Annotated in this window: 41 protein-coding genes, 1 tRNA gene and 3 pseudogenes (2 of these 45 only partly in view); 19 read left to right on the top strand and 26 right to left on the bottom strand. The window is 69.7% G+C overall.

The annotated features are described in order from the left end of the window. A protein-coding gene (locus ACFYYF_RS17240; protein ID WP_388776360.1) for a polyamine aminopropyltransferase crosses the window boundary here: on the bottom strand, positions 1 to 933 show its 5' portion. 732 nt of this gene lie to the left of the window's left edge; only the first 933 of its 1,665 coding nucleotides appear in the window; it begins with the start codon at positions 931 to 933; its stop codon lies off the left edge, out of view. A 166-nt stretch (positions 934 to 1,099) separates the two neighbouring features. Beyond that, positions 1,100 to 1,630, bottom strand: coding sequence for a DUF2617 family protein (locus tag ACFYYF_RS17235; RefSeq protein ID WP_361685374.1), 531 nt, complete (start codon positions 1,628 to 1,630; stop codon positions 1,100 to 1,102). An 859-nt stretch (positions 1,631 to 2,489) separates the two neighbouring features. Between ACFYYF_RS17235 and ACFYYF_RS17230 the strand changes: the two genes are divergently transcribed. After that, complete coding sequence (locus ACFYYF_RS17230; protein WP_388776358.1) at positions 2,490 to 3,701, top strand: pyridoxal phosphate-dependent aminotransferase; 1,212 nt, start codon at positions 2,490 to 2,492, stop codon at positions 3,699 to 3,701. Positions 3,702 to 3,740: 39 nt separating this feature from the next. On the opposite strand, the gene ACFYYF_RS17225 is transcribed toward ACFYYF_RS17230, so the two are convergent. Further along, positions 3,741 to 5,768, bottom strand: coding sequence for a hypothetical protein (locus ACFYYF_RS17225; RefSeq protein WP_388776356.1), 2,028 nt, complete (start codon positions 5,766 to 5,768; stop codon positions 3,741 to 3,743). Between the two features lie 472 nt (positions 5,769 to 6,240). Between ACFYYF_RS17225 and ACFYYF_RS17220 the strand changes: the two genes are divergently transcribed. Next, positions 6,241 to 7,458, top strand: a complete 1,218-nt coding sequence (locus ACFYYF_RS17220; RefSeq protein ID WP_388776354.1) for a hypothetical protein — start codon at positions 6,241 to 6,243, stop codon at positions 7,456 to 7,458. 58 nt (positions 7,459 to 7,516) lie between these two features. Here ACFYYF_RS17220 and ACFYYF_RS17215 read toward each other — a convergent pair whose 3' ends face one another. Next, positions 7,517 to 8,047, bottom strand: coding sequence for a YbjN domain-containing protein (locus ACFYYF_RS17215; RefSeq protein ID WP_361685366.1), 531 nt, complete (start codon positions 8,045 to 8,047; stop codon positions 7,517 to 7,519). A 179-nt stretch (positions 8,048 to 8,226) separates the two neighbouring features. Next, positions 8,227 to 10,839: an ATP-dependent chaperone ClpB gene (gene clpB / locus ACFYYF_RS17210; RefSeq protein WP_388776350.1), complete on the bottom strand. Its 2,613-nt coding sequence runs from the start codon at positions 10,837 to 10,839 to the stop codon at positions 8,227 to 8,229. Between the two features lie 129 nt (positions 10,840 to 10,968). On the opposite strand from clpB, the gene ACFYYF_RS17205 reads away from it, so the two are divergent. Continuing rightward, on the top strand, positions 10,969 to 11,382 hold the full coding sequence (locus tag ACFYYF_RS17205; RefSeq protein WP_361685362.1) for a TIGR03618 family F420-dependent PPOX class oxidoreductase: 414 nt from the start codon (positions 10,969 to 10,971) through the stop codon (positions 11,380 to 11,382). Positions 11,383 to 11,543: 161 nt separating this feature from the next. On the opposite strand, the gene ACFYYF_RS17200 is transcribed toward ACFYYF_RS17205, so the two are convergent. Further along, complete coding sequence (locus tag ACFYYF_RS17200; protein ID WP_355982012.1) at positions 11,544 to 11,879, bottom strand: hypothetical protein; 336 nt, start codon at positions 11,877 to 11,879, stop codon at positions 11,544 to 11,546. 371 nt (positions 11,880 to 12,250) lie between these two features. Between ACFYYF_RS17200 and ACFYYF_RS17195 the strand changes: the two genes are divergently transcribed. Together ACFYYF_RS17195 and ACFYYF_RS17190 are read left to right on the top strand one after the other, a co-directional pair. Beyond that, the gene (locus ACFYYF_RS17195; protein ID WP_388776347.1) at positions 12,251 to 13,195 is read left to right on the top strand and encodes a helix-turn-helix transcriptional regulator; all 945 of its coding nucleotides are present in this window, start codon (positions 12,251 to 12,253) and stop codon (positions 13,193 to 13,195) included. Between the two features lie 23 nt (positions 13,196 to 13,218). Further along, on the top strand, positions 13,219 to 14,223 hold the full coding sequence (locus ACFYYF_RS17190) for a LuxR C-terminal-related transcriptional regulator (protein ID WP_388776346.1): 1,005 nt from the start codon (positions 13,219 to 13,221) through the stop codon (positions 14,221 to 14,223). Here the strand turns inward: ACFYYF_RS17190 and ACFYYF_RS17185 are convergent. After that, positions 14,156 to 15,226, bottom strand: coding sequence for a LuxR C-terminal-related transcriptional regulator (locus tag ACFYYF_RS17185; RefSeq protein WP_388776344.1), 1,071 nt, complete (start codon positions 15,224 to 15,226; stop codon positions 14,156 to 14,158). The genes ACFYYF_RS17190 and ACFYYF_RS17185 overlap by 68 nt on opposite strands. A 343-nt stretch (positions 15,227 to 15,569) precedes the next feature. Here ACFYYF_RS17185 and ACFYYF_RS17180 point away from each other — a divergent pair, with 343 nt between their 5' ends. After that, on the top strand, positions 15,570 to 16,238 hold the full coding sequence (locus ACFYYF_RS17180; protein WP_388776342.1) for a LuxR C-terminal-related transcriptional regulator: 669 nt from the start codon (positions 15,570 to 15,572) through the stop codon (positions 16,236 to 16,238). On the opposite strand, the pseudogene ACFYYF_RS17175 reads toward ACFYYF_RS17180, so the two are convergent. The 12 genes and pseudogenes from ACFYYF_RS17175 to ACFYYF_RS17120 form a co-directional block, all read right to left on the bottom strand. Continuing rightward, positions 16,217 to 16,849 (bottom strand): annotated as a pseudogene (locus ACFYYF_RS17175) (transposase family protein); the annotation flags it as partial. The gene ACFYYF_RS17180 and the pseudogene ACFYYF_RS17175 sit on opposite strands and share 22 nt — an antisense overlap. Before the next feature lie 69 nt (positions 16,850 to 16,918). Beyond that, complete coding sequence (locus ACFYYF_RS17170; protein WP_388776340.1) at positions 16,919 to 19,090, bottom strand: hypothetical protein; 2,172 nt, start codon at positions 19,088 to 19,090, stop codon at positions 16,919 to 16,921. Continuing rightward, positions 19,087 to 19,812: an ABC transporter ATP-binding protein gene (locus ACFYYF_RS17165; RefSeq protein ID WP_388776765.1), complete on the bottom strand. Its 726-nt coding sequence runs from the start codon at positions 19,810 to 19,812 to the stop codon at positions 19,087 to 19,089. The genes ACFYYF_RS17170 and ACFYYF_RS17165 overlap by 4 nt, the downstream gene beginning before the upstream one ends. Positions 19,813 to 19,967: 155 nt before the next feature. Continuing rightward, entirely contained in the window at positions 19,968 to 20,327 is a 360-nt protein-coding gene (locus tag ACFYYF_RS17160) for a hypothetical protein (RefSeq protein ID WP_388776337.1), read from the bottom strand. Between the two features lie 647 nt (positions 20,328 to 20,974). Next, a pseudogene (locus tag ACFYYF_RS17155) lies at positions 20,975 to 21,118 on the bottom strand (LuxR family transcriptional regulator); the annotation flags it as partial. Between the two features lie 722 nt (positions 21,119 to 21,840). Continuing rightward, positions 21,841 to 22,968, bottom strand: coding sequence for a sugar ABC transporter substrate-binding protein (locus ACFYYF_RS17150; protein ID WP_388776335.1), 1,128 nt, complete (start codon positions 22,966 to 22,968; stop codon positions 21,841 to 21,843). 178 nt (positions 22,969 to 23,146) lie between these two features. Beyond that, entirely contained in the window at positions 23,147 to 23,452 is a 306-nt protein-coding gene (locus ACFYYF_RS17145) for a hypothetical protein (protein ID WP_388776333.1), read from the bottom strand. Positions 23,453 to 23,597: 145 nt separating this feature from the next. After that, positions 23,598 to 24,050 carry a heat shock protein transcriptional repressor HspR gene (locus ACFYYF_RS17140; protein WP_355982001.1) on the bottom strand — a complete coding sequence of 151 codons (453 nt, stop codon included), beginning with the start codon at positions 24,048 to 24,050 and terminating at the stop codon, positions 23,598 to 23,600. Between the two features lie 7 nt (positions 24,051 to 24,057). After that, on the bottom strand, positions 24,058 to 25,245 hold the full coding sequence (gene dnaJ, locus ACFYYF_RS17135; protein ID WP_361685350.1) for a molecular chaperone DnaJ: 1,188 nt from the start codon (positions 25,243 to 25,245) through the stop codon (positions 24,058 to 24,060). Positions 25,246 to 25,278: 33 nt separating this feature from the next. Continuing rightward, positions 25,279 to 25,938, bottom strand: coding sequence for a nucleotide exchange factor GrpE (gene grpE, locus ACFYYF_RS17130; RefSeq protein ID WP_361685348.1), 660 nt, complete (start codon positions 25,936 to 25,938; stop codon positions 25,279 to 25,281). Continuing rightward, positions 25,935 to 27,779, bottom strand: a complete 1,845-nt coding sequence (gene dnaK, locus ACFYYF_RS17125) for a molecular chaperone DnaK (protein WP_361685346.1) — start codon at positions 27,777 to 27,779, stop codon at positions 25,935 to 25,937. Before dnaK ends, grpE begins: the two co-directional genes overlap by 4 nt. A 147-nt stretch (positions 27,780 to 27,926) precedes the next feature. After that, positions 27,927 to 29,042, bottom strand: a complete 1,116-nt coding sequence (locus tag ACFYYF_RS17120; protein WP_388776329.1) for an MraY family glycosyltransferase — start codon at positions 29,040 to 29,042, stop codon at positions 27,927 to 27,929. Positions 29,043 to 29,307: 265 nt separating this feature from the next. Here ACFYYF_RS17120 and ACFYYF_RS17115 point away from each other — a divergent pair, with 265 nt between their 5' ends. The 4 genes from ACFYYF_RS17115 to ACFYYF_RS17100 all read left to right on the top strand — a co-directional run bounded on the left by ACFYYF_RS17115 (position 29,308) and on the right by ACFYYF_RS17100 (position 36,537). Then, the gene (locus tag ACFYYF_RS17115) at positions 29,308 to 31,584 is read left to right on the top strand and encodes a heterodisulfide reductase-related iron-sulfur binding cluster (RefSeq protein WP_388776327.1); all 2,277 of its coding nucleotides are present in this window, start codon (positions 29,308 to 29,310) and stop codon (positions 31,582 to 31,584) included. A gap of 636 nt (positions 31,585 to 32,220) precedes the next feature. Further along, positions 32,221 to 33,714 (top strand): FG-GAP and VCBS repeat-containing protein, encoded by a 1,494-nt coding sequence (locus tag ACFYYF_RS17110; RefSeq protein ID WP_388776325.1) that lies wholly within the window; start codon positions 32,221 to 32,223, stop codon positions 33,712 to 33,714. Positions 33,715 to 33,835: 121 nt separating this feature from the next. Beyond that, positions 33,836 to 34,885 (top strand): YIP1 family protein, encoded by a 1,050-nt coding sequence (locus ACFYYF_RS17105; protein WP_388776323.1) that lies wholly within the window; start codon positions 33,836 to 33,838, stop codon positions 34,883 to 34,885. A gap of 218 nt (positions 34,886 to 35,103) precedes the next feature. Continuing rightward, complete coding sequence (locus tag ACFYYF_RS17100) at positions 35,104 to 36,537, top strand: recombinase family protein (RefSeq protein WP_388776320.1); 1,434 nt, start codon at positions 35,104 to 35,106, stop codon at positions 36,535 to 36,537. Between the two features lie 157 nt (positions 36,538 to 36,694). Here ACFYYF_RS17100 and ACFYYF_RS17095 read toward each other — a convergent pair. From ACFYYF_RS17095 to dcd, 3 genes and pseudogenes are all read right to left on the bottom strand, one after another. After that, positions 36,695 to 37,029, bottom strand: a pseudogene (locus ACFYYF_RS17095) (replication initiator); the annotation flags it as partial. A gap of 92 nt (positions 37,030 to 37,121) precedes the next feature. Further along, positions 37,122 to 37,631: a phosphoribosyltransferase gene (locus tag ACFYYF_RS17090; protein ID WP_361694059.1), complete on the bottom strand. Its 510-nt coding sequence runs from the start codon at positions 37,629 to 37,631 to the stop codon at positions 37,122 to 37,124. 10 nt (positions 37,632 to 37,641) lie between these two features. Continuing rightward, positions 37,642 to 38,217, bottom strand: a complete 576-nt coding sequence (dcd, locus tag ACFYYF_RS17085; RefSeq protein ID WP_361694055.1) for a dCTP deaminase — start codon at positions 38,215 to 38,217, stop codon at positions 37,642 to 37,644. Between the two features lie 515 nt (positions 38,218 to 38,732). Between dcd and ACFYYF_RS17080 the strand changes: the two genes are divergently transcribed. Further along, a tRNA-Gly gene (locus ACFYYF_RS17080) sits at positions 38,733 to 38,806 on the top strand. Between the two features lie 183 nt (positions 38,807 to 38,989). Continuing rightward, on the top strand, positions 38,990 to 39,391 hold the full coding sequence (locus ACFYYF_RS17075; RefSeq protein ID WP_388776317.1) for a hypothetical protein: 402 nt from the start codon (positions 38,990 to 38,992) through the stop codon (positions 39,389 to 39,391). Positions 39,392 to 39,517: 126 nt separating this feature from the next. Here ACFYYF_RS17075 and ACFYYF_RS17070 read toward each other — a convergent pair whose 3' ends face one another. Continuing rightward, the gene (locus tag ACFYYF_RS17070) at positions 39,518 to 41,515 is read right to left on the bottom strand and encodes a hypothetical protein (RefSeq protein WP_388776315.1); all 1,998 of its coding nucleotides are present in this window, start codon (positions 41,513 to 41,515) and stop codon (positions 39,518 to 39,520) included. A gap of 529 nt (positions 41,516 to 42,044) precedes the next feature. On the opposite strand from ACFYYF_RS17070, the gene ACFYYF_RS17065 reads away from it, so the two are divergent. Both ACFYYF_RS17065 and ACFYYF_RS17060 read left to right on the top strand, forming a co-directional pair. Then, the gene (locus tag ACFYYF_RS17065) at positions 42,045 to 45,266 is read left to right on the top strand and encodes an FG-GAP-like repeat-containing protein (protein WP_388776313.1); all 3,222 of its coding nucleotides are present in this window, start codon (positions 42,045 to 42,047) and stop codon (positions 45,264 to 45,266) included. 312 nt (positions 45,267 to 45,578) lie between these two features. Continuing rightward, positions 45,579 to 46,847 carry a hypothetical protein gene (locus tag ACFYYF_RS17060; RefSeq protein WP_388776311.1) on the top strand — a complete coding sequence of 423 codons (1,269 nt, stop codon included), beginning with the start codon at positions 45,579 to 45,581 and terminating at the stop codon, positions 46,845 to 46,847. A 112-nt stretch (positions 46,848 to 46,959) separates the two neighbouring features. On the opposite strand, the gene ACFYYF_RS17055 is transcribed toward ACFYYF_RS17060, so the two are convergent. Together ACFYYF_RS17055 and ACFYYF_RS17050 are read right to left on the bottom strand one after the other, a co-directional pair. After that, the gene (locus ACFYYF_RS17055; RefSeq protein ID WP_388776309.1) at positions 46,960 to 48,915 is read right to left on the bottom strand and encodes a YncE family protein; all 1,956 of its coding nucleotides are present in this window, start codon (positions 48,913 to 48,915) and stop codon (positions 46,960 to 46,962) included. Positions 48,916 to 49,017: 102 nt separating this feature from the next. Continuing rightward, a complete protein-coding gene (locus ACFYYF_RS17050) occupies positions 49,018 to 49,278 on the bottom strand; it encodes a hypothetical protein (RefSeq protein WP_388776307.1) in 261 nt (86 codons plus the stop codon). A 344-nt stretch (positions 49,279 to 49,622) separates the two neighbouring features. Here ACFYYF_RS17050 and ACFYYF_RS17045 point away from each other — a divergent pair, with 344 nt between their 5' ends. Together ACFYYF_RS17045 and ACFYYF_RS17040 are read left to right on the top strand one after the other, a co-directional pair. Then, positions 49,623 to 52,691: an FG-GAP-like repeat-containing protein gene (locus ACFYYF_RS17045; protein ID WP_388776305.1), complete on the top strand. Its 3,069-nt coding sequence runs from the start codon at positions 49,623 to 49,625 to the stop codon at positions 52,689 to 52,691. 554 nt (positions 52,692 to 53,245) lie between these two features. Continuing rightward, positions 53,246 to 53,908: a DUF4142 domain-containing protein gene (locus ACFYYF_RS17040; RefSeq protein ID WP_388776303.1), complete on the top strand. Its 663-nt coding sequence runs from the start codon at positions 53,246 to 53,248 to the stop codon at positions 53,906 to 53,908. Between the two features lie 93 nt (positions 53,909 to 54,001). Here ACFYYF_RS17040 and ACFYYF_RS17035 read toward each other — a convergent pair whose 3' ends face one another. After that, entirely contained in the window at positions 54,002 to 54,658 is a 657-nt protein-coding gene (locus tag ACFYYF_RS17035; protein ID WP_388776301.1) for a hypothetical protein, read from the bottom strand. A 608-nt stretch (positions 54,659 to 55,266) separates the two neighbouring features. Between ACFYYF_RS17035 and ACFYYF_RS17030 the strand changes: the two genes are divergently transcribed. The 3 genes from ACFYYF_RS17030 to ACFYYF_RS17020 all read left to right on the top strand — a co-directional run. Beyond that, positions 55,267 to 55,470: a cold-shock protein gene (locus ACFYYF_RS17030; protein ID WP_103550103.1), complete on the top strand. Its 204-nt coding sequence runs from the start codon at positions 55,267 to 55,269 to the stop codon at positions 55,468 to 55,470. Between the two features lie 503 nt (positions 55,471 to 55,973). Continuing rightward, positions 55,974 to 57,470: a DEAD/DEAH box helicase gene (locus ACFYYF_RS17025; protein ID WP_388776299.1), complete on the top strand. Its 1,497-nt coding sequence runs from the start codon at positions 55,974 to 55,976 to the stop codon at positions 57,468 to 57,470. Positions 57,471 to 57,633: 163 nt separating this feature from the next. Beyond that, positions 57,634 to 57,671: the 5' portion of a CBS domain-containing protein gene (locus ACFYYF_RS17020; RefSeq protein WP_388776297.1), read on the top strand. 265 nt of this gene lie beyond the right edge of the window; only the first 38 of its 303 coding nucleotides appear in the window; its start codon is at positions 57,634 to 57,636; the stop codon falls past the right edge of the window.

Genomic DNA, 57,671 nt, shown 5'->3' with positions numbered 1-57,671 from the left:
CGCCTCGTGGTAGCGGCGCTCGTCGCGGCCGCTGAAGCGCAGACGGCCGTCGAAGAAGAAGCGGAGCGGGCGGCCGTGGCTGCCGCCGGTGACGACGGCCTCCTGCACGCCGGAGCGCAGCGCGACGCGGGCGTCCGCGCCGTACAGGGCGTGCCGCGCGGCCCGTTCGAAGTCGTCGACGAGCATCGCGGCCGAGGCCAGGAGGCCGAGCACGACGACGTTGGCGACGACCAGGGTCCAGCGCGCGCGGCGGCTCAAGTCGCCCCGGAACAGCCCGAGTACGAGGGCGCCGCCGGCGATCACGTTCACCGTTCCGGTCAGCAGCGCGCCGGAGAGCTGGCCGAGCTGGGGCAGCAGCAGGAACGGGAAGGCGAGGCCGCCGACGAGGGCGCCCACGTAGTCCGCCGCGAACAGGTCCGCGACGGCGCCGCCGGGGTCCTGACGGCGGATGCGCTGTATCAGCTCCATGAGCAGGGGGACCTCGGCGCCGATGAGCAGGCCGATGGTGAGCGAGAAGACCACCAGCAGACAGCGGGGTCCGTCGGCCCACGGGCCGCCCCAGCCGCCCGTCCAGGCGAACACCGCGTACAGGGCCATCGCGCTGCATCCGCCGACCAGGGCGAGCGCCGCCTCGACGGCGCCGAAACCGGCCGCGGCGCACCGGCGCAGCCGCTTGGCCGCGAGGGAGCCGACTCCCATGGCGAACACCATGACGGAGAGCACGACGGACGTCTGGGTGACCGAGTCACCGATCAAGTACGAGGCGAGGGCGACGAGTTCGAGTTCGTACACGAGTCCGCAGGCCGCGCAGACGAAGACGCCCGCGAGGACGAGGAACCTGCCGATGCCCGGACGGACGGGCAACCGCGCCTGGCCCTGGACGCCCCAGGGCGGCGGCGCGCCGGGTGGGGCTGGCGCGTGCGGTTCGATCACCCCGTGAACGCTACGTCACGCCGCCACTACGTCTCGTCACCCACACGTGTGGAAACCCTTGCTCTTCCTGGTGTACTGAGTTGACCTGGGCATCTTCCCGGCACTCCGGGCCGGAACCATCGCGCGCGAACCGCGCACGAACCTCGATGCCTCTTCGGCTCCGCCGTCAGACGCCCGACGCGCTGAGGGCCTCCGTCCGTACGCCGACTCGCGTACGTGTCGCGACCAACTGGCCGTCCTGCGGGTACGCGTGCCACGTACGCCAGTGGACCTGGCCCTCGTGCCGCTGGGCGAGCATCGCCGTGAACGCGTGCGGGCTGCCGGGGAAGACACCGGCGAGGCCCTGCGGGTGGTCGGAGACGAGGGCCAGCAACTCCTGGGCGCGGCCCGCGAAGGAGCCGGGGGACAGGATCTCGACGCGGGCCGCGAACTCGTACTCCCAGTCGCCGAACCTCTTCGCGACGCCGAGCGGCAGGGGCGTGCTGCTGCCGGCGATACAGGCGACGGTCTCCGAACAACTGCCCCGGTCCTCCTCCAGAAGGACCTGGTGGGACGCGCCGAGGAGTCTCAACTGGAGTTTCGCCCCGGCGAGTTCGAGATCGAGGGTGGCGAGGGCCGGCAGCGGTTCGCGGCCCAGCGCCCAGGCGAGATCGGCCGCGCGCGTGTCGGTGTACGAGGTTTTCAGGGTCGTGAGCATGGGTCGGCTCCGCTAGCACGCAAAGGTGAGGTGGGGTTCCTGCGCACCCGGTCAACACCGGGGGAACGGCCAGGCCAGCCCGGCCGGAAGGGCATCCGGCGGACGCGTCCGATAGGACCATCCGATGGACTTCCGAGGCCTGTCGGCCCAGGGCTGCTTGGTGATGTACCAGGGCCGCTTTGGTGGTTTAGAGGGAATCATGAACTGTGCTGCCGCCACAGCGTTTTTACCCAACTTCGTGGGGTTTCCATCCCCCCGAGGGCTCCACAGCTCAACTGTTCAACGACGAAGTGCGCCCGGCGCGCGAAGGCGCCCGTCGGCACTGGTGGGCCGACGGGCGCCTTCGTGCTGGGACGCGCCCCCTGCCGGGAGCTCGGTTGCCGCCCCCGCGGCGGAGCTCGGCTGCCCCGTGTCAGCTGCCTCCGCCGCAACCGCCCCCGCCGCACGAGGACCCGCCTCCGCAGGACGAGCCTCCGCACGACGAGTGACCCCCGCAGGAGTGCCCCCCGCCACTGTGGTGCCCGCCGCCGTGGTGGCCGCCGGACGAGCCTCCGGACGAACAGGACGACGCGGCACCACCCGCGCCACCGGCCCACCAGCTGCTGTCGCCGCCACTCCCGCTCCGGGAGGAACGGCCCTTCTTCCTGCCGTTCTTGCCCCCGCCGACGGCCCCCATGATCACAACGAGCAGGACGACCGCCAGGATGATGCCGATGACCATGGCGTCACCCTCCTTCCGTTCCCCCGAAGCGGCCCCCCGTGGGCCGTGTTTCTCGGTTCCAGCCTTGCGTGCCAGGGGGATGCCCCCACGCTTCCCGCCCCAAAGCAGAGTTGAGGAAGTCCAGAGCTTGGGCGCAGGATGGCGGCCATGACCTCCAGTGCGCGCCCCTTGCTGAACCGTCGGCTCGCCGAGTTCGGGACGACGATCTTCGCCGAGATGTCCGCCCTCGCGATGAGCACCGGCTCGATCAACCTCGGACAGGGCTTCCCCGACACCGACGGCCCCGAGGAGATCCGGGAGGCGGCCGTCCGCGCGCTGCGCGACGGACGCGGCAACCAGTACCCGCCGGGTCCCGGCGTCCCCGAGCTGCGCACCGCGATCGCCTCGCACCAGAAGCGCCACTACGGGCTGTCGTACGACCCCGACACCGAGGTCCTGGTGACGGCCGGCGCCACCGAGGCCATCGCCGCCGCGCTGCTCGCGCTCCTGGAGCCCGGCGACGAGGTGATCGCCCTGGAGCCGTACTACGACTCGTACGCGGCCTCGATCGCCATGGCGGGCGGCAGGCGCGTACCCGTGACGCTGCGCCCCGACGAGGCCGACGACGAGGACGGCGGGCGGCGCTTCCGGCTCGACCTCGACGAACTGCGCGACGCGGTCACCGAGCGGACCCGGCTGCTGCTGATCAACACCCCGCACAACCCGACCGGCACCGTCCTCACGCGCGCGGAGCTGACGGAGATCGCCCGGATCGCCGTCGAGCGGGATCTGCTCGTGGTGACGGACGAGGTCTACGAACACCTCGTCTTCGACGACGCCGAACACGTGCCGCTGGCGACGCTCCCGGGAATGCGCGAGCGGACGGTCACCATCGGCAGCGCGGGCAAGACGTTCTCGTTCACCGGCTGGAAGGTCGGCTGGGTGACCGCGCCCCCGGCCCTGGTCGGCGCCGTACGGTCGGCGAAGCAGTTCCTCACGTACGTGGCGTCGGGGCCCTTCCAGTACGCCGTCGCCGAGGCAATCGCGCTGCCGGACGCCTACTTCGAGGACTTCCGCGCCGACATGCTGCGCAAGCGGGACGTGCTGGCGGCGGGTCTCACCGAGGCGGGCTTCGCCGTCTTCCGGCCGCGGGGGACGTACTTCATCACCACCGACATCCGGCCGCTCGGCGAGAGCGACGGTTTCGCGTTCTGCCGCGCCCTGCCCGAACGGGCCGGTGTGGTGGCCATCCCGAACGCCGTCTTCTACGACCACCGCGAGGCGGGCGCCCCCTTCGTACGGTTCGCGTTCTGCAAGCGGGACGAGGTGCTGCACGAGGCCGCCGGGCGACTGCGCCGCCTGTCCTCCTGAACTCCGGTCGGCCCAGGGCGACCTGGGCCGACCGGCACGTCAGTGGAAGGCCCAGGTCAGGGCCACGGCGACGGTGAGGACGAACAGGGCGGGGCCGAGGGGGAGTCCGCGGGCCCGGCGGGAGGCCGGTTCGGTGGGGCGCAGTTCCGGGTGGTGGCGCAGCGCGTTGACCTCCTCGGCCATGCGCGCACAGGAGGGGTTGAAGCCGAGGCGCCGTTCCAGCTTGGACACGCCCAGGCCGGACAGTCGCCAGCCGGTGCCGTCCGGCAGCCGTGTCTCCACGCTCCCGTCCTTCATGTACCTGACCGGCCCCAGGCGGTCCCACGGCACGTGCCGCACCTTCCGCCATCCGGTCAGCCACACCCCCGAACTGTCGGCGGTGACACGCCAGTTGAGCAGTTCCGCCGCGAGCCCGAGCCAGGACAGCAGGACGAGCGTGAAGAGGACCTCCTTCACGCCGATCCCGTCCGTGACCAGATCGCGGGCGTTGAAGGCGACGTTCGCGACCACGATGAGAGTCACGACCGCGCCGCCGACGCGCGCCAGGGCGTTGGGCCCCCAGCTCAGCGGGCGTCCCGTCGTGATCAGCGTCGCGGGGACCGTGGTGGCGGCACCGCGGACGCCGCCGGTCGCGATGTCCGCCTCCGGCTGCGGGGCGCACACCGGTTCGTCGCCGGGGCGCAGCATCCGGACGGGCCCGCTCGTCCGGAGGACGGCCGGTTCCCCGTCCCGGGGCGTGGTGACGAGGAGCAGCTCACCACCGTCGTGAGGAGAACCGAACAGGACGGCCTCGCCCGGCCGCCCGGCAACACGGAACCATTCCTTCAGGCCATACTCCCGGCCCTCGCCCTGCTCCCCGTCCCGGTCCCCGTCCCCGTCCCGGTCCCGGTCCCCGTCGGCGTCGTCGGCGGCGTCGTCGGCAAACGCCGACGCGTACTCGCCATCGGTGAGGTGCACCGAGCCGTGCTCGGCACCCTTCGGGTGCTCCGGACCGTGTTCGGCATCCTCCGGGTCCGCCGGGCCGTGCTCGGCCGTGCCGGGCGCGTCGGCGACGAAAGACGCGCCGAGAACGGGCCGTCGCCCGGCGGGGTCGTCGCCCGCGTAGATCCAGACCACACCGTCGTCGTCCATGCGTTCCAGGACGCGCAGGACCGGAACCGGTCCACGGCGGAGCGCGGCGGCACGGCGGCGGGCGAGCAGACCGGTGACGAGCAGGGAGAGACCGGGAAGACCGGCGGCCAGCACCACGAACTGCGGGCCCATCGCGTCGTACGGCTCGGACGCCAGGCGCCGCCACGACCCGTCCTCCAGCACGGTCACGACGGATCCGGTGCGGTGGTCCTCCGGAGCGAGCGAGTCGAGCGTCAGCCGCCGTCCGTCGTGGGTACGGACCCGGACCGACTCGTCGTGGTGGCCGACCACCTTCGCCACGGTTCGGTCCGCGCGGTCCGCGTGCCGCTCGTCGTCCCGGACGCCCGCGAGTCCCTGGGCCACGAAGAAGGCCGCGACGGCGACGAGCACGACGCCGGCCGCGATCGGGATCATTCCGCGCCGCAGCGGCGCGCCGCGGTCGGGAACCGGGTGCCGTACGCCCGTGGCCTCCGCCACCAGGCCGCGCTGCCGGCGACGGGCGGCAAGGCGTTCCAGGGCGCCGGCCCAGCCGAACCCCAGGGCGGCGAGGACGCAGAGGTTCGCGGCGAGGGAGTCCGGGGCCGCGTCCGGCAGTTCCAGCCGGGCCACGACGACCGCCAGCGCGGGGGCCGCGACGAGCGTCAGCTCCGGCAGCCGGGCGAGCCAGTACAGCAGCCCCACGGCCAGGCCCATCTCCACCATGCCCGGCCAGTCGGCACTGCAGGGCGCGGCATCGGTGCACGGCGGTTCCGGCGCCACCGCGATCGCCCACACCACGGTGACCAGCAGTGCAAGGACGGACCAGAGCGGGTGCGCCCAGCGGGCGTGCCGGAGGCGCAACCACCGGGCCGCTTCCCCGGCGGACCACACGGGGGTGCCCGCGGGAACCGAGCGGGACGGAATCGGGGCCGGTATCGGGACCGGGGTCTGTGACACGCCAGGATTATGCGACACCACCGTCCGCCCACCAAGGCCCGGGCGCAGCGATCCCCCAGAACCGAAACCCGCCCGAAGACAGCAGCTCAGCCCCAGAACAAGGCGCCGCACCCGGGACCCGGCGACACAGCCCGGACGGGCCACCACGACGCACCCGCAGCCGGAATGCGACGCGAGGGGCCGTGCCGGTACATCGATGGCCGTCGCCACTAACGGCCACTTCTCTGCCCGACAGCGACGGCCTGATGCACCGGCACGGCCCCGACCCACCCACCGGACCGGAACCGCGACGACCACCGGACCGGAACCGCACCCGCCCACCGGACGGGAACCGCACCCGCGAACGGTTCAGGCCCGCCGTCTAGCACTGCCCCCGCCCCCCGCGCGGGCGGCGCGCCGAAGGCTTCGGCACGGAACCCGCACGGACGATCAAAGCTCGCGAATACCCCGTAGGGAAAGCACAGTTCGGGGTGTGACCCACCCGACCACCCTCGCCCGCCCCGCTCCCCCGGACCCCGGCGACCGCACCGTCCGGCCCTCCGGCTCCCCCGGATCCCCCCGCACCGCACGCGCCCTGCCGACCGGCGCGATCACGGCGCTCGGGGTGTTCGCGGCCGCGCGCCTGACCGGACTCCTCGTGCTCGCCGGGACCGCCTGGGCCACCGACCGGCACCCGGTCGCGCTGCTCGCCCGGTCCTGGGACTCGGTCTGGTACCTGGGGATCGCCGCGCACGGCTACGGCAGGACGCTCACGTTCCATCCCACGGTGATCCACAGCGACCTCGCGTTCTTCCCGCTCTTCCCGGCCCTCGTACGGGCCGTCACCACGCTGACCCCGCTGACCGGAGGCTCGGCGGGCCTGCTGGTCGCCTGGACCGCGGCGGCCGCCGCCGCGTGCGGGGTGTACGCGATCGGGGCCCGGCTGCACGGCCGCGCGGTGGGTACGGCGCTGGTGCTGCTGTGGGGTCTGCTGCCGCACTCGGTGGTGCTGTCGATGGCGTACACCGAGCCGGTACTGACCGCGTTCGCCGCCTGGTCGCTGTACGCGGTGCTCGACGGGCGCTGGCTGTGGGCCGGCTCGCTGGCCGCGCTCGCGGGGCTGACCAGGCCGAACGGCTTCGCGGTGGCCGCGGCGGTCATCGTCGCGGCGGCGCACGAGATCTGGCGGAGGCGCGGAAAAGTTTCCCACAGGGTGTGGACGGGCGCCGCGCTCGCGCCGGTCGGCTGGACCGGCTACGTGCTGTGGGTGGGACACCGCGAGGGCGACTGGCTCCACGGCTACTTCCAGGTGCAGCGGCTGTGGGGCTCGCGCTTCGACCTCGGCGAGGGGTCGCTCCACTTCGTCAAGCACCTGCTGCTGCACGGGGACCGGTTCGTGTTCCCGATGACCATGGTGATCGTCGCCGCGGCCGTGCTCCTGTACCTGCTGCTGATCGCGGACCGCGCGCCCCTGCCGCTGCTCGTCCACAGCGGCATCCTGCTGCTCATCGCGGTGGGCGGCTCGGGATTCTTCGAGTCGAAGCCGCGCTTCCTGCTCCCGGCGTTCCCGCTGCTGCTGCCGCTGGCCCGCGCGCTGGTCCGAACGGCGAGAGCCCGGCCCTGGCACGCGACCCTGGTGGTCGGTGCCCTGGCCGGGCTCTCGTTCGCCTACGGCGCCTATCTGGTCGTGATCGCGCACACCCCGCTCTAGGACCTGTCCCAGGGGTCGGTGCGCGCGGCGGACCGGGAGCGCCGCCGGGAGGACGGGCCTACTCTTCCTCGTCGTCCCCGGGCTTGTCCGTCTCGTTGATCTCCTGCTCCAGACCGAGCTGCTCGACGAGCCACTTGTCGAACTCGATGGCGGCGCGCACCCAGCTCACCGTGGAGGACACGAAGTGCTCCAGGCTGACGCCGGTGCCGATCAGCATCTGCGCCTCGCCGATCAGGCGGACGGTGCCGTCGTCGTGGGTGTGGCTGTAGACCTTGGGCCACAGGGTGCGGCGGTTCCAGTCGTCGATCGACTCCAGGAGCGCGGGCTTCTCCTCGAGCTGGTGCGGCCGGTCGTAGAACGTCCGCACCGAGAAGACCTGCTGGTCACCCTCGCCGCGGAACATGAAGTACGTACGGAACTCCTCCCACGGCGCCGCGAGGTCACCCTCGTCGTCGACGACGTACTTCAGCTCCATCTGCTCCAGGAGCTGCTTCACGAGGTCCTGATCCGGGACCACGGGGCCGGCGGGGCCGGGCTGCGGCTCGGGCTGGCCCCCGAAATTCGGAATCGAGGACGGGTCGATGCTCACCGTGTATTTCCCTTCGTACGGATGCTGCCATCCTCTCTCATGCGGGGCGGGGAGTGGCAACCTCTGACCGGCCCTGTCCGCCGGGGGCTGACAAGATCCGGTCACGTACGGGCCTCGGACGGGCAAAGGGAGGGCCGCGGCGGTGCGCCGCGGCCCTCCCCGCCGGGTTCCGGTACCGCCTACAGCGTCTTGCCCGTGGCCGGGCCCACGATCAGGCCCTCGCCGAAGGCGTCCACCCGGACCGTGTCGCCGTCCTTGACCTCGCCCGCCAGGATCTCCTTGGCCAGCCGGTCGCCGATGGCGGTCTGGACGAGGCGCCGCAGCGGGCGCGCTCCGTACGCCGGGTCGTTGCCCTCCTCGGCGAGCCAGGCCAGCGCCGCGTCGGTGACCTCCAGGGTGAGCCGGCGCTCGGCGAGCCGCCGCGCCAGGGAGTCGATCTGGAGGCGGGCGATGCGCTCCAGCTCCTGCTGGTCGAGGGCGGAGAAGACGACGAGGTCGTCCAGCCGGTTCAGGAACTCGGGCTTGAAGGACGCCCGGACGACCTCCAGGACCTGCCGCCTGCGCTCCTCCTCGGAGGCCGACGGATCGGCGAGGCTCTGCCCGCTCAGGAACTGGCTGCCCAGGTTCGAGGTGAGGATCAGGATGGTGTTGCGGAAGTCGACCGTGCGCCCCTGACCGTCCGTCAGCCGCCCGTCGTCCAGGACCTGGAGCAGGATGTCGAAGACCTCGGGGTGCGCCTTCTCCACCTCGTCGAGCAGGATCACGCTGTACGGGCGCCGGCGCACCGCCTCGGTGAGCTGGCCGCCCTCCTCGTAGCCGACGTACCCGGGAGGCGCGCCGACCAGCCGGGCCACGCTGTGCTTCTCGCCGTACTCCGACATGTCGATGCGGACCATCGCCCGTTCGTCGTCGAAGAGGAAGTCGGCCAGCGCCTTGGCCAGTTCGGTCTTGCCGACGCCCGTCGGGCCGAGGAAGAGGAAGGAGCCGGTGGGCCGGTCCGGGTCGGCGATCCCGGCCCGGGTGCGCCGCACGGCGTCGGACACCGCCCCCACGGCCTCGGACTGGCCGATCAGACGGCGGCCCAGCTCCGCCTCCATGCGCAGCAGCTTCTGCGTCTCGCCCTCCAGGAGGCGGCCGGCGGGGATGCCGGTCCAGGAGCCGACGACGTCCGCGATGTCGTCCGGTCCGACCTCCTCCTTCACCATGGTGTCCTTGGCGACCTCCTCCTCGGCCTGCGAGGCTTCCTCCAAGTCCCGCTCCAGGGTGGGGATCTCGCCGTAGAGCAGCTTGGAGGCGGTGTCGAAGTCGCCGTCGCGCTGGGCGCGTTCGGCCTGGCCGCGCAGCTCGTCGAGCTTCTCCTTCAGCTCACCGACGCGGTTGAGGGACTGCTTCTCCTTCTCCCAGCGGGCGTTGAGCCCGCGCAGCTCCTCCTCCTTGTCGGCGAGGTCGCGGCGCAGTCTGTCCAGGCGTTCCCTGCTGGCGGCGTCGGTCTCCTTGCCGATCGCCAGCTCCTCCATCTTCAGCCGGTCGACGACGCGCTGGAGCTCGTCGATCTCGACGGGAGAGGAGTCGATCTCCATGCGCAGCCGTGAGGCCGCCTCGTCGACGAGGTCGATGGCCTTGTCGGGCAGGAAGCGGGAGGTGATGTAGCGGTCGGACAGGCTCGCGGCGGCCACCAGGGCCGAGTCGGCGATCTGGACCTTGTGGTGGGCCTCGTAGCGCCCCTTGAGTCCGCGCAGGATGGCGATGGTGTCCTCGACCGTCGGCTCGGCGACCAGCACCTGCTGGAAGCGCCGCTCCAGCGCCGGGTCCTTCTCGATCCGCTCGCGGTACTCGTCCAGCGTGGTCGCGCCGACCATGCGCAGCTCGCCGCGGGCGAGCATGGGCTTGAGCATGTTGCCGGCGTCCATGGCGGAGTCGCCGCCCGCGCCGGCGCCGACGACGGTGTGCAGCTCGTCGATGAAGGTGATGATCTGCCCGTCGGAGTCCTTGATCTCCGCGAGCACGGTCTTCAGGCGCTCCTCGAACTCGCCGCGGTACTTCGCGCCGGCCACCATCGCGCCGAGGTCGAGCGAGACGAGCCGCTTGTTCTTCAGGGACTCCGGTACGTCGCCCTTCACGATCCGCTGGGCGAGCCCCTCGACGACGGCGGTCTTGCCGACACCGGGCTCGCCGATGAGGACGGGGTTGTTCTTCGTGCGGCGGGACAGGACCTGCACCACCCGGCGGATCTCGTGGTCCCGGCCGATGACGGGGTCGAGCCTGCCCTCGCGGGCCGCGGCGGTGAAGTCCGTGCCGAACTTTTCGAGCGCCTTGTACTGGCCCTCGGGATCCGCGGTCGTCACCCGGCGCCCTCCCCGTGTCTTCTGGAACGCGTCCAGCAGCTTCTTCGCACTGGCGCCCTGCTGGGAGAGTACGTCGGCGGTCGTCCCGCCCTTGGCGGCGATGCCGATGAGCAGGTGTTCGGTGGAGATGAACTCGTCGCCCAGCTCCTTGGCACGCTCGGCGGCGTCGGCGATGACCGCGAGCGTCTCGCGGTTCGGCTGCGGGGGCGCGACGGTGGAGCCGGTCACGCTGGGCAGTGCGGCGAGCACGCGTTCGGTGCCGGAGCGGACCGAGGCCTGATCGGCGTCCACGGCCGCCAGCAGATCGATGAGGTTCTCGTTGTCCTGCCCCTCGAGCAGAGCGAGCAGCAGGTGGGCGGGGGTGAGATCCGGGTGCCCCTCCCGCACGGCGCGGTTGCTGGCCGCGTTGATCGCGTCCCGGCTCCTGTTGGTCAGCTCGGCGTCCACGTTCGCGTTCTCCTCCTCCTGGTGGCTGACGGTTCCCTGACTCGTCCAGCGTACACAAAGTTGAGTCTATTCCGCTCAAGGCTGGAAGGACCGGAAATGGGACGCCCGGCAGGCGTAGATTCAGGCCTCATGGCTTCCTATCCGGTGGACCCGCGGCAGCCCGACGCCGCTTACCTGAGCTTCTGGCGCGAGCGCCACCTGTGCACGCTGACCACCCTGCGGCCCGACGGAAGCCCGCACGTGGTGCCCGTCGGCGTTACATACGACCCCGAGGCCGGTCTCGCTCGGGTCATCACCAACAAGTCGAGCCGGAAGGTCGCCCACGTGCTGGCGGCCGGGCCGGACGGGGCACGGGTGGCCGTCTGCCAGGTGGACGGCGGGCGCTGGGCGACGCTGGAGGGCCGGGCCCGGGTCTCCACGGATCCCGAGCGGGTCGCGGAGGCGGTACGGCGTTACGCGGAGCGCTACGAGCGCATGCCGTCGCCGAACCCGGCCCGGGTGGCGATCGAGATCGAGCTCACGGCGGCGATGGGCCGCGGATGAGACCGCCGACGGACATCGCGCGGCCGCGGCCGGCCAGGGAGCGTACGGGCCGAAACCCGGAGATTTCCCCGGAAACTGCAGCGGCGTCACCGTGTTCAGGTCACGGTGACGCCGCTGCGGGGGGAAGTACCTGCGCGATCTACTACGACGGGGGAATCGCGTCAGGCACTGCGGGGGGTGGCTGCGATGGTCTCGACGTCCGGGACGTCCGGACCGGTGAGCTGGTGGTCACGCTGATCGAGGTTCACGAAGATCATTCCATACCGGATGGCGCACCGGACGGGCTGCGGCGCCCCCCGAGGCCGCCGCAGACACCGGTAGGCCCGCACGTCCTCGTCGTCGTCGCGGGTGACGACGACGGGCTCTCCGAAGACGGTCACCATCAGCGAGTCCCCGCTGTACGGGATGGCGGTGACCAGATCGATGAAGTGCCAGCCGGACCGGTAGGCGGTGGCCATCTCACGGCGGAAGGAACGGTCGTCGGGAGGAATAGTCATGTCAAGCCCAGACACTGTCGTCAGTGCGGTCAGGAGACACCGGCCAAACGCTGTCGCCGGCTACCACCGTGACCGCGGCCGACGGCCAGACGCTGTCCGCCCGAACGTCGCCCTTCGCGTCGGAGAGGCCACTCAGCGCTCCGAAGGCCGTGACGGCGGAGAAGGCGGCGACAAGCACCAAGCGAAGCATTTTTGTACGCATAATCGGCTTCGTCCTCACTTGAAGGTCCCTCTTCCCCCGTCGGATACGACGATGGCTCATTTGGGGAGGTCGTGGCCACACAATCGATGCATCATGTTCCTGCACGTTCAGGACCCTGGGGGGTGGAGATTTGACAACCAATGGGACTAAAGCGACACACCCCCATGCGATGACCAAGTTGTGTGGGGAAGGTGGCCGACTTTACGCGGTCGCTCTCCGCACGGGGCGTATCGCCCGCGCAGATGTGGAGAGCGCTCCCTGCTTGATGGAGTTCGCCCTTCTGCACCCGGATCCCGACGATGCGGACTGGCTGCGCCCCGTGCCCGCGTCGGCCGCCCTGGCTCAGCGGCTCAACGCCATAGAGCGCGAGATCACCGAGCGTAGACGGATGTCGATCGAACTGGCCGACGCTTTCGAGCCGTTCATGACCCTCAGCGCGCAAGCGGCTGCGCCCACTCACTCGATCACGGTGCTCGAGGGCAACGACCGGATCAACGCGGCACTCGACCTGGCCACGGCCCAGTGCCAGACCGAGATGCTCACGGTCCAGCCGAGCGGCCCCCGCCCCGAACGCAACCTCATACAGGGGCTGGAGCGGGACAGGCCCCTGATCGAACGCGGTGTGCGCATCCGGACCCTCTATCAGCACACCGCGCGCTACAGCCCCGAGAAACTGGCCTACGTGGACCAGCTCTCCAACGGCAAGGTGGAGCACCGCACCATCGACGAGCTGGTCGAGCGGCTCATCATCTGCGACACGACCGTCGCCTTCATCCCCACCCGTGACGACCAGAAGGTGGCCCTTGAGCTTCGCCACCCTGGCCTCGTCCGCTATCTGATCAAGGTCTTCGAGTTCATGTGGGGCCGCTCCGTCCCGCTGAACGCCGGCGCACCCTACGAAACCACCCCCGACGGCATCACGGACATCCAGCACTCCATCGCGAAACTCCTCGTGGAGGGCCACGTGGACGAGGCCATCGCGCGTCGGCTGGGGATGAACGTCCGGACCTGCCGCGCTCACATCGCCAAGCTGGCCTCCGCCCTCGGCAGCGGGAGCCGGGCCCAACTCGGCTTCCTGATCGCCCAGTCGGGGCTCCTGGACCAGGAGAGCTGAATGCCGAGAAAACAGAGCCACAGGTGACGACCGGGGCGCACGAGCACGGCGCCGAAGAACTATGCCAGGCGGGCCTGGAACTGTACGCCCGCGCACTCCACGAGGGCTGTGTCACCCAGCTGGAGGCCGAGCCCGTGCCGTGCCTGATCGACTTCGGCCTGCTTCAGCCGGACATCGAGGACATGCGATGGCTGCGTCCCGTGGCCCCTGCCGTGGCACTCCCTCGGCTGTTGCACAGCACCGCTGACGCCATCGCACAGCAGCGACAGCGCGAGGCGCGCCTGGCGGAGGCGTTCGAGCCGCTCATGCGGATCGACGGGCCCCACGCCACGACGGCAGAGACCCCGACGATCAACGTGCTCAGCGGTCTCCAGCGCATCAACTCTGTCATCACTCAGACGATGACCGCCGCACACGAAGAACTCCTCACCATTCAGCCCCACAACGGGCGAAATGCCATATCTGCGCGAGAGTCCCTGGAACGCGACCAGGCCCTGCTGGACCGGGGTGCCCGCATCCGTACGCTCTACCAGCACACGCTCCGCCACTCGCCAGCAGTGGTCGCCCGCCATGAACTGCTGAAGGGCGATATCGCGGTCCGCACCCTCGACGAAGTCACCGAACGCCTCATCATCATCGACCGCACTGTCGCGTTCATTCCGGCGAACAAGGACCGCACCCTCGCGCTGGAAGTCCGCAACCCGGCCCTGATCACCTTCTTCGTGATCACCTTCGAGCGCCTGTGGCGCCTGGCCACGCCCATGTACCCGCAAGCCGCCCAGCGACCCACTCTGAACGGCATCACCCCCCGCCAACGCGCCATCGCGAGTCTCCTCGTCGAAGGACACACAGACGCCGCCATAGCCGACCGCCTCGGCATGAACGTCCGCACCGCCCGAGTCCACATAGCCAAACTCGCCGCCACCCTCGGCAGCGAGAGCCGTGCCCAACTCGGCTTTCTCATAGGTCGGTCGGGGATCCTTGATCAGGCACACCAGGAGGCTCGGGAACAACCTCGGGAACGGTGATCGTCCCTGGCTCTGGAGTCCGCCAAGGCCTGTCCAGCCCTGCCTGAGCGATGCGGACGCCCAGTTGGGTGCGGCTCGCCGCGCCCAGCGTCTCCGAGAGCCGGGCGATGTGCGCCCGGCAGGTCCGCACGCTGATGCCCAGGCGCTCCGCGACGACCGCGTCCTGATGACCCTCGGCCAGCAGCGCCGCGATGGACCGCTCCCGGTGGGTGATGCCCTCGATGCCCGTCGAGGGGATGGCCGACGTCAGCGGGATCGCCAGCCGCCACAGCCGCTCGAAGACCGTCACCAGGTAGTCCACCAGCGCCGGGTGACGCAGCTCCAGCGCGATCGTGCGGTCCGTGTTGGCGGGGATGAACGCGACCGTGCGGTCGAAGAGGATGAGCCGCTCCACGACCTCGTCGAGGGTACGGGCCTCCGCGGCGTCGCCCATCAACTCCATGTAGTTCAGCAGGCCTTGGCCGTGCCGGGCCACGTGGGTGTACAGATCGCGCATCCGCACCCCGCGCCGCCGCATCTCCAGCGCCCGGTGCAGTCCCTCGACGAGTTCGTCCTCGCGCCGGATGCCGCCCGGCTGCACCGTCAGGACCTCGCGGGTGCACTCCTGGGTCGCCTTGTCCATGGCGGCGTGGATCCGCGGCAGTCCGTCGAGGACCCGGATCGCCACGCCCTCGGCCGGCGTCCGCACCCGGCCGCCGAGGCCCGCGTACCACTCGACGGCGGACACCGCGTCGCCCACCCGCGCCTGGCTCGCGCTGACTTCCTCGTACACGCCCCGCAGGAGCCGGTTCATGACCTCCTGGGGCGAGGTCGGCACCAGCCAGCCCATGTCGTCCGGATCGGGGTGCAGCAGCGCCAGTTCCAGCAGGCAGGGAACCGACTCGGCGTCCTCGCGGGGCACCCGGCCCCGCCGCACGGCCCGGGAGTACACCCGGTCGCCCGCATCGCACAGCCGGTCAGCGCCGTGCGGATGCCTGTCCGTCCCGTGCCCGCCATCTCCCACCTCTGGCTCCAGCCCTTTCCGCGGTGAGACGCCTCGGCCTTTTCCGCAGCGCAACTATGCGCGGCCCCGATCGGCATCGCAACAAGGCAGCGTCGTGGTCGCGCCCGTTCTCGTCCCGCTTTGCCCATATAAGTCCCCACTCCACCTGACCCCTTGCAACAAGATGACGGTGGCGACCTTGTATCCGCGGAGCGCATTCTTGGTGAAGGGCGGGGATTGACTCCCCCGTCGACGAAAACGCTCGTGCAACTCGGGCGCAGCGGCACCCTGAACGACCCTGGCCGGATTTCCCCCATCCGGCCAGGGTCCTCATGGTGTGCCGTATCAAACGGGGAGGTTGCAAGTGATACGGATCGGAATTTTCGGGCATCATTCACTAGAACGCGCCGGTGTACGTCGGACCGTTGAACAGGACGATCAACTGCACGTCGTCAGCGAGGGCTCCATCGCATCGGCATCCCGGCTCGCACGTACGGCGACGCCGGAAATACTCGTACTGAGCCATTCCAGCGTCGACGACGCCCTGAACACACTCGAAGAATTGAACCAGCTCGCCATCACGGCCAAGAGAATTGTCCTCATGGACCGTGTCACGGAGCCCGTAGCCCAAAGACTTCTCCGCAACGGGGCGAACGGCATCCTGCACAGCGGCGACTGCGTGACGAATCTCCTGTGGGCCATACGAGCGGCCCGCGCCGGCAGTGTGGCGCTCGCGCCGGAGGTGGCTCGCCCCGTGGTGACCCGTTACCTCGAACCCAGTTACGCGGCGGAAGAAGGGAACACCGCTCGGGAGCAGCTGAGAGGCCTCAGCCCCAGGTGCCAGGAGATCCTGAGTCTCCTGGGCGAAGGACTCTCGAACCTCGCCATCGCCGAAAAGCTCAGCATCAGCAAGCACACCGTAAAGGATCACGTGCGCACGATCTACGAAACGATCGGTGTCGAAAACCGCGTACAAGCCGCCGGGGTCGCCTGGCGATCTCAGTACCGTGATCAGCAACTCCACAATTCGTGAGCGGCATTGCACCAGGTCCTGCCGATGCGACTGGTTGAGCAGCGTACTCGCCGCAGTAGCTGCCAAGACGTGAGGCGGGCGAAGGCTCGTTCACCGGGAGCACGGATTCGGCGTGGTCGCGGTTGTATCACTGGTAGTGCTCAGGCAGCTCACGGGTGGCCGTAGTAGGGAGTACGGCCAGTGGCACCGGCACCCTGGTACGCGCGGTCGGCCAAGACGAGGATCTGACGCGAGAGACAGGCTTGGACGCTCCCGTGGGCACGGGCCGCGGTCAGGTCATGGGCCCATCCCGGTGTCGCCCGCGAGAACCAGGGCGGCGGGCCGTCAGGACGTACGACGACCTGGGCATTCATGCGGTTTTTCTTGTGTTTCTGCGAGTAGTACGGCTGGTCTACCTTGACGCGGTCGACGGGGATCAGCGTCCTGTCGACGATGATGAAGTCGCCTTCGCCCAGGCCGACGAGGGCCTCTTGCAGCCCTGCCGCCCACGAGGCGATGATCTCGACGGTCTCATGCACATACCGCCAGGCCGTCGCCTCGGAGACTCCGAAGCCGGCGCCGACCTGTGCCGGCGTCTCGTCCCTCCGCAGGTGCGCGAAAATCAGCAACGACGAAGTGCTTCGCCATGTCACCCCATCTGACCAGCCCATTTCACTCCTGAAGCACAAGATGAAAGAGGTTCACTCCGATGAAGGCGTCCACATTCCTGCCGCCCGCACCGCGGCATGCGCTCCCCACGAGGCAAGCACCAGGGCGCAGACGAGCGCACCCATCGTGATAGGTGCCATGGATGCAGGTGTCGCCACAGAAGTACTGGTCAGCGGGGTCGCCAGCCACCATGCCACCAAAACCCCGAACACCGCCGCCAAAACGGCGGGCATGAACAGCGACCACATGGCCACTGACCGGAAGATTCGGCGGCTGCCTGTCAGCACGGACAGCGGGGCAAGTTCCCGTCCAAAGCGGAGAAACTCAGCCATCGCACTTGTCCCGGCAGCCAAGCCGATCACTCCGACTCCCACGAGTGACATCAATCTGACCCACTTGGTGGCCGTCACCAGTTTCCCCGTGTCGGACAGGTCACCCAAGGGACGGACGGACGCTTTCATCGCCAGGGATCGGCTGGCTATCCCCTGAATTTCCGGGATCGAGAGCTGCTTGCGACCTTTGCCCACGACGAGCAAGGTCAGCGAACCGCCCTTACCCGTTCCGACCTGTGAGAGCGCGCCGCGTCGCGCGTACCCCTTCGCACCCTGTGCCATCCCGGTTCGGCTCAGGATTTCTCGAAGGCGCACGTCTCTGCCCAATGCCGAGATCCGCACAAATGCCTTCGAGCACGACAGACCGATCTCTCGAAGGGCGGTGCAGTCACCCATGATCTCAACCCGGTCGCCCGCCTGCCGCACACCCAAAGGCAGGGCACCCGACGGAAGCTCGCTCTCGAAATTCCGTACCCGATCACCCACTACGTAGGGGGTGACTCTGAGGACCGTCGTCCCCACTCGCTTCTGTGTCTCCATCGCACTCTGCGTGAACTCCCCGAACACTCCTGTCCACAGCTGCGTCTGGGCGGCAAGTCCAATGGCGATCACCATGGAGGCCACCAGCCTCGACACCGAACGCGACCCGACACCCAGTCGGCGCCCGGAGACCAGAAGCCCCGGAGCACCGACCCGCCGACCGATACTCGCCATGAGCGGACCCAACCACCCCACCCCGGCTCCGATGACCGCGGGAAGAGTCGCAAGTACCACGATGCAACCAGTGACGTAGACAGGTATCCGAAATTCAAGAGGAGCGAGTTCCGCACCTCGCACGGTGACCAGCAATGCGAAGGGAAACACCCATGGAATCCACCCTCTGCGACCCGATACGTAGGTCGGCCTGGTTCCGCCCGAACGCCGATGGCCGGGCTGAAGGACAATCGCCAGGAAGAGCACCGCGATCGGAACACCTGTCAGGCAGAGCAACAGCTCTGGCCACGCGTCACGAGCATCCTCCTTCGAGAGGATGAACTCCACGAGAGGGTAAGACGAATCCAACACGAGTGTGATCGATGCGCTCAAAGCCGCGATACCTGCTCCAAAGGCAACAGGGAGCGCCGCCTCGCCGAGCGTGAAAGCCAGCCTGACTCTCCTGCCGGCGCCCAGTGCTCCGAGCAGTGCCGTTCGCCTGTCCCGAGCAAATGCTCCCACACGTGCCGCGATGACCACCAGGAGAGCCGCCGGGAGAAGAATCAATCCGGCGTATCCGGCATAGAACTTCTGGGCTCCGAAATTATGAATACTTTCTCCGACGAAACCGGCAGATGCCTCGGCACCGAAGCCGCTGATCTCGAACATCTTGGATCGATCGAGCATCTTGGCGCTGGGCCGGACATAAACGAAGCGCTCTGCCGGCGCTTCGAGGCCGGCAGGACGTATGACTCCACCGAAACGCCCGAACTCCTGGAAGACGCCATCGCTCCCATTGGCCTTCAACAGAGCGGGTGACAACACCGCCTCTCCCGGATCAGGCCAGCGAGAGAGACCGGGGGGAAGGGGTGCATCGTCGCCTATCGGCTCGATGTACACGACATCGAACGCCATGTTCCCGATACTTGAGGTGGTCGGCGCCCAGAGCGCCCGGGGGGTCTCGCGCGGGTGGGCAGCAATCAGCCGGGGGGATCGTGCGACGCTGCGTTCTGCGCGGGCATCAAAAGAGGCCGAGGCCAACACCAGGCCACTTGCCGCAAGGGACAACAAAGACGTGGCCAGAACAAGGGACCAGAAGCGAACCCGCCCTGCCTCCGCTGCAAGGGCGGTCGCGCGTCCCATGCGCAGCAACTGACGGAACAGCCCTCTGTCACTCACGCGCCTTCCCCCGTCGCCGCAACCTCCGTACCGGCTGCCAGCCGACCTCCGTCAAGTCGGACTCGCCGATCCGCGCGCTGCGCAACGCTGGCGTCATGTGTGACCACTAGGAGGGCACAGTCTCGTTGCCGTGGCACGCTGTACAGCAGTTCAGCAACGGCGTCACGATGCATAGGGTCAAGTGACCCTGTCGGTTCATCCGCGAGGAGCAGAGCGGGATCGTTCATCAATGCCCGTGCGACTGCTGTTCGCTGCCGTTCACCGCCGGACAACGTCGCAGTGGCAGAACCCTCGGCCGGCACACCCAGCTCATCCAGCAGCTCAGCCGCACGCGCGTAGGCCTCACCGGTCTTCTTGCCTGCCAGGAGACCCGCCAGGGCCACATTCTCCAAAGGAGATAATTCTGGAAGCAACTCGCCGAACTGGAAGACCATTCCGACGTTTTCCCGGCGATGCCGGGCGAGCTCGCGTGACGACAGCCCGCGCTGGTCGACGCCCGCAATGCGCACCGAGCCGGCGTCTGGTTCGACAAGACCGAGGATGCACGTCAACAAGGTCGTCTTCCCACTGCCGCTGGCCCCCGTCACAGCAACAGACTCGCCCGCAGCGACGGACAGACGGACCCCTGTCAGCAGTGACCGGCCAGGCAGACCGTAGTTGAGATCCTCGACTTCGAGCACAACGCGCTCGGTGTAGCCGCCCACTTGCACCTCCAGAGAGATTTCCACATTGCTTGTCCGCCCCGAGCCCCGTCGACGAACAGCACCGTGGGTCCGACTCGCTGAGTAGACTCATGGCGCAGGGAGGGGTGGCGGCCGCCAACACCGGCCGCCACCCCTCCGGCTCTCCGAGGTGGGTCAGCCACGAACTGCGGCGGCTACTCGACCCAACCGCTGCAGGAGTCGGGCCAGTTGTTGTACACCTCGCACACCTGCATCTTGAAGATGGTGGAGTACTTACCGCTCTCCACGGTCCAGGCGTTCCCGTCGTTGTCCTCGAAGTACCTGTCGCCGTAGGCCTGCTTGTTCCACAGGGTGAGCTTGTCGCTCGGGTGGGCGGTCCTGTAGTACTCGGCCTTCACGTCATGGCCGTCGTCCTGGGTGTCCTGGAGGTTCATGACCGTGGCGGACTGTTCGGTCCAGCCACGGGCACCGCCCCGACTGGCCGAGAGCGCGAACGCCGGTGACGCTCCCGCGATGGCGATCACGGTGAGCACACCAACCGCAGCCCGTCTCATCCCTCTGCCGCTCATTGCACCTTCCTTCTTTCGTAGGAGGCCTGTCAGCTCATGCGCAGGCTCGTACTCAGTCCCCGCGTCGTGCGGGGGAAGAGCCCCGGTCGCGCTGGCCACAAGCGACCGGGCAAGGAACAGTGAAGCGTCAGGGGATCCCCTTCTCACACCCCTCTTCCGACGGGTTCGTGCACTCCCATCCCCCATCAGGAGGGTCGGCGCTCATCTGCCCAACGCGCCGTTTGCTCCTTGGGGGTCCCTGGTCGGCAAGAAGGCACGGATGAACGGTGCAGAGTCCGCGTCTCAGGAATCAATCGCAGGCCTGAGCCACCGTCGGCATCCGCAAGTCCTGGTCGCACCCCTACAGAACGACATGGACCTGCCGATCCCTGCCTGGGGGCATGCGCTGCTCCACGATCACGGTGCAACCCATCCAGCCCGTCAGGGCGTGGGCGATCCGGGCATCGATCCGCTCTCACTCACTGCCGCCGAGGCCCCGTGATCGTCTCGGCGATCGCGAAGCCCCCGGCAGGACCCTTCTGGGGATCGCGATCGAGCGCCCGGGGCCGTAGAGTGCGTGGCCGGCCCCCGTGGCGAGCGCCCAGTAGCGGTCGCCGTACGACCAGTACCACCGCTCGGTGAGTAGTTGACGAGGCCAGTTCCAGCAGGCAGGGAACCGACTCGGCGTCCTCGCGGGGCACCCGGCCCCGCCGCACGGCCCGGGAGTACACCCGGTCACCCGCATCGCACAGCCGGTCAGCGCCGTGCGGATGCCTGTCCGTCCCGTGCCCGGCCATCTCCCACCCCTGGCTCCAGCTCCAACCCCTGGCGTGAGCCCCGCGTCAGGGCGTCCTCCGCAGCGCAACTATGCGCGGACGCGTCCGGCATCGCAACAAGGCTGTGCGGCCCGGGAGCGTCCGTTCGCCCTGGATCGCCCGCATAAATCCGGACCTCCGCCGCGGCCCTTGCAACAAGCTGAAGGCCCCGTCCGCCCGGCCCTCCGGAAGCCCTCCCCGAACCCCGGCGCCGACTCCTCACCTCTCCCCCCGGAGGACCCAACTCGGTTCACGGCAAGGGGACTTGAAACGATCAGCCGCACCGCACCCGCCCTCACCCGCGCGACCCCACCCACGGAAGCGGAACCTGAGCTTCCCCCACCAGTGGTACCGGAAAGTTCACACACCCTGTGGATCGCGTCGACCGGCGCCCGTCGCACAGGCCCGTCGCGCAGGCCCGGCGACGGAGGCGAGGGGATCACGCCGGAGGGGGCGCACGGCCGCGGAGAGGCGCCGTCAAGGGCACGGGGCGCCGGAGTGGGCAGGCGCGGGCGCTCGGGCGCGCAGGAGGCCGTACAGCGCTCCCACGGGGGCGCGGCGCCCCTGAGGGGCGATTCCCGGGCCGGGACAGCGGAACGGCCCCGGGCGGAGATGAGCGCCGGGAGCGCGCATCCGCCGGCGGGGCCGGAACCGACTGGTCCTCGCCCGGCCGTCTCGGTGCCGAGACGGCCGGGCGGGGCGTTCTACTTGATGCCGAGCGAGTTGCAGAGCGACTTGTAGGGCGCCGTGCAGATCTTGTTGACGGCGTAGATCCCGTCCTGGACGACCGTATCCTGGATGTTCTCCTTGGTGAGCGCCACCACGGGCACGAGCTGGGACGGGATGTCCTTGTTCGTGGGGCTGCTGACCTTGTCGCGGGTGAGCGCGTCGAACTCGATCGAGCGGCCCTGCACCCGGGCGACGGCCATCTCGGCGGCCGCGTTGGCCTCCTGCGGGTACGACTTGTACACGCTCATGTACTGGTCGCCCTTGATGATCCGCTGCACGGCGATGAGCTCGGAGTCCTGGCCGGTCACCGGCGGCACCTTGCTGACACCCGCGGCCTTGAAGGCGTCGATGACCGCGCCCGCGATGCCGTCGTTGGCGGCGTAGACACCGGCGATGTTGCTCAGCCCGACGGCCTGGATGGACTTCTCCATGTTGGCCTTGGCGTTGACCGGGTTCCAGTCCTTGGTGTCGTACTGGGCCGCGATGATCACCTTGTCCTCGAGCTCGGACTTGGCGCCGGACTTGAACTGCGCGGCGTTCGGGTCGGTCACCGAGCCGTTCATCATGATGATCTTCTTCGAGGCCGAGTTGGTGCCCAGCGCGGCGATGAGCGCCTTGCCCTGGGTCTCGCCGACCAGCTCGTTGTCGAAGGAGATGTACGCGTCGATCGGGCCCTGCGCCAGGCGGTCGTAGGCGATGACCGGGATCCCGGCCTCCTTGGCCTTGCGCACGCCCTTGGCGATCGTCACCGAGTCGACCGCGTCCACGAGGATGACGTCGACCTTGTCGTCGATCATCTGCTGCATCTGGCGGAGCTGCTTCGCGGCGTCCTGCTCGGCGTTCAGGTAGAGGACGTCACCCTTCTTCTCGGTGAGCTTCTGCACCTGCTCCCGGATGATCGGGTAGTCGAACTTCTCGTAACGGGTGTTCGCCTTCTCCGGGAGGAGCAGGCCGACCGTGATGTCGTCGCCCTTCGTGGCGCTGGCCGAGCTACTGCTCCCGCCGAAGGCCCCCATGCCGCAGCCGGTGAGGGTGGTGAGAGCGGTGGCGGACGAGGCCACGGCTATGACGGTACGGCGCAGGCCGGTGTTACGAGTCTTCACATCAGGTGCCTTCCGGGCGAGGTTGCAGCATTGCGACCCAGGTGGCTGAAAGCCAACGCGTTCGATCACCTCAGCGTCAAGGAGTAACCACTTAACGAGATGGCAACGGCGTTTCGTGTTCCACAAGTGAACGCGACGGGAAAAGACTACGCCCATCCACCGACCGATCCCCTCAGCTTCACCTTCTGTCATTCACACGCTCGGCCAACTTGCGTTCACAGGAGTCGTCGGCGCCGACGGTTTTTAACCGCTGTTGACGATCCGTGATCCGGAAAGAACGCGTGCACAGAGCCCCGGCACGCGGGACGCCGCCCCTTCGGCCCGCGCGCCCGCCACGGGCGGACGGGCGGCTCACCGCGCCGGGCACGGCGGCCTCCGCAGTGACCAACCGCACACCGCCCGCCCATAAAAGGCATTTCCACCGCAAACACCACTTCTGATGATTACGCCCGAAATTCAGGTACTGCACGTCGATTTCGCCCATTGGGCGACGGAACGAACAGCGCATTCGCCTACAAAATCGTCACTTCTCCCGGCGCCGGGCCGGCGATCCCGACGCCCGGAACACGCGAAGGGGTCCCGCGTTCCGGACGGACCGCGGGACCCCTTCGGGTGAGAGCGTGAAAGAACTACTCGGACGCCCGCTTGGGGCGCCACACCACCAGCGCGCTGGTCTGCTGGACCTCCTGGTACGGGACCAGGTCGCGGCGGTAGGAGGCGTGCACGGCGGCCTCGCGCTGCTGCATGGCGGCCGCGGCGCCGTCCAGGGCCGACTCCAGCTCCGCCACGCGGGACTGGAGCGCGGCGACCTGGTTCTCCAGTTCGATGATGCGCTTGATGCCGGCGAGGTTGATGCCCTCGTCCTGCGACAGCTGCTGCACCGTGCGCAGCAGCTCGATGTCGCGGGCCGAGTAGCGCCGGCCCCGGCCGGCCGTGCGGTCGGGGGAGACCAGACCGAGCCGGTCGTACTGACGCAGGGTCTGCGGGTGCAGTCCGGAGAGCTGGGCCGCCACCGAGATGACGTAGACCGGGGTCTCCTCGGTCAGTTCATAGGGGTTGCGTCGACGACCGGTCGTGTCCATGGCTCCGTCATGCTCCCTTCGCGGCCTGGAACAGATCCGCCCGCGGGTCCTCACCCGCGGTCGCCTCGCGATACGCCTCCAGCGCGTCACGAGCCTTGCCGGACAGGTCCTGGGGGACCGTCACCTCGACGGTGACCAGGAGGTCGCCCCGGGTGCCGTCCTTGCGGACCGCGCCCCTGCCCCGGGCGCGCATGGTCCGCCCGTTGGGCGTGCCCGGCGGCAGCTTCAGCGTCACCGGCGGGCCGCCCAGCGTCGGCACCTTCACCTCGCCGCCCAGCGCCGCCTCCGCGAAGGTGACGGGCACGGTGACGGTGAGGTTGTCGTCCTTGCGGCCGAAGACCGGGTGGGCGTCGACGTGGACCGTGACGTACAGGTCTCCCGCCGGGCCTCCCCGCTCTCCGGGAGCGCCCTTGCCGCGCAGCCGGATCCGCTGGTTGTCGCTGACGCCCGCGGGGATCCGGACCTGCATCGTGCGGGACGACTTGGCCCGCCCGCTGCCCGCGCACTCCATGCAGGGGTGCTCGGCGATCAGGCCGCGGCCCTTGCAGTCCGGGCAGGGGTCCGTGAGCGAGAAGCCGCCCCCGGAGCCCCGCGCGACCTGCCCGGTGCCGACACAGGTCGGGCACACGCGCGGTGTGCCGTTCTTGTCGCCGGTGCCCGAACAGGCCTTGCAGGCCGCCTGGGAGGTCATGCGCAGCGGAACGGTCGCGCCGTCCACCGCCTCCGTGAAGGAGAGGGTGACCTCGGTGTCGATGTCCTGGCCGCGCCTGGGCTGCGTACGCGTGCCCGTGGTGGCGCCGCCGCGGTTGAACAGGCCGCCGAAGACGTCACCTATACCGCCGCCGAAGCCGCCGGCCCCTCCCGCTCCCTGGCCCTGGGCAGTGCCTCCGAAGAGGTCGCCCAGGTCGAAGTTGAAGTTGCCGCCGCCGGCGCCGGGACCCGGCCGGAAGCCACCACTGCCGAAGAGGGCACGCGCCTCGTCGTACTCCTTGCGCTTCTTCGGATCGCCGAGTACGTCGTTCGCCTCGGAGATCTCCTTGAAGCGCTCCTCGGCCTTGGCGTTGCCCTTGTTGGCGTCCGGGTGGAACTCACGGGCGAGCTTCCGGTACGCCTTCTTGATCTCGGCCTCGGTGGCGTCCTTGGGGACGCCGAGGACCTTGTAGAAGTCCTTCTCGATGAAGTCCTTGGTGCTCATCCCCGACGTCCCTCCTCCCTCGTCCGTTCAAGCTCAGCCCTCGTCCGGGCCACCGCTCTCCTTGTCATCGGCCGCCTCGGCCGAGTCCTCGGCCTTGACCGTCTGCGCTCCGGGCTGCGGCTCGGCGACGGCCACCCGCGCGGGGCGGATGGTGCGTTCGCCGAAGCGATACCCCGGCTGCAGAATCGCCACGCACGTCGTCTCCGTGACGTCCGGCGCGTACGAGTGCATCAGGGCCTCGTGGATCGTCGGGTCGAAGGGCTCGCCCTCCTTGCCGAACTGCTGGAGCCCCATCTTCGCCGCGACGGTCTCCAGGGATTCGGCGACGGACTTGAATCCGCCGACGAGCTCCCCGTGGTCCCGCGCGCGGCCGATGTCGTCGAGCACGGGCAGGAGTTCGGTCAGGAGGTTCGCGATGGCGATCTCCCGGACCGCGATCCGGTCGCGCTCGATGCGGCGGCGGTAGTTCTGGAACTCGGCCTGGAGCCGCTGGAGGTCCGCGGTGCGCTCGCTCAGAGCCATGCGCGCCTGGTCCAGCTGGGCCGTCAGGCCGGCCAGTTGTGCTGCTGCGTCCCCGTCCGGGGCCGCCGCCCCCTCCGCAGAGGGGGTGGCGGTCTGCGGCTCGGCGTCGTCAGAGGTGGCGCCGGAAGGGACGTCGGGCTGCTCTTCGAAGCCCGGGGTCTCCTCCGTCACGCGGCACCGTCCCGGCGGTCCTCGTCGACGATCTCGGCGTCGACGACGTCGTCGTCGGCCTTCGGGGCCTCGGCACCGGCGGCGTCGCCACCCGCGGCCTGGGCGGCCTGGGCGTCGGCGTACATGGCCTGGCCGAGCTTCTGCGAGACCGCGGCGACCTTCTCCGTGGCGGTGCGGATCTCGGCGATGTCCTCGCCCTTGAGCGCGGCCTTCAGCTCCTCGACGGAAGCCTCGACCTCGGTCTTGATCTCGCCGGGGACCTTGTCCTCGTTGTCCTTGAGGAACTTCTCGGTCTGGTAGACGAGCTGCTCGCCCTGGTTGCGGGTCTCGGCGGCCTCGCGGCGGGCGTGGTCCTCCTCCGCGTACTTCTCGGCCTCCTGGCGCATGCGGTCGACCTCGTCCTTCGGCAGCGAGGAGCCGCCGGTGACGGTCATCTTCTGCTCCTTGCCCGTGCCGAGGTCCTTCGCGGTCACGTGCATGATGCCGTTGGCGTCGATGTCGAAGGCGACCTCGATCTGCGGGACACCGCGCGGGGCCGGCGGCAGACCGGTCAGCTCGAACATGCCGAGCTTCTTGTTGTACGCCGCGATCTCGCGCTCGCCCTGGTAGACCTGGATCTGCACGGAGGGCTGGTTGTCCTCGGCGGTGGTGAAGATCTCGGACCGCTTGGTCGGGATCGTCGTGTTCCGCTCGATGAGCTTGGTCATGATGCCGCCCTTGGTCTCGATACCAAGCGACAGCGGGGTCACGTCGAGGAGCAGGACGTCCTTGACCTCACCCTTGAGGACACCGGCCTGGAGGGCAGCGCCGATGGCGACGACCTCGTCCGGGTTCACGCCCTTGTTGGCCTCGTTGCCGCCGGTCAGCTCCTTGACGAGCTCGGCGACGGCGGGCATACGGGTGGAGCCGCCGACGAGAACGACGTGGTCGATCTCGGACAGCTGGATGCCGGCGTCCTTGATGACGTTGTGGAACGGCGTCTTGCAGCGCTCCAGGAGGTCGGCCGTCAGCTGCTGGAACTGGGCGCGCGTGAGCTTCTCGTCCAGGTGCAGCGGGCCCTCGGCGGAAGCCGTGATGTAGGGCAGGTTGATCGAGGTCTCGGTGGACGAGGACAGCTCGATCTTGGCCTTCTCGGCGGCCTCGCGCAGACGCTGGAGCGCCATCTTGTCCTTGGCGAGGTCCACGCCGTGGCCGGAGCGGAACTGCTGCACCAGGTAGTCGACGACGCGCTGGTCCCAGTCGTCACCACCGAGGTGGTTGTCACCGTTGGTGGCCTTCACCTCGACGACGCCGTCGCCGATCTCCAGGAGGGACACGTCGAAGGTGCCGCCACCGAGGTCGAAGACGAGGATCGTCTGGTCGTCCTTGTCGAGGCCGTACGCCAGGGCGGCGGCGGTCGGCTCGTTGACGATACGAAGGACGTTGAGGCCGGCGATCTCACCGGCTTCCTTGGTCGCCTGACGCTCGGAGTCGTTGAAGTACGCCGGGACGGTGATGACCGCGTCGGCCACCTTCTCGCCCAGGTACGCCTCGGCGTCGCGCTTCAGCTTCTGCAGGATGAAGGCGCTCATCTGCTGCGGGTTGAAGCTCTTGCCGTCGAGCTCGATCTTCCAGTCGGTGCCCATGTGACGCTTCACCGAACGGATCGTCCGGTCCACGTTGGTGACCGCCTGGCGCTTGGCGACCTCGCCGACGAGCACCTCGCCGTTCTTCGCGAAGGCGACGACGGACGGCGTGGTCCTGGCGCCTTCGGCGTTGGTGATGACGGTGGGCTCGCCGCCTTCGAGAACGCTGACGACGGAGTTAGTCGTGCCCAGGTCGATGCCGACCGCACGTGCCATTTCGATTCCTCCAGCAATGACTTGAGTGGAACGGACTCAAGTGTGCACGACGTCCGCCTTCCGGTCAACAGACCTGAGTCGTGGGGGCTCAACTCTTATCCGTTCCTTACACGCATGGAGCCTCTGACCTGCGATTCTCTCGCTGCGTCAGTGCACCTTCACCGCTCCCGGAGCCTCCGGACGGGGACGCCCGGGACGCCCCAGCGACCTCGGGGCGGGTCCCCCGGGAGCGGGGATCGCATGCGGACGGTCCCGGCGCGGGCGCACCCCCGGCCGCAGGGCCCCCACGACGGCGACCACCGCCACGGCGCCGGCCACCCACCAGGCGGCCCCCGCCCCCAGCCAGCCGAGATCGATGCACAGCCCCGTGAACGCAGCCGCGAACGCCGCCAGTCCGGTCACGACCATGACCCCCTGCCGGGTGAGCCCCGCCCGCCGCAGCCGGTGCACCAGATGGTCCGGCGCCGGGCGCAGCAGCGGCCGCCCCGCGCGCCGACGCGACACCAGGACCAGGACGGCGTCCGCGGTGGCCACGGCCGTCAGCGCGAAGGCGGCTCCGAGGCCGGGCCCGGCGGGCCGCTCGGCGTGCACCTGCACGACCGCGGAGGCCAGCAGGAAGCCGGCGAACAGCGATCCGCACCGCCCCGGCGCGATCCTGGCCGGGGGCCATCCGTGCATCAGGAAGCCCGTGAGGGCGGCGGCCAGGACGCTGAGCAGCGCCGCGAGCCCGTCCATGAGCTCGGCGGCCGCGCACCCGCTGAGGGCGAACGCGGTGATGACACCGACCGTCCCCATCACTCCGTCGGCGTGGTCCAGCGAGCGGAAGGCGTGCGTGACGAGGACGGTCCAGGCCACCGCCAGCACTCCGGCGGGCGCACCGAGTTCGTCGTAGGGGACGGTCAGCGCGGCGGCGACGGCGACGCCCGCCACGCACACCACCGGGGGCAGGGGCAGCAGGTCGGCGGCGAGGCCCAGCAGGGCGACCGCGATCCCGGCGACCAGGATCCGGCCGGCCTCGGGCCCGAGCGGGGCGGCGCCGGTCCAGTCGCCGGCCCAGCCGACGAGCGCCGTCGCGCCGGCCACGGCGATCCCGCCGAGGAGCGGAACCGGCCTCACCCTCCCGGGTGCCCGCGGTTTCGCGCGGCGCCCGGGAAGTCCCCTCCCTTCGGCCGGGCCGAGGCGCAGGGAGAGCGACCGCAGCAGCGCGGCGAGCGTGGCGGTCAGGAGCAGAGCGGCGATGGCGGCCGTGATTCCGTACAGCACATCGCCAATTTAGGGGTAATTGTCACAGTATTGGGTGAATAACACGATCGGGTTTACGTGTCCTGTCGACCCCGGCCGAAGTGCACCTTGTGCCCGCGCCCCGGGCGCCCACTCAGGCTTCCCTCAGCGACGCAGATCACCGCACCGCTGACTACAGTGCGGCGAAGGAAGTGGGTAGTCTCAGACGGACTGCATAAGTTACCGCTTAGTAATCACCTTCGAGGTCGCCCTCGAAGAACACCTCGCAGGCCCGAGGAGCCCCCGAATGCAACTCGCCGCGATCATTGTGTCGCTGGTCCTGACCGTGGTCGGCGTTGCGCTGCTCGCACGCGCCATCGGTCAGTTCGTCCGGTACTTCAAGCTGGGCCAGCCGGTCCCGGCGGGTGCCCGGACGGACAACCCCTACGCGCGCAGCGTGACGCTGGTCAAGGAGTTCCTCGGCCACACGCGGATGAACCGCTGGGGCATCGTGGGCTTCGCCCACTGGTTCGTGGCGATCGGCTTCCTGACCCTTCCGCCGACCCTCGCCCAGGCCTTCGGCCAGCTCTTCTCGGCCGACTGGACGCTGCCGGTCATCGGCGGCTTCCTGCCGTTCGAGCTGTACATCGAGTTCATCGGCGTGATGACGATCCTCGGCATCGCCGTGCTGATCGCCATCCGCCTGCTGAACCTGCCGTCCCGCCCGGGCCGCAAGTCCCGTTTCGCGGGCTCCAAGGCCGGCCAGGCGTACTTCGTCGAGTACGTCATCCTCACCATCGGCCTCGCCATCTACGTGCTGCGCGGCCTCGAGGGCGCCATCCACCACGTCGACCACTACGAGGCCGCGTACTTCGCCTCGTACCCGCTGGTCCTCGCCTTCAAGGGCCTGAGCGTCACCACCCTGCAGAACCTGATCTACCTCACCGCCATGGTGAAGATCAGCACCTCGTTCATCTGGATGATCGTGGTCTCGCTCAACACCAACATGGGCGTGGCCTGGCACCGCTTCCTGGCGTTCCCGAACATCTGGTTCAAGCGCGAGGCGACCGGCGGGACCGCCCTCGGCGGCCTCCAGCCGATGACCTCCGGCGGCAAGGCCATCGACTTCACCGACCCCGGTGAGGACGACGTCTTCGGCGTCTCCCAGGTCGAGCAGTTCTCCTGGAAGGGCCTGCTCGACTTCTCCACCTGCACCGAATGCGGCCGCTGCCAGTCGCAGTGCCCCGCCTGGAACACCGGCAAGCCGCTCTCCCCCAAGCTCCTCATCATGTCGCTGCGCGACCACGCGCACGCCAAGGCCCCGTACCTGCTGGCCGGCGGCGGCAAGTCCATGGAGGGCGAGGAGAAGGCGTCCGAGGAGCAGCTCAAGGACGTTCCCGCGGCCGCCCTCGCCGAGGCCGAGCGCCCCCTCATCGGCACCGCCGAGGAGAACGGCGTCATCGACCCGGACGTCCTGTGGTCCTGCACCACCTGCGGCGCCTGTGTCGAGCAGTGCCCGGTCGACATCGAGCACATCGACCACATCGTCGACATGCGCCGCTACCAGGTGATGATCGAGAGCGCGTTCCCGTCCGAGGCGGGCACGATGCTCAAGAACCTGGAGAAGAAGGGCAACCCCTGGGGCCTGGCGAAGAAGCAGCGCCTGGAATGGCTCAAGGAGGTCGACTTCGAGGTCCCGGTCGTCGGCAAGGACATCGAGGACCTCTCCGAGGTCGAGTACCTCTACTGGGTCGGCTGCGCCGGCGCCCTGGAGGACCGCGCCAAGAAGACCACCAAGGCCTTCGCGGAGCTCCTGCACATGGCGGGCGTCAAGTTCGCGATCATGGGCGGCGACGAGAAGTGCACCGGTGACTCCGCCCGCCGTCTCGGCAACGAGCCCCTGTTCCAGGAGCTCGGCATGGAGAACGTCGCGGCGCTGAACATGGCATTCGGTGAGGACGACGAGGACGAGTCGACCAAGAAGCCGAAGTCGGCGAAGAAGATCGTCGCCACCTGCCCGCACTGCCTCAACACGATCGGCAACGAGTACCCGCAGATCGGCGGCGACTACGAGGTCATCCACCACACCCAGCTCCTGCAGCACCTCATCGACGAGGGCAAGCTGCTGCCGGTGACCCCGGTCGAGGGTCTGATCACGTACCACGACCCGTGCTACCTGGGCCGCCACAACAAGATCTACACGCCCCCGCGCGAGATCATGTCCGCTGTCCCGGGCCTGCGTCAGCAGGAGATGCACCGCCACAAGGAGCGCGGCTTCTGCTGCGGCGCCGGCGGCGCCCGGATGTGGATGGAGGAGCGGATCGGCAAGCGCATCAACAACGAGCGCGTCGACGAGGCCCTGTCGCTGAACCCCGACATCGTCTCCACCGCCTGCCCGTTCTGCCTCGTCATGCTGACCGACTCGGTCAACGGCAAGAAGAACGACGGCAAGGCCAAGGAGTCCGTCCAGGTCGTCGACGTCGCCCAGCTCCTGCTCGAATCCGTCAAGACGCCGGTCGAGGACGAGCCCCCGGCGGGCGCGGCCGAGTCGGAGAGCGAGCCGGAGCCGGAGCCGGTGAAGTAACCGTCCCGTCCGGACGAGCGTCCGGCACGACTGTCTGAACAGCCGCCTGACCCGGCAGTCAGGCACAGCCGACCGGCTCCGCCCGGATCGGTACGAGCTGCGCCCCCGTGCTCCGCGGAACACGGGGGCGCAGCCGTGCCCGGCCCCGATGAGCACCGCCCCGCAGGCGGAAGCCGCGTACGGAGCCCTCTGGCAGCGGCACCGCCCACGGAACCCTCCGGGGGTGCGGTCCGCGGAGGGTTCCGTGGATGAGGTCCGCGGAGCTTTCCGGGGGTGAGGTCCGTGGAGCCCTCCGGCAATGCCGTTCGCCGAGCCTCTCGGCAGTGCGATCCGCGGGGGCCCGTCGGCAGTGCGGTCGGCCGGGCCCGCCGGGAGCAGTGCCCGCCGGGAGCAGTGCCCGCCGGGAGCAGTGCCCGCGGGGATCAGTGCCGTCCGGGGAGCCCTCCGGCGGTGCGTTTCGCGGGACCCACACGGCACAACCGAACTCACGTACAACCCTTGCCCCCCGCCGACGGTCTCCTGTTCGCCGATCGGTCGGTGAACCGCCGTACAACTCCCGGCAAACACGGACGACCGGCTCCCTATTGACCGGGGGCGCGTACACGAGCGTCCCCGCATGCCGCAGGAGAATCACGCATGCTCATGCGTCACCCGCGCCACGTGCGCCTCGCCCTCGCGACGGCGACGGCCGCCGCTCTGACGGGCGGTCTTCTGACTTTCTCGGCCGCGACAGCGACCGCCGCGGACTCCGCCACGGTCCCGCAGGCCGACTTCAACGGCGACGGCAAGGGCGATGTGGCCCTCTCGGCCCACGGCGCCTACGTCAGCGGCCACGCGGGCGCCGGCCAGATCGTCGCCCTCTACGGCACGACCACCGGCGTCTCGTCCGCCAAGCGCTCCACGATCAGCCAGAACACCACCGGTGTCCCCGGCACCGCCGAGGCCGGGGACGGCTTCGGCGGCGAGACGGCGTACGCCGACTTCAACGGCGACGGCTACGACGACCTCGCCGTCTCCTCCCCCTGGGAGAAGGTCGGCACCGACACCAACGGCGGCGGCCTCACCATCCTGTGGGGCTCCGCGAGCGGCCTCACCGGCAAGGCCGTCGACGTCCCGGACCCGGCCCCCTCCTCGCACGACTTCTGGGGCAAGGACCTGGCCGCCGGCGACTTCGACGGCGACGGCAAGGCCGACCTCGCGGTCGGCAGCTCCGCCAGCACGATCTACGTCTACAAGGGCGGCTTCACCACGGCCGGCACCCCCGGGGCCCGTACGACGATCAAGCCCCCGATCATCTCGGGCACCAACGACAGCCCCTACGGCCCGCTCAGCCTGACCGCGGGCGACGTCAACGGCGACGGCAGGACCGACCTGATCGTCGACGGCTACGAGACGCAGTCCGACTACGGCTGGAACACGAACTACTTCGTGCCCGGCTCGGCGAGCGGCCTGAACGTGGGATCCGCCACCGCCCTCAAGCCCGGCATCATCACCGGCATCGGGGACATCAACGGCGACGGCTTCGGCGACATCGTCAGCGGCGCGGGCTGGGACGCCACCCTGGAGGACGGCACCCCCGTCCCGGACGCCGCCAACGGCGGCAAGGTGAACATCACCTACGGCTCGGCGTCCGGCCCGGCCGGCACCACCGGGATCACCCAGAACAGCGGCAGCGTCCCGGGCACCTCGGAGAAGGGTGACGGCTTCGGCTGGGAGCTGGACATGGGCGACGTCAACGGCGACGGCTACCAGGACCTCGTCGTCGCGGCACCGGACGAGGACATCGACGGTGTCACCAACACCGGCATGGTCACCGTCCTGTACGGCTCCGCGGCCGGCATCGACGTCACCACCGGCACGCAGGCGTTCGCGCAGAGCACGGCGGGCGTCCCCGGCAACGACGAGAAGAGCGACCTGTTCGGCGCGGACGTCAAGCTCGACGACGTCACCGGCGACGGCCGGGCCGACCTGATCGTCGGCTCGTACGAGAACGCCGGGAACGGCGCCGTGACCTACCTGCCCTCCAACGGCAGCAAGATCACCACGACCGGCTCCCGCACCGTCTCGCCGAGCACGTCGGGCGTCTCGACGTCCGGAGCCCCGCAGTTCGGCGCCATCTTCGCCGACTGACCGCCCCTCACCGACCGACCCTACGGGCCGCCCGCTTCCCGGGCGGCCCGTAGGCGTGACATCGCGCCGGACAGCTCGAACAGCCGCTCCCGTAAGGGCCGGCCCGCGGTGCCCTTAGGGGATGTCACAGCTCGGCCCCAATGCCGGGCCTGGTGCCCCGGCTCCCGCACGTCACTCTTCGGGACCAGGTACGTTCGATGACGTGGCTGGATTCAGGATCGGACGCGGCGGCCGGGACAACCGTGCACCGCAAGGGCGACCGCAACAACAACCGTCGTACGGACAGTCCTCCCAGGGGCGTGGACAGCAGTCCCCCCGGGGAGGCGGGCAGCAGCCGTACGGCTACCCGGGCGCGCCGTCGCAGCCGCAGTACGGCGGACAGCAGCCGTACGGCGGCCGGCAGGGCGGGCAGGCCCACCGGGGCGGACAGCAGGGCGGCTGGCCCCAGGGCGGCGGGCACGGCGGCGGGCACGGCGAGCCGGAGTACTTCGGCGACGGCCACCCGCAGCAGGGCCCGGACCCGTACGCGGCGAACAGCCCCGGTCACACGCAGGCCTTCTCGATCGGCGAGGACCCGTACAACGACGGGGACGTCTACCGGGCGGGCCAGGCGGCCGCTCCGCCGGTCGGACCCCGGCTGCACTGGAAGGACCTGCTCAAGGGCATAGTGACGGCCCCCAACAGGACCTTCCTCCAGATGCGCGACTACACGATGTGGGCCCCGGCCCTGATCGTGACGTTCCTCTACGGCCTGCTGGCGGTCTTCGGCTTCGACGGCGCCCGCGAGGACGCCATCACCGCGACGCTCTCCAACGCCGTCCCGATCGTCCTGACGACCGCTGTCGCCCTCGTGCTCAGCACGTTCGTCCTGGGCGTGGTGACCCACACCCTGGCCCGCCAGCTCGGCGGCGACGGGGCCTGGCAGCCCACGGTCGGCCTCTCCATGCTGATCATGTCCATCACGGACACCCCGCGACTGCTCTTCGCCATGTTCCTCGGCGGCGACGCGTCCTTCGTCAAGCTCCTCGGCTGGATCACCTGGGTCGCCGCGGGCGCGCTGCTGACCCTGATGGTCGGCAAGTCCCACGACCTCCCCTGGCCGAAGGCCCTCGCCGCGTCCTCCATTCAGCTGATCGCCATCCTGTCGATCATCAAACTGGGCACGTTCTGACCCCACGGGCGGCATACGCCCCCGCACAGAACAGATGGAAGAGGGGCCCCCGGCACACCGCCGGGGGCCCCTCTTCTCTTCCATCTGTTCTTTCCTCTGACCTGGCCTACGAGTCGAGCACCTGTCGATCAAACGACGGGGGGCTTGATGCTATAGCTGACTTGACTCGATGACGGTAGTAGCTTGATCCCAGCTGTTGAGGGTGGGGAGGCCCAGACGTGGCACGCCGAGTGGGGATCTACACGCGCATCTCGCGGGACGACGAGGGACACGCATTGGGCGTAGCCCGCCAGCAGCGAGACTGCGAGCGTCTCGCGGATCTCCGTTCCTGGCAGGCCGTGAAGGTCTACGAGGACAACGACGTATCGGCCTACAAGCGCCACGTCGTACGCGAACAGTTCGAACTGATGCTGAGCGACCTGAGCGCCGGCCTCATCGACGGCATCGTGGCGTACGACCTAGACCGATTGGCGCGGCAGCCACGAGACCTTGAGCAGCTGATCGAGATCTTCGATGACCGCCCGCGGCTGGAGTTCGCGACGGTCACCAACGACGTCAACCTCGGAACGCCGGACGGCCGCACCATGTCACGCATCATGGTCGCCTTCGCCAACAAGTCATCCCACGACGCCTCGCGCCGCATCAAGCGGAAGCATCTGGAGTTGGCCCAGAAAGGCAAGGACAGCGGCGGACCAGCACCGTACGGATGGCTCAGGGAAGACCGAAGCAAGGTCGACCCGGAAGCAGCCGCAGCCATCCGAGAGGCTCAGCGCGAAATCCTCGCCGGCGTTCGCATCGGCACGATCCGTACGCGCTGGCAGGAGCAAGGCTTGGGCAACCCCCGCGCAGGCACCAAGCGGATGGCCCACCACCACGTCGAGCACATCCTCACGAACCCACGACTGGTCGGATACCGGACCTACCACGGCCAGGTCCTGAACGACGAGGACGGCCGGCCCGTCCTGGGCGAGTGGGAGGCGATCAACACCCTCGACGAGTGGGAAGCAGTGTGCGCCGCGGTTGCCGAGCGAAAGCAGAAGCAGCCCGGCCGGTCGCTGGCCCGTAAGTACATGCTGTCGGGTATCGCACGATGCGGACTGTGCAAGACGAAGATCCGGGGCCAGATCAACCAGCGTTGGCAGCCAGGGTCGAAAGCGGCGAAGTTCACCTATCAGTGTTCCGTCGTCAATGGCGGCTGCGGAAAAGTGGGACGCGTCGGGGAACCCGTGGACAGGCTGATAGCTCAACTCACACTGGAGGAGCAGCGATCCCGAGCCGCCGTCTCAACTGTTCCGATTGAACAACGGTGGCCGCGAGATGCCGAGTTGGAGCAGGTCAGCGAGGACATCACCCGGCTGTTGAACGCCGAGCGGTCGAAGCAAATCACCGTAACCACGCTCTTGCAGCTCTTGCCCGGGAAAGAGCGCGAGCGCGATGAGCTGAAGTTGGAGCGAGCCAGGTTCTACAAGGAGCTGAAGCAGTCCGAGGCCAAGGGCGACGCTGCAAACCTGACGCTGGACGAGTTCTTTGGTCTGCCGATTGAGCGGCAACAAGAGATCGTGTTGCACAGTCTGTCGGCGGTGATCATCCATCCAGCTGGCAGAGGCAAGAGAAAGTTCGACCCGAGCCTCATCGAGCCCGTGTGGCGCTGACGATCTGGCCCGCCCTTACAGACGAGCGCACGACGCACCCACTCTTCCACTCTTCGTCCCGCTCAGGTGCACGCCGAAGGTGCATCTTGATCCACTCGTCCGTGGTCATCACCGTCCTGCCCCGGTCCCTCGGGAATGTCGGCCTAGTGGGTGATCGAGTAGCGGCGGGATCTGGTGGAGAAGTGGCCCTGCCGACGTAGGAGGCCACGGCCTGTTCGGTGATCTCTTCACCGTCCCCGAATGCTCTGATCGGCTGGACGTCGAGTTGTGCCCCCAGCATCCGGGCAGGTTCGTCACCCGCGGCGGCGACGTCGACGGCGCCCCGGGCGACAGGGGACCGATCGCGTCGGTGAGCAAGCCGAGGGTGGCCAAGTGCGGGGGCGGGGTCTCGGGTCCGTCGAAGCGGATCACCGCGAAGGGGACCGCGCAGCGCTTCTGGTACGCGGCGACCTTGCCGAAGGAGACGCGGGAGCGTTCGCGGGCGTCCTTCTGAAGCTTTAGGTAGACCGGAAGTGGACGGCACTAGGCATATCGGTCGGCGCTGACATTCACGGGAGTCGATCTAGACCCCGGGAGTGAAGGAGCTATAGCGCCTCCTTGTTCGGCCTGGCCACCTCTCCGGACTTATGTACCGGAGGCAAAACACTCCACGGGAAGTTGATCCAGTCGTCGGTGCGCTTCCAGACGTACTCGCACTTCACGAGCGACTGGGTCTTCTCGTAGATCACGGCGCTGCGGACCTCGGCGACCTCGCCGACGCAGAAGTCGTGCACGAGCTTGAGCGTCTTGCCCGTGTCGGCGACGTCGTCGGTGATCAGGACCTTCTTGTCGGAGAAGTCGATCGCGTTCGGGACGGGGGCGAGCATCACCGGCATCTCCAGCGTCGTCCCCACCCCCGTGTAGAACTCGACGTTCACCAGGTGGATGTTCTTGCAGTCGAGGGCGTAGGCGAGCCCTCCCGCGACGAAGACGCCACCACGCGCGATCGAGAGCACGATGTCGGGCTCGTACCCGTCGTCGGCGATGGTCTGGGCGAGTTCGCGTACGGCGACGCCGAACCCTTCGTAGGTGAGGTTCTCGCGCGCGGGAGACATGGTCATCGCCTCAGACCTGGGTGCGGTGGAAGTTCAGGAAGGACCGCGAGGGGGTCGGCCCGCGCTGCCCCTGGTAGCGGGAGCCGTACCGCTCGCTGCCGTAGGGGAACTCGGCCGGCGAGCTGAGCCGGAACATGCAGAGCTGCCCGATCTTCATCCCCGGCCACAGCTTGATCGGCAGGGTCGCGAGGTTCGAGAGCTCCAGGGTGACGTGCCCGGAGAACCCGGGGTCGATGAACCCGGCGGTGGAGTGGGTGACCAGCCCCAGCCGTCCCAGCGAGCTCTTGCCCTCCAGCCGCGAGGCGATGTCGTCGGGCAGCGAGATGACCTCGTACGTACTGGCGAGGACGAACTCTCCGGGGTGAAGGATGAACGGCTCGTCACCCTCGGGCTCGACGAGCCGCGTGAGATCCGCCTGCTCGACCGAGGGGTCGATGTGGGGGTAGCGGTGATTCTCGAACACCCGGAAGTAGCGGTCGAGCCGCACATCGATGCTCGACGGCTGCACCATGGATTCGTCGTAAGGATCGATGCGGACCCGTCCGGCGTCGATCTCGGCCCGGATGTCCTTGTCTGAGAGAAGCACGTCCTGAGGATACGCAAGGCGCGCGGAGCCACGACAATCGTGCGGCACCGCGCGCCCGTACTGCTGACCCGTACTACTGCTCCGTCCCTGCCCTCTCCAGGGTCACCGGCACCACACTGCGGAGCCGGGCACACCGCGGACACCGGAGCAGCCGGCCGGGGCCGAGCCGCTCGGCCTGCTGCATCGGGAACGAAGCGGTGCTGAACACGTGCCCCTCGGCACAACGGACGACGGTGCGCTCCATCAAGTCCCAGAGTCCCTTCCCCAAGAGCCGCGTCAGGCTGATGCGCCTGACAACGAAAGCCACATTACGGGATGAAAGGGACGGCTCTCCAGGCGGCACTCCGACCCCGCCCGGACCCACTTCAACGCCCCCACCGTACGCCCCAACTCCGGTCCCTCGCAGCCGCATCCACCCCCCGGAACGCGAACGGGCCCCGCGGCTTCGACGCCGGGGGCCGGGCATGAGGTACAGTGAGCGAGCATTCGGACACCGGCCCAAACCGGCGTCTTACGCGGGTGTAGTTTAGTGGTAGAACATCAGCTTCCCAAGCTGAGAGTGCGAGTTCGATTCTCGTCACCCGCTCCATGTGAAACCCCCAGGTCGACGACCCGGGGGTTCTTTGTTGTCCAAAGCAATCGGCGGGCGCGCATCACGTCCGCGCCATGGGCGGGATCGTCCAGGAGTATCCCTGGAAGCGGGACGGCGAGGACAAACCGGCCGCCGACCGTTCGGGGCCCGCTGTCAGTCGTGAGCTGTACGGTCCCGCTCATGGCTGAGAGACCCACTGCGGACTGGCGTGACGGTATAGCCGAGGAGGCCGCGGAGATTGCCGCCGGCGTTCTGGATCCTGACTGTGCCTGTATGGCGGGGCTGTTCCCCGAGGACCTGCTCGTCGCGACCGATGCCGTCCTCGACACCTTCGAGGGTGACCTTGCTGGACTCGCCGAGGCCAGTGACGCGCGGATCCTTGCCGTGGTGGAACGCGTCGTCCTGGCCCTGAACTCGGTGAACGAAGCCCACGGCGGCGGCGCCTTCGAGACCGACGAGCGTGAGCAACTGTGCCTCTACATCGACGCGTCCCTCACCGAAAACGGTGTCGACGTCGTCACGCTGACCGCTCGCCACGGACTGGGGCGGTACCAGCTCACGGACAAGTGGCGGAAATGGTAGATCCGTTGTCCGGCGCGCACCGCTGAACATCGGGGCACGGGACACCACAAGCGCGGCGGATCGGGCGGGGACGGCGGGACCCGGAGACGGCGGGCCTTCGAGGGGTGCCGTCCCCGGGGCGGTCCGCTACGGCGTCGGCGCCGAGATTCCCCGGTCCGCCGTCAGCGCGGCCTCGGCCTGTTCCGCCTCTCCCTTCGCGGCCAGGGCGTTGGTCGCGGCGTTGAAGCGCTCCATGGAGGTGGGGCGGTCGGTGCCCAGGACGTACTCCTTCAGGGTCCGGCGGTCCAGGACCATCGGGTCGGTGTGCGGAGCGCGCACCGAGTCGAGGATCTCCGGGAGCCGGGCGCAGTCGCGGTCGAGGAGGTAGGCACCGCCCGCGGTGGTGTACGCGGCCCGGAACTCGTCGTCGGGCAGGTCGCGCGCGTTGGTGAGGACGTACGGCTTGAGGCTGGCCACGAAGTCGGCGACCACCGAGGACACGTCACTGATGAGGATGTCCGCCTGGTTGAAGCACTCGTAGAGGTTCGGCAGTTGACCGAGGATCACGTTGTGGCGGACGGCGCCCTGGCTCTCCCAGAAGATCCGGTGCCACTCGGCGCGCAGTTCCTGCCACTCGGCCGCTCCGGCACGGTCGGGAACCCGGGTCTCACGCATCTGTTCGGCGGCGTCACCGCCGAGCCGGCCGGCCAGTTCGTCGAGGCGGGCCCGGATCTCCTGCAGCCGGGGTCGTACGGCGAGGGTCGCGGCCGCGGCCTGCGCGGGGTCGCGCCGTTCGTTGTCGGCGCGCAGCAGCTCGCGGATCGTCCGGTCGGCGTCCGCCGCCTGCGCCGAGCGCTTGCCGGTGAGCGGGTGCGGCTTGTAGACGATCCGTACGTTCTCCGTCAGGAGTCTTTCGATCAGGGGCACGCCCATCGGGATCAGCGAGGTGTGGCAGTCGTCGTCGCTCCAGCCCTCCCAGGTGGGCGCGTAGAGGACGACGGGCACGGGACCGGGGACGTGGTCGGCGTGGAGGCGGATCGGGGACAGCTGCGGGCGCCCCACCTCGACGATCGCGCTGTCGCTGATCGCGTGCCGCACCCGCTGGTAGCGGTCGCGGCCCGCGCGGCCGGCCACCCAGATCTCGTCGTACACCTTGCTGACCCGGTTGCTGCTGGCGAGCTTGTCGCTGTCGCCGTGGCCGATGAAGACGTGCTTGGCCTCGGCCACGCGGAGCATGTGGACGTTCTTGCCCGCGTTGCCGGGATACAGCACGACCCGGACGCCGGAGAGTTCGAGTTCGGCCAGGTCGTCGGCCTTCGGCACGCAGACGACCGGGATCCAGGTGCGGCTCAGGTGACGGAACGAGGCGTGCTCCCGAAGGATGATCACCGGACGCAGGTCGAGCTGCTCCAGCGTCTCGATCCACATGTTGACCTGGTACATGAAGTCGCGGGAGACGGCGGCGAAGCTGAAGTAGAGGGCCACCTCCGGCCGGTACTCCTCCAGCCGGCGGTTGACCTCGGCGAACACCTCGTCCGGTGCGGGCATCCGGCGGGCCCTGCGGTACTGGCCCAGCAGTGCGAGGACGGCCACCAGGGTCACACCGGCGGTGAGCGCGAAGCCCGCGTAGGCCGGTTCCCAGGTCCCGGCGGCGAGCGCGGCGAGGAGTCCGACGTGGGCCGGCAGGTCCAGGTGCAGGAGTTTGCGCAGGTGGCGTCTGAACAGGACGGCGGGAGGCTGCGGGGGTATCGGCAGCTCGCTCAGGTCGAGGTTGCGCACCATCAGCGGCAGCACCCGGCGCCGGCGGATGGCGTGGTGCACCGCCGTGTACAGCATCATCATCGCGAAGTGTCCGCTGACGACCGCGAGGGCGGTGACCAGCCACACGCCCGGCGCGCCCATCCGGCTGGCCAGCGCGAGCAGCATCACCGTGCGCACCGCGAACCGCATGGTGCGATCGAGATGCAGTGCCGCCAGCCGGCGTACGAAGCTCGGGGCGCGCTGGTGCAGGACCTCGTCCGCCACGTACGTCACGGCCGATGCCGCCACGAAGCCCCACAGGGACGGCAGCAGGGCGACGACCGGCAGTGCGACGAAGCCGGCGCCGAGCAGGAGCACGAGAAGCAGGTCGATCACCCCGCTCACGCGCAGGACTCCACACAACCGACGGATCACCATGGGCGGGACTTCCTCTTCCGAGACGCTCGCCCCGATGGGCGACCTTGTATGCCAGTTCGACTCGGAAAGTCCGTGAAGAGTTGTACACCCGAACTGTGGAAAAAATTCATCTTCTGTTCGGGAATGCCTGAGGCCGTGCCGCCACCGTCGACGGAACGGCTTTACGTCGCGTCAGACTCCTCATCGCGCCGGACGGTTGTGCGGATGGGGGTATGCCCTTCGGAACGCGGGCCTGCCGCACGTCACTTGTGTCGCGGGAGCGGCATACCCACAGGTGAAAAGCCATGACGGTTGGTCATGAGCATGCTGTTAAGATCCCGCTCACGTGTGTGGGGGGAGCGGCCGGGGGGCCGGGGAGAGCCAGGGCGTCGTCATACGTTCCCGCCATGCCTTCTTGCCGCCCTCAGGAGGAATCGTGGCCAGATTCGGCCGCCGCCGACACGGACATCGACGCAGACCGGCCCTCGGTTCACGCCCGGAACGGGGCGGCGCTCCGGTGGCGCGTACCGCGGCCGCCCTGGTGGCGGCACTGTCTCTCGGCATCCCGCTCGCCTCCGTGCCGCTCCCGGCGGTGGCCGCGCCGCAGCCGGGCGTGGCCGGAGAGCTCGTGCTGCCCGCCGCTCCGCGTGCCGTCCCCCGAGCCACGCAGATCCTCAACGCGGGTACCAGCGGGTTCCTCTGGGCCGAGGAGGGTGACGACCGGCTCCTGTGGACGGACTACGCGACCGGCATCGCGACCGCACTGGAACAGGGGCTCGAGGTCCCGGTCCAGTACGACATCGACAACGGCTCCTTCAGCGCGTCCGCCTCGTTCAAGACCGGCTACTACGGGACCGGGTCCGACACCGTCGCCCTCTACTCGGAGGAGGACGCGCGGGTCACCCTCATCAGAGGCGCCGGCACGTCCGGGGACACCGTCGTGGTGCCCCTGCCCGACTACGACACGTACCAGGGCACCTTCGGCGACACCGTTCTGACCAGCAGCAGCACCAACGGCAACGGAAACCCGGACACCTACCGGATGTGGCGCGTCCAGGACGGAGGGGACGTCGCGCAGACGCCCGTGACCGGACTGCCGGAGGGCGCTGGAAACGTGTTCGTCGAGGACGGCGACGCCCGGTCCGTCATCCTCCGCTACACCACCGGCGACAACGAGTCGGGCTGGAGCCACTGGGGCATCGTCGACCTCTCCACCGGCGTGTTCAGCACCCTGCCCGACCGGGTCGATCCGGAGAACGGCTGGGAGGTGACCGGTTTCCGGCTGGGCGCCGACTCGGTGGTGCGGCTGCGCAGCGGGCGCGCCAAGGCGGACGTGTACGACCGCGCCGACCTGTCCGCCGCGCCCCGCACCTTCGACACGGGTTCCCTGACCTACGAGGCCGCGTACGGGATCGTCGGCGACAAGCTGCTCGGCGTCGAACCGATGTCGCCCGGCGACAACAAGTACCGGGGTCAGCCGCTGTGGGCCCTCACCTCGGACGGCACGGACACCGACCTGACGAAGGTCATGGACCCGGCCGCCCAGCAGATCGTCCAGGCGCCGGACGGATCCGTCCTCGTGGCGGGTGCCGATCGGTACGTCGAGCAGGGCGACCTCGACTGGGGGGTGTACCGGATCGGCCGGGCGGCCGACGGCTCGGTCACCCGCAGCCGCGTGACCGCCGTGCAGCCGATGCCCGCGCAGATCAACGGCCTCTCCCTCGGCGGCGGCGTCCTCACCACCGCCGACAACAGCACGCTGTACGAGCCGAACACGATCCTCGGCGCCTACCGCAGCACCTGGCTCACCACGAGCGGCACCCCGGGCGTCGTCAGGACCAGTGTGGACGGGCTGGTCAGCGGTTCGGACGGCGACTGCTACGGCGGCGCCACGCGCTGCATCCCGATGTTCGCCGACGGCACCGGCCGCCACGGCCGGCGCGACTCCACCGAGTCCGGGCTGACCATGCTGCGCGTCAACGGCACCACCGGCTGGGGCCCGACGCTCGACACCGGCGACGACAGCCCCGAGCTCAAGGGGCTCTCCGGGCGGTACGCGATCGTCGAGGGCGCCTCGTCGGGTGACCAGTACATCGGCGAGTTCGCCGACGGTTCGGCCGGCAAGGTCCTGCAGAAGCGCGACCGGGTCGCCGCGGCCGTCTGGGGCGACACCCTGTGGAGCGGTGCCGCCACGGGAGGCAAGGTCACGGCCACCCGGCTCCCGTCGGGCACCGCGGTGGAGTCCTTCACCACCCGCAACGGCTGCACTCCCTCCAGCCTCCAGGCCGTGGGCCGCTGGGTGTACTGGACCTGTGTGGACGACGGGGGCTCCGTCAAGGGGTCGGGCGTCTACGACCGTACGGCCAAGCGCACCGCCACCGCGCCGGCCGGCCGGGTCCTGCTCGGTGACGGCTACCTCGTCGAGCGTGTCGGCGGCACCCAGTCGGTCAGCGGGCTGAAGCTCGTCGACCTGCACGGCGGACTGCCGGCCGGCGGCGACCACACGGAGCTGCCGAGCCGCAAGCTCGCCGACTGGACCGACCTCGGCCAGAACAACCTGGGGGTCGGCACGACCTGGACCGTGGACCGGTTCGGCGGTGGCGTCGCCTACGCCGACCGCGAGCAGCGCGTCCACCTCGTACCGACCGGCGTTCCGGCGTCCGCGCTGTCGGCCATCGACTCCACGGTCACCGCCGGTGCCGCGAGCTGGTCCGGCGCTTGGTGGCTGTCGAAGCCCGCGGCCTCCTGGAAGGTGGTCGTCCGCCAGAAGGCGTCCGGCGCGACCGTGCGTACCCTGTCCGGGTCCGCCACCGGTGGTCTGCTGAAGGCCGCCTGGGACGGCAAGGACTCCGCGGGCCGTCTCGTCACCAACGGCGCCTACACCTGGACGCTCACCGCTCAGCCCGCCGACGGACAGGGCGGCGCCCTCGTCCTCTCCGGGAGCGTCGGCGTGAGCGCCGGAGCGGCGGCACCGCGCGACTACGCGGGCAAGGACGGCGTCGGCGACCTGCTCACCCTCAACTCCTCCGGCACGCTCACCGTCCAGCGGGGTACCGGCACGGGTGCGCTGGGCGCCAAGGTCTCCGGTGCCGGCTGGCCGACCACCGCGACGGTCGTGCCCTTCGGCGACCTCAGCGGTGACCGCTGCAACGACGTCCTGGTCCGGCTGAGCAGCGGCGCCCTGCGCGCCTACCGTCCGGCCTGCGGATCGGCGGCGACGCCCTCGACCCCGTACACCTCGCTCGGTACGTCCGGCTGGAACCAGTACGACGTGCTGACCTCGCCGGGAGACGTCAGCGGCGACGGCCGTCCCGACCTGATCACGCGTGAGGCGTCCACCGGCACGGTGTACCTGTTCAAGGGGACGAGCTCGGGAACCCTGTCGGCACGCGTGAAGCTGTACGGCGACTGGAGGACGTACAAGAAGGTCGTCGGGGCCGGTGACCTGAACGGGGACGGCGTCGGCGACCTTCTCGCCCAGGACAAGTCGAACAACCTGTACCGGTACTACGGCAAGGGCGACGGCACGTTCGGTGCCCGCACGAAGGTGTTCTCCGCCTGGGGTGCCTCCTACAACGCGGTCGTGGGAGTCGGTGACATCACCGGCGACGGCAAGGCGGACCTCGTCTCGCGCGACACCGGCGGTGGCCTGTACCGCAACAACGGCGACGGCAAGGGGTCGTTCGGCGGACGTACGAAGATCGCGACGGGCTGGCAGGGGTACAGGGCCGTCGTCTGACGGGCTCCGGCTCCTCGACGCCCGCTGCCGAGGCACGGGCGTCTAGGAGCCGCCGCGCCGGATCTCCACCGGCGTCGGGGACGGGGGTCACGGGGTCCGGTCGGGCGCGTCCGGGAACTTTCGGATATTTTCCGGTTATTTAGGGTGTTTTCGGGTTCGGTCGTGAGGCGGAGAGGCACCGGGCGTACAACCGACAGAGGCCGGCGACGCATCGGCGTACAACCGATCGAGGTCGGCGAGGGTCTAGCAACCGAAGGTTGTTCTCCTGGCCGACACCGTTCATTCACCCGCCTCCCGACAGAGGGTCCCTCCATGCCGATGCCCCCGCGCAACCGTCGCGCCTCGCGTTCCGCTCTCGCCGCCCTCGGCGCCGCCGGTCTGATCGCGCTGGCCGCGGCTCCCGCTGCCTTCGGTGACGAGGCCGAGCCCGAACTGGTCGTCGGAGGCATCACCCCGGTCGGCGGACTGAAGCCGGGGAACACCTTCGACGTGAAGGCCACCGTGGCGAACAAGGGCGTCGCGACCGCCGAGAAGGTGTGGGTCTCCTACGGCGTCACCCGGGGACTCGACTTCGCGGAGGTTCCCTCCAACTGCCGCGTCCAGCACGTCCGTTCCTACGACGAGATGCCCGAGCGGTGGATCGCGACGTGCGCGTTCGACCAGGCCGTGGCACCGGGCACCGTCTACACGACCGCGACGCCGCTGCGGGTCAAGGCGCTGGACCGCGCGCTGCACGACGAACTGCGCCTGCGCGTCGAGTACAACAATCCCGGGGAGGACGAGAACGGCGATCCGTCGGTCCCCGGAACGGCACCGGCGGTGAAGCTGGTCGAGGGACAGGCCGGGAGCGCGGGTTCCGCGCGGGTCGTCACCGTGCCCGTGACCACCGTCAACACGGCCGACTACCAGGTGACGGGTACCGCGTTGAAGGGGAAGGTCGGCGACACGGTGACGATGAAGGTGAAGTTCGCCAACGCCGGGCCGGCCTGGGTCCTGGAAGGGGAAGGAGGGGAGCAGGGCGTCCAAGTCATGGTCACGCCTCCCGCCGGAACCTCTGTCGTGAAGCGCGACTACTACTGCCACGCCCAGGGCGGGACGTATCGCTGCCCCGCGCACCTCGGTATGTACATGAACGAGGACGCCCACATGGACTACACCTTCGACCTGAAGATCGACAAGCGGGTCGCGGGCGCCAAGGGCTCGATCGCGCTGAGCACCGGATCGCGGCCGTTCGACCACAACAAGGCCAACGACAAGGCCGACATCACCCTGAACGTCACGGGCGGAGGGTCGACCGGCTCGACGGGCGGCTCGACCAGCGGCTCCACCGGCTCGACCGGCGGTTCGACCAGTGGCTCGGGCGGTTCGACCAGCGGCTCGGGCGGCTCCACGGGCGCCTCGACCAGCGGCTCCACCGGCTCGACCGGCAGCTCGACCACCGGCTCGACGACCGGCGGCGGCAACCTGGCGGAGACCGGCTCCTCGGCACTGCCGATCACGGCCGCGGCCGCCGCGGCGGTGGCAGCGGGCGCGGGCACATTCCTCGTCGCACGCCGCCGCCGGACCCAGAACCAGAACTGACGACACTCCACCGCGACCGGTGCCGCCCGTTCCCGGGCCACCGGTTCGCGGCCGTTGATTCACGGGAGAACCCCCGGGGTCGTGACCCCGGGGGTTCTTCGGCGTGTGGGGGTCAGCTCGTGAAGGTGAGGTACTTCCAGGTGCCGTACGTCGTCGTGTTCACGCTGTCGCCCGAGCCGCTGATGTACGAGTTGCGGACGCGGAAGCGCGGGCCGATGGGCGGGGTGCCCGTGAGCGTGACGACGGACTTGCCGGCGGAGTCGAGCTTGAAGTACTCCTTCGCCGTGGTCTGCCAGACACCGTCGGCGTAGACCTGGATCTGCAGGAGCTGCTTGCGGCCCGGGTACGGCGTCATCGTCGTCGTGACGACCGGGTCCTTGGACTGGTGGAAGTAGTAATAGGTGTGGCCCGACGTGTAGTGGGTCTTGTAGGAGCCGCCGAGCGCCGTGGACGTCTTCACCCGGGCGCCGACCGTACTGGTCGTCGTCTTCGGCGCGTAGCGCGCGTCGCCGGCGAACTTCGCCGTGAGCAGGGTCTTGCGCGTCAGGCCGAGGGTGACGGACAGGTTGCCGCTGGAGTTGACCGTGCCGGACTTCACCAGCTTGTCGGGCTTGTCGGCGCCGTACGGGTTGGCCCAGATCTCGACCGTGCGGTTCTTGTACGTCGTGCCGAGGTGCGCCGTGAACGTGACGGACTGCGCGTAGTCGTACGCCTTGCCGTTGTTGTTCAGCGTCAGCGTGGGCGTGGCGCGCGAGACGTCGACGGAGTCCGTGGCCGACGCGGCCAAGTGCGTGGCGTCACCGGCGTAGGTCACCCTGTACGTGACCTTGCCGCCGGCCGGCGGGGTGTCCGTGAAGGAGTACGCGCCGCCCGCGCCAAGGGACTTCGTACCGAGGGACTTGCCGTTCGGCGAGTCCAGGTCGGTACGGGTGACCTGGATCGGGGTGCCGGCGGGCAGCGCCAGGTTCGCGGTGAGCTTGCCCTTCACGGTGAGGGAAGCGGCGCGGGTGGCCTTGGCCGGGGCGTCGACCGTCAGGGTGGAGGCGTACATGCGGGGCGCGTCGACGGTCTGGAACTGCATGGAGTCGGAGTACCCCGTCAGCACGAACAGCCGCGAACCGTCGGCCGACCAGCTGATGGAGTGGCCGCCGCCCGGCATCCAGCTGTGCGACAGGTTGCGGACGCTCGTCGGCCGGGTGGGGTCGTTGCTGAAGACGAGGGTGTCGCCCACGTCGTCGCTGTCGAGGACGGTGGTCGCGACCGTGCCGTCCGGGGCGATGCTGACCGTCCTCGCCCCCGGGGTGGTCGGGTAGGTGCGCACCTCGGACAGGTCGGAGAGGCGGTACTCGGTGAGCGCCTGACTGCCCGGTCCCGCGACGACGACGTTCTGGCCGTCCGGGGTGAGGGCCGCGTCCGCGAAGGAGCCGTTCTTGTCGGCGGAGACCTTGACCGCCGGGGTGCCCGAGGAGATGTCGTAGACGACGATCGGGCCGGAGCTGATCTGCCCGTCGAGGGCGAGCAGCGTGCCCGGGTTGTCGGCGTCGGCGTAGAGCATCGGCGGGCTCGAGAAGTCGTGGCCGACCGCGAGGTCGAGGGTCACCGTGGGCGTCTCGGCGGTCAGGTCGACCTCGCCGAGCCCGGAGTCCCACTGGTCGCCGTAACCGAACCACAGCTTGCCGTCGGCGTAGGCGAGCCGGGACGGCAGTGTTCCGTCGCCCGTCGGGTACTCGGCGCTCTGCGTGAGCTGCCCGGTGTCGATGGCGACGATCTTGTCGGCGCCGTACACCGCGGCGTACAGCGTGCCGGAGTCCGGGCTCAGCTCCAGGTCGCGCACCTGGGGCAGGCCGGTGAGCGTGGTGACGACGGCGCCGGTGAAGTCGGTGACGACGATCTTGTTGTTGTAGGCGTCGCTGATGAAGACGTGCTGGTGGACGCCGTCCACCACGGTGTCGTTCGCTCCGAAGAGCGCTATGGACCGGCTGGAGTCGGCCGACGCTGGTGCGGCGAGCACCATCGAACCGAACAGGGCCGCGAGGGCCGCGGCGGCCGGAAGAGTGCGCAGACGCACGGTGTCTAACCCCCGGAATGAAGGTGAGTGCCAGTGGGTGCCACCCATGCGTTCGGTGTGGGGGAACCGTGTACCGCGTGTGGCGAGTGAGCGAAGACTAGGTCATGGTGCGGAAGCCGCGGCACACGGGTCCCTTCGTAGTACACGGGTCTTCGTCGTGCCGGCTGTCGGCTTCTTGCCGAAGTAGACCCAGGCCAGGGTGGCGACGACCGAGCCGTTGAACAGGAACAGCAGCCACAGCAGTCTCGGAACGAAGCGGACGCGGTCCGCGGGGGTGCGGGCGCAGTCGATCAGGCCCCACAGCCAGATGGCCGCGGCGAGGGCGATCAGCGCGAGGGACAGCAGGTCCGTCCTGTGCAGCATCCGTCTTCTCCTTGCTCGGACTCGTACTCGGGGCTATTCGGGCGCGTACTCGCGCTTGCACTCGTACTCGGGCGCGCACTCCGGCTCTTACTCGTGCGCGGGCCCGTAACTCACCCCGCCGGGAGTGGCGTTCACCCCCTCATCGGACGAGACCCTCCGATCGGTTCACGGACGCCCCGACCGAATCCGGGCCCGTAAAAGGTCATGCACAGGTAAAATGCTAAGATCCGCCCACTCGCCTGGGGGGTCTGAGCGTCACACGCCCGCACGTCGCTGACCTGCGGCGCGACGGTCCGGCACACGTCTCTCCACGCCTTCGCTCACCGTCCCGGAGAGGTCCCCGCATGGGCAGACGCGCGCTCGTACGAAGCGCCACCGCCGCCGCTGTCTCCTTCACGCTCGCCCTCGGAATCGGCTCGCTGACCGCCGGCGGCGCGCAGGCCGAACCGGTCACCGGAGAGGTGGTCGTGCCGGCCACCACGTCGCCGGTTCCCCGGACGGGTCTGCTGAGCGCGGGACCCTCGGGGTTCCTCCGGTACGAGGAGGGACGCGGTCAGCTCTGGACGACGTACGACGGTGCCGACACGGTCGTCGACGCCTCGGGCACGGACGCGTACGGCGTCACGAGCGCGGGCGCGGGTTCGGACGTCGTGGCCCACTACGACAGCTCGGCCAGGGCGGTGACGCTGCGGAACATGACGTCCGGTCAGGTCGGTACGGTCGCGCTGCCCGACGGGCACTCCTACTTCAGCACGCTGGGATCGACGGTCGTCACGACGAAGGGCACCCCGGGCGACTCCGCGTGGCATCTGCTGGACCTCCAGGACGACGGCTCCGTCTCCGACCGCCTGGTGGAAGGCGTGCCCTCCGGTGTCTACACGCAGTCCGCCGCCGGACTGGGTGACGCCCGCGGACAGGTCGTGCGCTACCGCAAGGGCGACGACGAGGTCACCGGGTGGCTCGACATCGCACAGGCGCGCTTCACCGCCCTGCCGTACGACGTGCTCCCCTGGTACGACATGGTCGCGCTCAGCCCCACCCACCTGGTGTGGTGCTACGACGGCGTCCTGCACGTCGCCTCCCGTCAGAACCCGGACGCCGCCGTACGGACGGTGCCGGTCGGCGAGGTCGCGCAGGTGCTGGGCCTGGTCGGCGACACCGTCGTCGTGGCCCGGTACGACTCCTCCCTGGGCAGGGCCGACACCGGCCGGGCCGTCGCGCGGGTCGAGGCCGTCCCCCTCGACGGCTCCGCGCCGCGGACGCTGATGGCCCGGACGTCGGTGCGGGCCATGGCGACCCCGGACGGCGGGCTCCTGGTGCCCGGCGGCGCCGACACGGACCACTGGGGCGTCTCCCTGATCGAGGTCGCCGCGGGCGGCGGGGTCACCGTGCGCAGGATCGCGGACGCGTACCCCCGCAAGGCCGCCCACACCGTCTCCCAACTGACCTTCGCCCAGGGCCTGCTGACCACCACGGAGCTGGATCCCGTGGGTGACTGGACGTATCTCCACACCCGCGCGACGAGCGTGTCCGGCTCCCTCACGGCGGGGGCGCGCACCGACCGCGGCCGCGTCGTCATGGAGGACTACACCCAGGGCCGGCCGCGCCTCCTCGACACCGGCGACGGCCGCACCGTCGTCACCGGCTACGGCTCCGACCCCGAATACGGCCCGACCGCCGGCGACCAGCCCCGGCTCATCGGGGCCGGCCAGTCGACGCCGGGCACCCGGATCGACAGCTCCCGCACGTACCGGACCGCGACCGCCGCGAACGGCCGCTTCGTCGCCCTGGCCAGGCCGTACGACAGCAACGGCGTGACGGAGACCCGGATCGTGGACGCCGACTCCGGACGCACGGCGCTGACGACGACGGAGAACGTGCGGGCGATCTGGGGCACCACCGCGTGGGTGATGTCCGGCAACGACACCGTGGTCCCCTACGACCTGCTGACCGGGCAGCCGGGCGAGCCGGTGTGGTTCGGACGGGGCTGCCTGCTGAACGACTTCCAGGCGGTCGGCCGCTGGCTGCTGTGGAACTGTGTGATGGGCAACGAGGGCCAGGGCGTCTACGACACCGTCACCGAGCGGAACCTGACGCTCGTCTCCGGCTCCGACTGGGAGCAGGCACAGCTCGGCGACGGCTTCGTCGCGACGGTCGCGGACGGACAGCTCGAGGTGATCGACGTGCGCGGCGGGACACCCGTGTCGCACACCGCCGGGGCGTTCGAGGGCAACGCCTGGGACGTCGACCCGTACACCGGTGTGATCGCCCAGCTCCGCTCGGACAACAACGTCCGGCTGACCTCCAGCAATGTCCCCGTCTCCGCTCTCGTCCAGCGCGACGCCACCGTGGCCGCCTCGGCCGACGTCAAGGGCGGCGCCGCGCAGTGGAGCCCGAAGTGGTGGCTGAACAAGCCCGCGGCGTCCTGGAAGCTGGAGATCGGCTCCAGGACCGGTACGGCCGTGCGCACGCTCTCCGGCGGTACGGCGCGGGGTGTGGTGAACCCGGCCTGGAACGGCAATGACGGCTCCGGCCGGCTGGTGCCCAACGGCGCCTACACCTGGAAGCTGACCGTCACGCCCGCCGACGGGCAGGGCGCGGCGCTGACCCGGACGGGCACGGTCAAGGTCACCGGGGCCGCCGCGGTCCGCCGCGACTTCGTCGGGTCGGACGGCTTCGGCGAGGTCGTGACGCTCAACGGCTCGGGCGGGCTGACCTACCAGTACGGAACGGGCAAGGGGACCTTCACCGGGAAGGTGTCGGGCTCCGGGTGGCCGACGACCGTGAAGGTCGTGCCCTTCGGCGACCTGAGCGGTGACCGCTGCAACGACGTGCTCGTGCGGTACGCCGACGGCTCGCTGCGCGCCTACCGGCCCGCGTGCGGGGCGGCGGTGACACCGTCGACCGCGTACACCTCGCTGGGCACGGGCTGGACCCAGTACGACGTGCTGACCTCGCCCGGCGACGTCAGCGGTGACGGCCGGGCCGACCTGATCGCCCGCCAGTCCTCGACCGGCGACGTCTACCTCTACAGGGCGACGAGCACGGGCACGTTCTCCGCCCGGGTCAAGGTCGCGTCCAAGTGGACGGGTTACAAGAAGGTCGTGGGCGCCGGTGACCTGAACGGCGACGGCCACGGCGACCTGCTGGCCCAGGACCGGTCGAACGAGCTGTGGCGTTACGACGGCACGGCGGCCGGCACGTTCAAGGCCCGCGTGAAGGTCTTCGCCGACTGGGGTTCGTCGTACGACGTGATCGTGGGCGCCGGCGACGTCGACGGCGACGGCAGGGCGGACCTCGTCTCCCGCGACACCTCCGGCGCCGTGTGGCGCAACGCCGGCAACGGCAAGGGCTCCTTCGGCAGCCGCACGAAGATCGCCACCGGCTGGCAGGGGTACAAGGGCCTGTTCTGACCGGCCTTCCCCACCGCGCGCTCCGGGCCCGGACGGCATCTGTCGTCCGGGCCCGGTTCGCTGTCACGGGGCCAGGGAGCCGGGCAGGTCAGCCGGAGCGGCCCCGGCCCTCGCGCGGGTGTGGGGCGGTGCGCTGCTCGAAGGGCCGGACGGCCCCCCCTCCGGCCGGCGCGGCCGACCGCCGGTGGCACGGTGGCGGTTCTCGCGCGCGAGCCGCGGCCGCGGATGCCCGGCCGCGCCGCCGGTGGACCCGTCAACTGCCGGTCCGTGGGGCGGACATGAGGCACGCGGACAGGGGGCGGACGCGCCCGGGCCGGTGGCCCGGGCGGGTGTCCGTCCGGCCCTGAGCCCTGGGCCGTTCGGCCCTATCGGCCCCGTGCGGCGAACTGATCTTCTGGCCTGGCGGCCGGGTGCCCCCGCCCACCCAACTCCCGTTCCCCCCGTACGGGATGGGCCGGAGCACTCGGTACGCGCCAAGAACGGCTCCGGCCGGTACGGACCGCACCGGCCGCGTGAGGTTTGCCGAAGAACAGCCGGTCCCCTGGGAGGCTCCCTTGCGGCGCAGCTTCGTCTCGATCTTCATGGTGCTGGCGATCGGCGCCACGATCGGCTCACTCGCGTACCCGGTGTTCTACTCCTACCCCCACCGGTTCGACGCGGTGAAGGCCGCCATCGCCGACCCCGGACCGCTGGTGAGCACGCCCTGGGGCCCGCTGAGCGCGGCCGACCGGGACCTCGTGGTGCAGGTGGAACTGGACGGGTTGTGGGAGACGTCCGCGGGCCGGCAGGCGGTCGAGAAGGCCCCGACGAAGGAGATCAAGGAGGCCGGCAGCCGGCTGGTGGCGGGACACACCGACCTCGACCGGCGTGTCCGCGAGGTGGCGAAAGACCTCGCCATCACCCTGCCGACGCAGCCGACCTCCGAACAGCAGGGCTGGCTGGCCCAGTTGTCGGCGGCCCAGGACGGGGAGTACCGGCAGCTCTTCGCGAATCTGCTGCGCGAGGAGCACGGCAGGGTCTTCCAGCAGCTCGCGCAGGTGCGCAGCAGCACGCGCAACACTCTGATCCGGGAACTGGCCACGGTCACCAACCGGACGGAGCTCACGCACATCTCGGCGCTGGAGAGGACCGGGTACGTCGACTTCGACGCCGTCGCGCAGAACGCGACGGCGTCTCCGGCCTCGGCCCCGGCCGTGCTTCCGGCACCGTCGCCATGAGCCCCGGGAGCCGCTGACCGCCCGACGTCCGGTTCAGGACGCGATCGGGCGGTTCGCGAGGCGGTTCAAGGCGAGGCCTTCAGCGCGAGGCGGTCAGGGCGCGATCGAGCAGTCTCCCCAGGCGGTGGCCAGGGCGTCGGGTATCGCCGGGACGTCACCGCAGCCGTGCGGGCCGACGGGGAATCCGTCGGTCGCGACGTAGACCCAGCCGCCGCCCGAGTCGCGGAAGTACTTGGTGACGCTTCCCTCGTCCTGCATGCCCACGAGTTCCGCCTGGGTGGCGCCCGCGAAGGGCCGGAAACGGGTGGCGGCGTAGCGGACGGTGCCGCACTGGCCGTAGAAGAACACGTGCGGGACCGGCTCGATGTGTTCGAAGTGGGTGACGTCGCGCCGGTACGTCCGGGTGACGTCGGCCTTCACCGCGTCACCGGCGGTCAGGTTGCGGCAGCCCGCGACGGCGGTGGGCGCGTGGGCGGCCGGGGTGCCGGCCCGCTCGGTGGCCCGCTTCGGGGAGGCGCCGGCCGACTGCGACGGCGTGCCGGTGGCGGCGGAGCCCGACGAGGGCGAAGCGGCCCCCGCGGGGGACGCCGTCCGTTCGGCCTCGGCGGCCGAGGACGCCGCAGCGGCCGATGACGCCACGGAGGCCGGGGCCGCCGCGGCGGAGCCTGTGCCCGCCTCGTCCTGGCACCCCGTCAACAGCATGATCCCGCCCGCCAGCGCCAGCGCCGACGTACGTCTGAGACCGGCCATGACCCACCCCTCTTCCCGATCGGCTTACCCGTGGTCACCCCCTGGGTGACCACGGCGGACGACCACCTGGCACAGGCGGTCGACCCTGCCCCACAGGACAGCACGGGAGGGCCCCGCAGTTGCAGGGAGAGGGCATGCAGGACGGTCTCGATTCCGCATACGTGCCGGGCCTTCCGTGCGGGGCCGTCCGTGCCGGTAGGTCCGTGCGGGGCGGTCCGTGCCGGGCGGTCCCTGCGGCCCCCGAACCGTCGCGCGATTCGATTTTCGTCACATATTTGCGACCCGGTCCGCCGTACGGTCTCCGGCAGATACTCTGCCGCCCGAGCCGGCCGATATCTGTGGCAGCGACGTGAGAATTCGACGTCAGGCGCGAGGAGAGTTCCTTGATCGACAGACGGGCCGGATTTTTTTCCCGCACACAACCGATCGTTCCGTGCTACTGTCGATAGCAGTTGCAGTTGTGGTTCCCAAAACTTGCGAGCATCCACCCCGTACTTATCGGGTGGAGTTCTTTTGTATCTCCGGTCATTTTCCGGCGGGGCAATCATCACGGCGACGCGGGATCCGCACAGTGCGGATCCCCAGCACCGTCCCGAAGGAGAATTGACATGGCTACTGGCACCGTGAAGTGGTTCAACGCGGAAAAGGGCTTCGGCTTCATCGAGCAGGACGGCGGCGGCGCCGACGTCTTCGCCCACTACTCGAACATCGCCAGCTCGGGCTTCCGTGAGCTCCAGGAGGGCCAGAAGGTGTCCTTCGACATCGCCCAGGGCCAGAAGGGCCCGACGGCGGAGAACATCGTTTCCGCCTGACACCGGCACGTACGGCGCAGCTGGGGCCCGCACCTTGGGGTGCGGGCCCCAGCTCGCGGCGTTTTCGGCGCACTCGTCCCGGCCGGGCACGGCGGGTTCGGCCCGTGACCGTTCTTCCGGGTCCCGGGTTCCGGACGAATTTCCGCCGCATTTCCCGACCTCCCGCCGCCACCCGGGATCCACACCCGGTCGGCCACCCGGCTCCCTCCCGGTCCACCCGTGATCCGCTCCCGAGGCCCGCCGGTCCGATCCGGGTCACCCCGCGCGACGTCCGGACCGTTCCCGCCCGATGCCCGTTCCGCATCAGCGCACGATCCAATTCGTTCCCATCCACGATTCCCCCTGCTTCCGGGACACCGCCGCTTCCCAGGCGCCACTCCCGCGAGAATTCCGCACCGACCCGATTCCGTGCGGAATTCCATTCGGCTCGTTCTCGCGATTCTCTGCGCTGCACATTCGCTGCGGGAATTCCTTGATACGCGCCCGGTCAAGGAAGGTTCCGCATGAACCGCACGCGCACGAACGACCGCTCCACCCGGACCCGCGCCCAAGGCGCCGGCACCCGAAGGAACGACGGCCGCCTCGGGGGCGCCTCCACCGCCCGGTCCGGCGCTCCCGGCCGGCCCAGGAGCTACGGACGCCAGCAGGTCTCACGGCAGGGCGATTTCGCGCTGCCGGTGACGATCACCCCCGCTCTGCCGGCCGTGGAGACGTTCGCCGAACTCGGCCTGCCGGCACCGTTGCTGGCGGCACTCGGCCATGAGGGCGTGTCCGTCCCCTTCCCGATCCAGGCGGCGACCCTGCCGAACACCCTGGCGGGCCGTGACGTGCTCGGCCGAGGCCGCACCGGCTCCGGCAAGACGCTGGCCTTCGGCCTGGCGCTGCTGGCCCGTACCGCCGGGAAGCGCGCCGAGCCCCGGCAGCCGCTGGCCCTGGTGCTCGTACCGACCCGGGAACTGGCCCAGCAGGTCACCGACGCGTTGGCCCCTTACGCCCGTTCCCTGCGACTGCGGACGGCCACCGTGGTCGGCGGGATGTCGATCGGCCGGCAGGCCGGTGCCCTGCGGGGCGGGGCGGAGGTCGTCGTCGCGACTCCGGGACGCCTCAAGGACCTCATCGAGCGGGGCGACTGCCGACTGGACCAGGTCGCCGTCACCGTCCTCGACGAGGCCGACCAGATGGCCGACATGGGCTTCATGCCGCAGGTCACGGCGCTGCTCGACCAGGTGCGTCCGGAGGGGCAGCGGATGCTCTTCTCCGCCACCCTCGACCGCAACGTCGACCTGCTGGTCCGCCGCTACCTGGCCGACCCGGTGGTCCACTCCGTCGACCCGTCCGCGGGCGCGGTCACGACGATGGAGCACCACGTGCTCCACGTGCACGCCGCGGACAAGCACCGGACGACCACCGAGATCGCGGCGCGCGACGGCCGGGTGATCATGTTCCTGGACACCAAGCACGCGGTGGACCGGCTCACCGGGCACCTGCTCAACAGCGGCGTGCGCGCCGCGTCCCTGCACGGCGGCAAGTCCCAGCCACAGCGCACGCGGACCCTGGAGCAGTTCAAGACCGGCCATGTGACGGTCCTGGTGGCGACCAATGTCGCGGCGCGCGGCATCCATGTCGACCAGCTGGACCTCGTGGTCAACGTCGATCCCCCGAGCGACCCCAAGGACTATCTGCACCGCGGCGGCCGTACGGCCCGTGCGGGCGAGTCCGGAAGCGTGGTGACCCTGGTGACACCCGGCCAGCGCCGGGACATGATCCGCCTGATGGCCGCCGCGGGCATCAACCCGCTGACCAGTCAGGTGCGTTCGGGCGAGGAGGAACTGAGCCGCATCACGGGCGCCCGCACCCCCTCGGGCGTGCCGGTCGTCATCCGCCCGCCGGAGACGGAGCACCCTCGCCGTGGTGCCTCCGCCGCCTCCCGCGGCCGACGTGGCCGCTCCGGCCAGGGCCGGTCCACCGGTAGCACCGCGCGCCGCACCGCCCAGCAGTAGTCCGCAGCCCTCGGCGGTCGCGGGCCGGACGGGAACCGGGATCCTGCCCGGCGGTCCGGGCCGCCGGCACGCCGGTCCCCGGCCCTCTCCCGCCCGCGAGGCGAGCGGGGCCGAGGACCGGCATCCGCGCTCCGCACCCCACCCACCCAGCAGGAGGCACCCTTTGACGCTCGTTCAGGCGCAGCCGTGTTCCGTGGGCCC

The organism is Streptomyces sp. NPDC001914, from assembly GCF_042891215.1.
GTDB lineage: Bacteria > Actinomycetota > Actinomycetes > Streptomycetales > Streptomycetaceae > Streptomyces.
Note: the sequence above shows the minus strand (reverse complement) of the source record. Positions and strands in the feature narration are given on the sequence as shown.

Coding starts and splice junctions, on each gene's coding strand:
- ACFYYF_RS17235 (WP_361685374.1), bottom strand. CDS start 1,630: ATGCTCACGACCCTGAAAACCTCGTACACCGACACGCGCGCGGCCGAT.
- ACFYYF_RS17230 (WP_388776358.1), top strand. CDS start 2,490: ATGGCGGCCATGACCTCCAGTGCGCGCCCCTTGCTGAACCGTCGGCTC.
- ACFYYF_RS17205 (WP_361685362.1), top strand. CDS start 10,969: ATGGCTTCCTATCCGGTGGACCCGCGGCAGCCCGACGCCGCTTACCTG.
- ACFYYF_RS17200 (WP_355982012.1), bottom strand. CDS start 11,879: ATGACTATTCCTCCCGACGACCGTTCCTTCCGCCGTGAGATGGCCACC.
- ACFYYF_RS17195 (WP_388776347.1), top strand. CDS start 12,251: ATGACCAAGTTGTGTGGGGAAGGTGGCCGACTTTACGCGGTCGCTCTC.
- ACFYYF_RS17160 (WP_388776337.1), bottom strand. CDS start 20,327: ATGAGACGGGCTGCGGTTGGTGTGCTCACCGTGATCGCCATCGCGGGA.
- ACFYYF_RS17145 (WP_388776333.1), bottom strand. CDS start 23,452: ATGGGCGAAATCGACGTGCAGTACCTGAATTTCGGGCGTAATCATCAG.
- ACFYYF_RS17140 (WP_355982001.1), bottom strand. CDS start 24,050: ATGGACACGACCGGTCGTCGACGCAACCCCTATGAACTGACCGAGGAG.
- dnaJ (WP_361685350.1), bottom strand. CDS start 25,245: ATGAGCACCAAGGACTTCATCGAGAAGGACTTCTACAAGGTCCTCGGC.
- dnaK (WP_361685346.1), bottom strand. CDS start 27,779: ATGGCACGTGCGGTCGGCATCGACCTGGGCACGACTAACTCCGTCGTC.
- ACFYYF_RS17115 (WP_388776327.1), top strand. CDS start 29,308: ATGCAACTCGCCGCGATCATTGTGTCGCTGGTCCTGACCGTGGTCGGC.
- ACFYYF_RS17110 (WP_388776325.1), top strand. CDS start 32,221: ATGCTCATGCGTCACCCGCGCCACGTGCGCCTCGCCCTCGCGACGGCG.
- ACFYYF_RS17105 (WP_388776323.1), top strand. CDS start 33,836: ATGTCACAGCTCGGCCCCAATGCCGGGCCTGGTGCCCCGGCTCCCGCA.
- ACFYYF_RS17090 (WP_361694059.1), bottom strand. CDS start 37,631: ATGTCTCCCGCGCGCGAGAACCTCACCTACGAAGGGTTCGGCGTCGCC.
- ACFYYF_RS17075 (WP_388776317.1), top strand. CDS start 38,990: ATGGCTGAGAGACCCACTGCGGACTGGCGTGACGGTATAGCCGAGGAG.
- ACFYYF_RS17060 (WP_388776311.1), top strand. CDS start 45,579: ATGCCGATGCCCCCGCGCAACCGTCGCGCCTCGCGTTCCGCTCTCGCC.
- ACFYYF_RS17050 (WP_388776307.1), bottom strand. CDS start 49,278: ATGCTGCACAGGACGGACCTGCTGTCCCTCGCGCTGATCGCCCTCGCC.
- ACFYYF_RS17045 (WP_388776305.1), top strand. CDS start 49,623: ATGGGCAGACGCGCGCTCGTACGAAGCGCCACCGCCGCCGCTGTCTCC.
- ACFYYF_RS17035 (WP_388776301.1), bottom strand. CDS start 54,658: ATGGCCGGTCTCAGACGTACGTCGGCGCTGGCGCTGGCGGGCGGGATC.
- ACFYYF_RS17030 (WP_103550103.1), top strand. CDS start 55,267: ATGGCTACTGGCACCGTGAAGTGGTTCAACGCGGAAAAGGGCTTCGGC.
- ACFYYF_RS17025 (WP_388776299.1), top strand. CDS start 55,974: ATGAACCGCACGCGCACGAACGACCGCTCCACCCGGACCCGCGCCCAA.